A 56784-nucleotide genomic window follows, 5' to 3' on the forward strand; every position below is an offset into this window, starting at 1 on the left:
AGCTTGACTGCTTCCTCTTTGAATTCCTTATCATATTTGCGCATCGTAAACACCTTCCTGTATTTCTTATTCTATCACTTTTGGGTGTTTACTCTCTGCACTTCTATGATATCCCTCCACACATACCACAACTCCCACCGGAAAGCTACTGATTTTGCGGAAGAAATCCAACGCGTATTCTTTGTTTATGTGGTGCAGTTCCTGACTGTTTACCATCCGCCCATGGTCATGCCGCCCCAGCCCTGGTCTTCATAGTCATCCGGTTTGTGGCCCAGAGCAATTTTCTTTTCCCTGAGCTGCGCCAGCCGCTTGCGGTCGATCTGCATTCCGGTGGAACCGGACTTGGGCAGGGAGTGGTCCTGAAAGATATTTCCCATGTGGTGGAGCAGTCTGGTCACGGACAGAATGACAGAGGGCGGTTTGAAGTCATCCAGGCGCTCCAGGAAGAATTGTGCGTAGGCGTCGCCCTGGTCTGCTGCCCGCTTCAACCAGTGGATGGCCGCGTCCATGTCGTGGGGAACGCTCCGCCCCATGAGGTACAGCTTGCCCAGCATGTACTGCCCAAACTGATTTCCCATCTCTGCCGCCTGGGTGAAGTAGGCCACGGCCTGTTCCTCGTCCTGCTCCACGAACTTGCCGCGCAGGTATTCCTTGCCCAGACGGTAGGCGGCGTAGTCACTGCCGTTCTGAGTGGCAGCTTTCAGCCAGCGGATGCCTTCTTCGACGTCGTGTACCTCCGAATCGTCAGAGAGATATAATTTGCCCAGGGCGTACTGCGCCACAGGAAGGTCCTGCATCGCCGCCTGGGCAAACCAGTACCGGGCGTTCACAGAGTCGGGGACCAATAGGCCACCGTCCCGATACAGCTTGCCCATGAAATATTGTGCGTAGGCGTCGCCGTCTTCCGCCAGCTCATTCAGACTGTTTGCGGTGTAGTCCCTGTCGTCCAGCGGGGTGTCCTCACTGTTGATGGCATCCCAGCAATCCCAGCAGTCGTAGGAGAGCCGCCGGTCATCGAACCATTCGTCCTCTCGTTCCAATTCTTTGTCCTCAAAGGAGACTGTGCCCATGCGGATATGCTCCGCCTCCCGGATGACGGCGTTCTTGATGGCCCGGAATTCTTTCTGCTCAGAGAGCTTTGGGCGTTTGCGCTCCTTCTCAGAATAGTGATCGTCCACCTGACATTGGAGCTGCCACCACTGGTCGTAGCACTCGCTGACGACCGGCAGACGCCCCATCTGATCCACGATCTCGTCCACGATTTTCTTCGCCTGCTTCGGAAGATAGCCGTAAGACTTTTTTCCGTGGACCGATTCCAGCTGAGAGGACAGCTCCTGCATGAGCCGCTCCGTGTCCGGCTGGTCGCAGATGCTGCTTCGCATTTGCCGGGTCAACTCCCGCAGTGACTTTCTGGTTTGGCGAACCAACTCATCACGGGAAACAGATTTCTGCTCATAGATGTGCAGCATCTCCTGACGGAAGATCTGATTGGTCAGCTCGGATTTGATCTGCCGGAGTCCCTGGAGAGATAGGCCTGCCCCGGCTTTGCCGACCACGCCATCGTATGTACATGGGGATGGTCCCCCTCATTGTGAAACGCAGCGTACCAGCGGAAGTCCTCCAGCGGAATATTCATGGCGGCAGCGATATCATTTCTGTTTGTCCGCAGGAGAGCACGCCACGCCTGGACATTGTCATACCCCAGGCGGGCGGCGTCCTCACGCTTCAGAGAGAGGATGTGCGTCCATACATTTGATAACCAACTTTTTAGGTTTCATCAATCATCCTCCACAAAATCAGAATTCACCTCCGGGCGGAACATCTGTAAAAATTCATCCACCGAGTTGACGATCCCAGCCTGCTTCAGATATTGATAGCGGACCAGATCGCAGAGCGTCCGGCAGTTGATCTCTGCGCACTCCAACAATTTATCCATTGCGATCATCTGGTGGTAGGTAGTTAGTTTGGTAGGCTTGTCAGGTGCCTTCGCAAAAGCTCTCACCAGTTCCTCCGCTGGCATATCATCATCAAGGTCCTGCTTCATCTCCTGAATGATGTAGTCCATGGTTTCCCTCTCAGCTGTGATCCTCAAAAGCTGTATCAGCACTTGATTGTGTATCTTGAATTGGGTCATGAACATCCGCTCCTTTTGTAGTCAGATGAGACGCACTCGGCTGCGGCCTCCAGCCGGTGAACTTTGTCCCTCACTTATAAGGACACTCAAAGGCGGTTTGTAAACCAGAAAAATAAAAAAATTGAGGGGCCCTGTCATGAGACAGAGTTCCTCAACTTTTCGTGAAGCTTTTTCAGCCGCTTGGATACGGCCATCTTGGAGATCCCATAGACCTTGCCGATCTCCTCCATGGTCAGTTCCCCGCCATAGCGAAGAGAGATCAGGTCTTGGCCCTGGTCATCCAAATTTCCGACGGCCTTTCGCAGATTTTCAAGTCGGAGGTTCCGGAGGACAGTATCCTCCACGGGACGCCTGACACTATCCGAGCAGAACAGCACCGTTTCAAACTCACTTTTACTCAGATGCCTTTGGTCCTGCTTTTCCTGCGCCTGTTCCCGTTTCCGATCCTGCTCCAGGAAGTCTGCGACCTCCTTTGGCACTGATACTTGCTCACCATTGTATTCGATAACGACAATGTCGTTCATTTGTGTCCTTTCCGCTTTCGACGGAAAGATACACACCCACGCTGCCGGCACAGCGCCAAAAACTGTAGACCTTCATGGAAGTTTCCTTCGTACAGGGTGGTGTTGGTGCCCTACGAGGCTCATGAACGTCTGAGGTCACACAGGGGTGTGGACCTCACCGGAAAGCTGCGAGATTGGCTTTCGCCTAATTTAATGATAGAACGAACCAGCATACATGTCAAGGCACATACAGTTTTTTACAGTAAAGGCGCGTCCGGCTGGGCAAATAAAAGCCGTTTTGTTTTATGCATCCTCGACAAAAAGGATTCCGTTTGTAACTCGCAGAGCAGACAACAGCGCATTGCGATCCGAATCCCGCCCCGAACGCTGGACATCAATGATAGCTCCATTGATTGGCGCATTGTTGCCACCGGTATATTCGAGATTAGATAGATGCCACTCGTACTCTCTCAATGTTGCGAGAATGGTTGAGAATGGTGTTTCTGTAGTGTATTCAATATAAAATCGCATAACGGTAGAGTCTTTTAGGTACTTTGCATCCAGATGATTCAATGTTGCAATAACTGCAAACAAAAATGCGCACATAATTACCGCAGCTTCATAGAATCCGCTTCCAACAACAAGCCCCATACATGCGGATGCCCATAATCCAGCAGCCGTTGTAAGTCCTTTAATGTGTTGCCCCCGATGATGGCCCGTGATGATAATGCTGCCAGCTCCGAGAAAGCCAATTCCGCTGATGACCTGAGCGCCCAAACGAGACGGGTCGGTGCTGGAGTCTGAATAGACCGAAAGGAATTGACTCAACATCATAACGGACGCAGCGCCAATGCAAACAACAATATGTGTACGCAGTCCTGCAGCGTGCTTCCGCTTGCCGCGCTCATATCCAATCACAGCACCGCACGCAGTTGCGAGCAGAAAACGAAAGAAAATAGAAACTATTGACAACCCTCTTAACGTGTCCAGAAAATATAATATCTTCCCCGCCTCCTTCCGGATGCAATCAGATTGGCAAACACTATGGTAACAGACGGAGTTCTACTGAAGTGAGATCACACTTTTTCGATGAGCACACAGCAATTGGACGGATTTTCTACGGTCAGAAGTGGCTTGCTCTTGAAAAAATCCAAAATCAAATCCGACATTTCTGCGTTGATCTCTCGGACAACCGGGCAATGCAAATACATGGGGTAGCCTCCGGCACCGCTGGCCCGATAGCTGTTGACACAAATCGTAAAGCTGTCCTGTGCGGTCACTGGCCGCCCATGATACATTAGGCTGGATACTCTTTGACCGATGGGGCGTTTAACATCTATGGTGTAGTCCACGCCAGCATAGTAATCAAAGTTGTAGTGTTCGACTTTTGGCTTGAGGAACTGGTCTGATACGCACAACTGTCCATCGTCGTCCAGCGCAAAATACTCAGCACTTCGTTCAATGGCTTTCCGCAGAACTTCGCCACTGATTTCCAATACCGTCAGCGTATTTGTATAGGGGTAGGCCGTTAACACATCCCTGCGGTGAACGATCTGTGGAAGTCCGGCTACTTCATTTGCCAAGCTGGTTGCTGAGATTTGGGCTCCGGAACTCGCTAACTGAACCTCATTGAAGAAATTGGCAATATCGTTGCCTTCCGCCGCCATGACGAGAGGAGGGGCCGGAAGCAGCGGGCGATCTAAATGGCCTACCACAACATCCAGCCATGTCTGGGCGCCTTTTTCCATATCTGTGAAGCGATCCAGCAGCGCCGGCTCACATTCCCCGCTGGCGGGAATCGTCTGGCTGGTGATTGCTTTATGCCCATTGGCTACCACGGCTCGTACCGAGAGAAACTCACGACCGGAGTCGGATGGCTGAACAACAAAAGTTCCGAACACCATTTGCCCCGCTACGGACATGTGCTGATGCCCAGTCAATAAAATATCGAAATCAAGTTCCTGACAAATCCGATACCCGATATTCTCTGTACTCTCGCTCAGTACCCGGCCACTGGTCAAATCCCGCTCAAATCCGCCGTGATAGACACAGACAGTTAAGTCTACCTGCCCATGCATCTCGTTCAGGGCCGCCTTTGCGGCGGAAAACGGCTCGGAAATTTTCAGACCTACCAGATGCTCCGGGCGTTCCCATACATTCACATGGTCGGTCACGATGCCGACAATACCGATGCGTAAGCCATTTTCAAGGACATGGATATGCCATGGGAAACGTACCGCACCATCACTGTTTAATGCATTCTGGCAGACGCAGCGGGCATCAAGTGCATTGAGGTATGTAGCCAAATAATCCATGCCAAAATTAAAGTCATGGTTGCCCAGGGTCACATAGTCGTAGCCGCAACTGTTCATGATACTCGAGAATTTTTCGGCATCACCGATGGAGTCATGACAAAATGCGCCCAATGGAGAGCCTTGGAGGAGATCACCGCCATCAATCACCAGTGTGTTTCCGTCCTTACAAAAGCGGTTGGCGCATTTGAAAAGGCCGATATCTCGTTCACCGGGTGTCCGATAGTCTGTGGGGTAGATGTAGGAATGGAGATCAGAGGTGAAATAAATTTGCAGATGTTTTTCTCCCATAGCGTTACCCCCGCGTCAATTTCGTGCGGATCTTTGCGGAGATCCACTCAATAATCAGAACCAACAAGATCAATCCCAACAGGATAGATCCGACCTCATTCCACCGGTAGGCGCTCATGGCAAAAATTAGGGGGGCGCCAATACCGCCTGCACCGACCAATCCCAACACGGTGGCGTCTCGGAGATTCATGTCAAACCGATAGATCAGCGTGGACATGAAATCCGGGAACAGCTGGGGTAGGATTCCGTAGCGGATCTTCTGAAATGTTGTGCACCCTGCGGCGTCAAGAGACTCCAAAATGCGTTTATCCAAGTCCTCAATGCTCTCGATGAAGTTTTTCGAGACCATGCCTATCGAGCAAAGGGACATGGTGAGCAGGCCCGCAAAGGGGCCGGGGCCAGTGACCCGAATAAACATCAGTCCATAGATAAACGCAGGGATCGTACGGATGGCAGCAATCGCAAAGCGTCCGATCAGTGCAATGGGACGGGGCATCAGGTTAGGTGCCGACAGGAAAGACAGCGGTACAGAGATGACCGCGCCAACAATCGTGCCCAGGAAGGCTATGCACAGAGTCTCCAGCAGCAGATATGCCACGCCGGACGTGGTGAAGTTGAACAGCAACTTCGTGTCCGGATGAAAAATGCCAGAGAGGATGTTTCCGGCAACCTCCAGCCCGTTTCCCGTCGCGTTGCTGATGACCACCGTAGAACTCGACCATGCCAAAACACAGGCGATGGCAAAGGCAAGGAGTAATTTGTAGATCCATGTTTTCGGGGCGTTTTCATACGCTGCTTTAATGGTGTTTTCCATGTTGCCGCCCCCTTTCAAGTCAAGCGCTTACGGACCGCATGGCTGAACCACTCAATGATCACCACGGTCACAAACAGGACGATTAAAATCATTCCCACGCTGCTATATTCACGCCAGCCAATCTTCCCATTCATAATGAGGCCCAGGCCACCGGCGCCAACATAGCCCAAAATAGAGGCATAGCGGACATTGCCCTCCAGACAGAACAAGGACACAGAAAGGTATGTCGGAAGCACCTGTGGAAATACCGCAGTAATAAACGCACGCACGCGCGTTGCTCCCAGAGCCTCCATTGCCTCAAAGGGGCCCATATCCACAGTCTCAATTATTTCAAAAAGCTGCTTGCCAATGTATGCAAATGTAAATACCGCAATCGCGCAGGTACCTGCCATGGTGCCCAGGCCAAAAATGTAAGTAGCGATTAACGCGCAGACCAGTGTCGGCAGCGTGCGAACCAAGCTCAAAAACAGGCGCACAACAAAAAGAACGACCGGATTGGTGACGATATTACTGGCGGCAAGAACTGCAAACGGTATAGCCAGCACCGCACCAACGAAAGAGCCTAAAATCGACATTTTGATAGTGTCCCACAACGGCTGCCAAATTTTGGGGAGATAATCGGTTTTGGGTGGGAACATATCTCTCAGAATATCGAAGAACTTACTTCCGTTGCTCGCCAAAACAGTGAAGTTAAAGCCTGTGACATTTACCGATATGACCGTGCAAATCAGCAGGATCAGCAGGATCAGCGGCAGTCGAGTAAATTTCTCCTCAACCACTTTTCCATTGGGCAGCGTGTATTGCCGAGGCTTGAAAATGCGGTCGTATAGTTTCATGCCGTCGCCTCCTGCTTGGCAGCCTCCCCATAGATAGAGTCCAGTACCGCCTGGTCAACTTCTTTGGAAGGGCCATCATAGACAATTTTACCCGCACGGATACCGATGATGCGGTCGGCATATTCGATGGCGAGCTCAACATGGTGGATGTTCAGCAAAATGGAGATGCCCATTTCTTTGTTGATACGGACAAAATCCTCCATGACCTGCTTTGCGGTGACAGGGTCCAGTGCGGCCACCGGCTCGTCGGCAAGGATGATCTTCGGTTTCTGAGCCAGCGTCCGGGCCAGAGCGACACGCTGCTGCTGGCCGCCGGATAGTTGGTCGGCTCGAATGTATGCCTTATCCAAAATCCCGACCTTATCAAGAGACTCCAGAGCTGTGATCTTATCCTCCTTGCGGAAAGCGCCCAACAATACCCTCCAGAATGGCATTTCCGGGACTCGGGCGGACAGGACGTTTCGGATCACGGTGGTTCTGGACACCAGATTGAAGGACTGGAACACCATGCCGATCTCACGCCGGAAATGCCGCAGAGCCTTGCCCCGCAGGCCGCTGACGTTGGTATCATTGACGGTCAGCGTTCCTTTGCTGATGTCGTGCATCCGGTTCACGGCGCGCAGCAACGTGGACTTACCTGCGCCAGAACGTCCAATGATGGCGACAAACTCACCGTCCTGGATCGTCAGATTTACATCGTCCAGACCAACTGTGCCATTGGGATAAATTTTCGATACATGGTCAAATACGATCATGAGGTACACCTCGTTTCTTGATAGAACGCGGAGGAGAGGACGCCCCTCCGGCGTATGCCTGGGGAAATCCTCTCCTCCGAATTAGGGGCGATTTTGGGATGATTAGTTTGCAGTCAGTTCCTGAATCAACTGCTGAGCGGCCCGCTCGTTATCATAGTCGGAGGACTGGGCCTTCTGATAGCCGTTGTGGCTGTAAATAGCGATGACTTCCTTGCCCTCGGGGGTATTGCCGATATTGATGAATGCCTCCTGGAGAGCAGCAACCATGTCAGCATCCATATTGGGTGCGGACTTACTGACGGAAACGGTATCATTGTAGATGGGAGCGGTGACGCCGATCACGCCGGTCTCCTCCCAGATGGAGCCTTCACGGTTAAACTCGGTGTTCCAACGCTCGGCATAGTCACGGCGGGCGTCGGCATAGGTCACCAGAACGTCAACCTGACCAGAGGCCAGACGAGCAAAGGCGCTGGCATAGGAATCGGACTGGACCGCGCTGGCGAGGTCGGTAATGCCCTTTTCATAGCGATCCTGGAGCCACAGAGAAGGATAGATGTAACCGGCGGGAGAGGAAGAACCCATAACGCTCCAGTTGGCGCCGTTCAGGTCATCCCAAGTCAGCTCTTCGCCGGCATTGACCTTGGCAGTCAGCGCCTGGCCCTTTTCAGAGGGACCAGCGATCATCAGAGCACGATAGGAAACAGCCTGCTTCGTAGAAGCCTCGGTAGGCTGGCCATCGTTCCAATCCTTCGCGTCATCGAAGTCCTTGCTGAGACCGTCGCGGGTGGCGGTCAGGATAACATCACAGCCATCATCATAGAGAACATAAGTGCCGCCGGGAATCAGGCCCACATCGGCAGTGCCTGCACCCAGAGCCTCACCAACAGCTTCGTAGGTGGTGCCCACGTTGATGACGACTTCGCCAATGTCATAGCCCTGATTCAGCATTTCATCCTTCAGGAGCTGCTTCAGAGGCTCAGTAACCGTGATGATCTCGCCGGGCTCACGAGACGGGACAAAGTACACGCTCAGCTTATCAACCTTCTTGGGGCCGGTTTCCTCCTGAGAATCCGCAGGAGGGGGATTGTCCGTCTGGGGTTTGTCGCCGCAGCCTGCCAGCAGGCCAATGCACATCACCAAGGACAGCGCAAGAGCAAAAAACTTTTTCATAATAAACCTCCCGTTTCATTTTGTTTTTTGTTTAGCCACCGTCCTAAAGCAGACGGTATGCTATCTGCAATTACAGTATAGCATACCGCCACGAGTAAAAATTTTCCGTTTGAGTTATTTTATTTCGACTGTATCCGATTCTCCAATCGTCCGGAAATAATAACCCATCAATTCCTCAAACGCCAGAATAACCCGGCCAAAAAATGGGTTAGGAATTCCGCCGACCAGCATTTGCTTTGCTCCGTCAACGATGAGCACTAAGTCCGACAACTGGGCTAATGTGGAGTTTTCTCTTTTGGTGAAGCAGATAATCTTGAATCCCTTTGATTTGGCTGTTCGCACATCGTTCAGTACGGGCACTGCTTCACCGCTCTGGGAAATAGCGATCATAAGGGATGGCTCAATATTGGTCACGAGCGCCTTGCTTTCTTTATGGAAAATCATAAAGTCGTAAAAATGCACCCGATTAAATACCATGAAGCCACAGACGGCCAACCGCTGAACGATATAGTCTGCTACTAAATCAGCAAAGCCGCTGCCATCCGCGAAAATCTTTTGATTTTGAAACTCAGACAGCAAAGCACAAAATTTCTTGCCTATATTTTCATCGTAGTTGTCCACTAACTCGCGGATAGCGGCATCTCTCGGAGCCTGACTGTACACATTGACCCGTTGAGAAAGATGGTAGTAGAGCTCACTATAGCCATCGAAACCCAAGCGTTTGCACATCTTAATAATAAATGTGGATGAGACAAAGTTTTCGTTTGCAATCTGTTGGATGCCAATACGACCGTCTCCGCGTTCTATATGCCCGATGATATCTGTAATGATGCGAGTTTCCTCGTCTGATAGAAGATTGGTAAAGAGATAGTAGTTACCGTTCAACGGGCTTCCCTCCTGCCATATAGCGTGGATTTCGATTATAGTATGACATTTTTTCAAAAAATTGCAACCGTTCATATTTGAAGACTGCTATACAGAGGCAATATCGGGCTTTTTTTGTTTAAGGCGGGTCAGATTTTGATTTCCTGCATTGGAATAAATCAGGGGAATATCTCGTTCTTCTGCGTTAAACTGTAGGCATATAAGACTGCCTGTTTGTCCTTGCGAGGACGTTGCTCTACTTTTGCATACGTATTGTACCGGATCATGTCGGGCTGCTTTGCTGGTGATAAGCAGGTTTGCAGGCATTCAAAAGGTTCTAGGGCCGTATCTCCCGATGCCGTTTTCGGTCCTAAGCGCGGAGACGCACACTTTGTCTTGTGTGAGCCTCCGCTTTGTTTTTTGACCGGCCATCAGGTTTTGCACAATGATTGAACGGCGCTTGCCAGGGGCCATACGAAGGGTTGAGGCAAACTGCCGCTTGCGGGGCAGGGGCGGCTATGCTATGATAAAGTCATACCAATTTGGAGGAGATCGATGGTGGACAAGGTCAGACGATACACCCCTCGCCCACGGCAGGCGGCCCAGGAGGCCATCGAGGCATATATCATAAGAAATCAGATGAAGGGCAACGACAAGTTTCCGCCCGAGCGGACCATGTGCCAGATGTGGGGACTGAACCGCAGCACGTTGCGCAGCACCCTGGCCCGGATGGTGAGCGACGGGCGCGTGCATGCGGTCCAGGGCAGCGGGACCTGCTTTACCCCGCGGGTAGACCGGGTGCTGCAGGATCTGAAAAGCTTTACCCAATACGCGGCCGATCTGGGCATGAAGCCGGAAACCCGGCTGCTGGGTCTTTCCATGGTGGAGTGTGATAAACAGCTGGCACGGCGCTTTCAGCGTGTGCTGGGAGAAAGGCTGTACCGTGTCATCCGCCTTCGGATGCTGGACGGGACCCCGCTCATGATCGAGACCGCCTATATCCCCGCCGCGCTGACCCCGGGGCTGGAGGAGCGGGATTTGGTAGGCGGGTCCCTCTTTGCCGTCATGGAGGAGAACTATCACCTGATCATGCACCACGGCTATGAGAGAATCAGCATTACCACCACTACGCCCGAGGAGGCCGATTACCTGGGGACGGCGGCTGGGGTGCCTGCCTTCTGGATCGTCAGCGAAGTCTATGGCGACGACGGGTCCCTCATTGAATATTGCCGCACCATCGGGCGCTGTGACCGGATGCAGATGAGCAGCACCCTCTACTGGATCGGGGGCGGGGATGAAGGATAAACTGACCGACCGTTCCCCTCTGCACACCCAGCTACGGGAAGTGATTCGCGCTAAGATCGACGAGGGAGAGTATCCGCCGGGAACGTGCATCCCTTCGGAGAGCCAGCTGTCGGAGGCCTACGGCCTCAACCGCCTGTCGGTGCGGAGCGCCCTGGCGGCGCTGGAATATGAGGGGCTTCTCCACAGTGTGCAGGGCAAGGGCGTTTTTGTCACCGCCCCCAAGCTGGAACGGGACATGGAGACCCTGGGCGGCTTTCGGCAGACCATGCGGGAGCGGAGCCAGCGCCCCGGCACACGGGTGCTCATCAAGGCGCTTCGGCAGGCGGGACCCCTCTACGCTCAGATCCTGGGCTGTGCCCCGGAAGAGGACATCTGGTATGTCCGGCGCATCTGCCAGGCAAATGGGAAGCCCATCGCGCTGGAGGAGATCTTCATTCCCACCGACGTGGTACCCGGCTTTGAAGAGGTGGACATCAATCTCTTCTCCATCTTCGAGGTCTATCGGTGGAATGGGATCTACCCGGTTCGGGGGGAACAGCGTCTTGCCATCACCCATCTGGATCCGGCTGAGGCCAGGCTGATCGGCCTCAGGGAGGAGAACGCCGTCCTGGAGTTTTCCGGCGCCACCTACGACCGGGAGGGGCGGGCCATCGAGTTCTCCCGCAGCTATACCCACAGCGACCGTTGCGAGTTCTTGGTCCATTTTCAAAGGTAAATATTATACCAATTTATGCTTTGGTATTATTTCATGACCGCTATTTTTGGAATAGTGGTCATTTTTTATGTTTGAGCCTTGTATAATATACTAAAAACTGTTTAGAATGTACATTTTACATTGAAATTGGTACAAAAAAGATATATACTTATCTCATCCTGGAGAGCAAAGGAGTGGGAGGAATGGCAGCTTCCATCGTATCTCTGCGGAATGTGGAGAAATGGTACGGCAATAACCATGTCGTCAAAGACATGAACCTGGAGATCGAAGAGGGAGAATTTTTGACGCTGCTGGGGCCGTCCGGCTGCGGAAAGACCACGACCCTGCGCATGATTGCGGGCTTCGAAGACGCCACTGAGGGCAGCATTGAGGTCCAGGGCGTCCGCGTGGAGGAGAAGGAGCCCTTCCAGCGGGACGTGAACACGGTCTTTCAGAACTATTCCCTCTTCCCGCACATGACGGTGTATGACAATGTGGCCTATGGTCCCACCATCCGCAAGGTACCCAAGGACGAGATCCGCCGCCGGGTGACCGAGATGCTGGAGCTGGTACAGATGGCCGACTACGAAAAGCGCAAGCCGGAGGCCCTGTCCGGCGGCCAGAAGCAGCGCATCGCCATCGCCCGGGCGCTCATCAACAACCCCAGGGTCCTGCTGCTGGATGAACCGCTGGGAGCCCTGGACCTGAAGCTGCGTAAGCAGATGCAGATCGAGCTTAAGCGCCTTCAGAAGAAGCTGGGCATCACCTTCGTCTATGTTACCCATGACCAGGAAGAGGCCATGACCATGTCCGACCGCATCGCGGTCATGCGGGACGGGGTCATCCTGCAAATGGGCGTGCCCATGGAGATCTATGAGCGCCCGGCCACCCGGTTTGTGGCCGACTTTATCGGTGAATCCAACGTGCTGGAGGGCAGAGTGACCGGCGTGGAAGAGGGCGTGCTTTTGGTGGAGACCCCTGCGGGGGGCGTCCGGTGCCGGGGCCGGGGCTTCGGGGTGGGGGACGCGCTGTGCGTGGCCATCCGGCCCGAGTACCTCCGCGTTTCCAGAGAACCGGTGGCCGGGTTTTCCCTGCCTGCAACGGTGAAGGACTTCATCTATATGGGCGCCCTGATCAAGACCAGCCTGGACCTGAAGAACGGCCAGGAGGTCAAGCTCTCCCGCCTGGAGGCCGACCCCGCGCTGCGGGAGGGGGACGCGGTGCATATCTGGTGGGAGGCCGAGAAAGCGGTCGCCATCCATGACGACTCCAGGGTGGGCGCGGTCCGGGAGGCGGCGGTATGCTGAAGCGCGAAGGAACGCGCCGCGGGAAAAAGCGGCACAGCCGCCTGCCCCTGCTGGCACAGGCGGGCCCCGTCTCCCTGTGGATGATCCTGTTCGTCACCATCCCCATGCTCTTTATCATTTACATCAGCTTTATGACCCGGGGCACCTTCGGCGGAGTGGAGTATGTATTCAGCACCGACAGCTATCAGACGCTGCTGGATGTGGTTTATTTCAAGGTCATTGCCAAGAGCTTTCAGGTGGCCGTGGTGACCACGGTGCTGTGCCTGCTGGTGGGCTATCCCTTTGCGTACTATATCGCCCGCAAGCCGCCTGAGGTGGCCTCCCGCCTTATTATGCTCATCATGATCCCCTTCTGGACCAATTCGCTGATGCGGCTGAACGCCTGGATGCTGCTGTTTCAGGCCAACGGTCCGGTGAATCATGCGCTGATGGCCCTGGGGCTGACGGCTGAGCCCATAAAGTTCATTTACACCGATTGGCTGGTCATGCTGGGCCTGATTACCAATATGCTGCCCTTTGCGGTCCTCCCCATGTACTCCTCCATCGAAAAGCTGCAGAAGTCGATGCTGGAGGCCTCGGCGGACCTGGGGGCAAAGCCGTCGGTCACCTTCCTGCGGGTGACCCTCCCCCTGACCTTCCCCGGTATTTTCTCCGCCATCATTCTCACCTTTATCCCTGCCCTGGGCATTTACACCGTGACCGACATGCTGGGCGGCGGCAAGGTGCTCTACATCGGCAACATCATCAAAAACCAGTTCGGCGCCATCCGGAACTGGCCCCTGGGCGCGGCGCTGAGCGTGCTGCTGCTGGCGATCACCGCGCTGCTCATCTTCATTTATATGCGCTTTGCCAAACTCGAGGATATGGAGGTGGTGTGACGTGACGAAGAACAAACGGCTGCGCCGCCGGAAAGCGGCGCGGATCTTGAGCAACCTCTACGCCGTGCTGGTCTATTCCGTCTTCTATATCCCGGTGGCGGTAATGATCGTATTCTCCTTTAACGACGCCAAACGAAACTACTACTGGCAGGGGTTCACCACCGAGTGGTACGGTAAGCTGTTCTCTTTTGCAAATACCGACTTGTGGGACGCGCTGCTTTATTCGCTGATCATCGCCGTGCTGGCCACCCTGATCAGCGTGACCATCGGCGTTTTGGGCGGGATCGGGCTGAAAAAGTTCGAGTTTCGGACCAAGCGCTTTATCAACATGATGATCTATGTGCCCATTATCGTGCCCGAGATCGTGCTGGCGGTGGCGATGCTGATCATTTTTATGACGGTGGGCATCCGTCTGGGCATGGGCACCATCCTCATCGGCCACTGCACCTTCTGCATCCCCTACGCCGTGGTCACCATCAAGGGGCGCATCACCGGCGACAGCGAGACGCTGCAGGAGGCGTCCATGGATCTGGGGGCCAACCGGTTCCAGACGTTCTGGAGGGTCACGGTGCCCAGCATTATGCCCGGTATCCTTTCCTCCGCCTTCCTGGCGTTTACCCTGTCCATCGACGACGTGGTCATGTCCAATATGCTGGCCGGGCCGTCTCAGTCCACTCTTCCGGTGCTCATCCTGTCGCTGAACCGTACCGGAATCACTCCCGACGTCAATGCGCTGACCACCGTGATGGTGGCCCTGATGGTGGCGGGGATGCTGGCGCTGAACGGCGTGCAGCGGTACCTGAAAAAACGGGAAAACCGGCTTGCCGCAGAGGCGGAATCCAAACGCTCATCCGCGCACGCCGCTTGACCGGTCCGGCCGGCGGCGGAAGATATGTGATTATTTGTAGGAGGGAACAACAAAATGAAAAAAGCACTGACTCTGATCCTGGCGCTCACGCTTGCGCTATCCCTGTGTGCCTGCGGCGGAGGAGACCCCAAGCCCACCGGCAGCGGAAACGAACCGTCCGCCGCCAGCAGTGAGCTGAACATCTTCATGTGGGGCGACTACATCTCCGAGACCCTGATCTCCGACTTTGAGAAGGCCAACAACTGCACCGTCAACCTAAGCTATATGTCCGACAACGCCGACTCCATCACCAAACTGACCGCCGGCGCCGGCGACAGCTATGACCTGATCATGACCTGCGACGCCTACATGGAGTCCCTCATCAAGGGCGGCTATCTGGAACAGCTGGACCACGAGCAGATTCCCAACGCCGACGCCAATATCAACGAGGCCTATTGGTTTGGCGACAACCGGGACTACTGCGTGCCCTATCTCATGAATTATATCTATATCGTGTACGATACCGAGCGCTGCCCCATCGACATCACCTGCTACAACGACCTGATCCGGCCGGAGATGGCCGGCCAGATCGGCAGCATTGACGGTGCGCGCAACCTGTTCCCCATGGCTCTGATCGCACTGGGCTACGATCCCAACTCCACCAATGAGAGCGAGATCAAAGAGGCCTATGAGTGGCTGACCAAGTTCAACGAAAACGTGGTCGCCTATGGCGCCACCCAGGAAAACATCGTAAACGGCACCATCTCCTGTATGCTGACCTATGACGGAAATGCCTCCTGGGCCATGAACGAGCTGGGCGAGAACAACACCCTGACCATCGCCCCCTTTACCAGCGACCCGGTACAGCTTGGCTTTGACCTGTTTGTAGTACCCAAGGGCGCCAAGCATACCGACCTGGCCCATAAGTTCCTCAATTACATCTGCGAGCCCGAGGTCATGGCCGCCAACCTGGTGGACTTCCCCTATTCCTGCCCCAACGACGCCGCCGTGGCCGCCGCCAGCGACGCGTACCGCAACGACCCCGCCTTTGATTTCGACTATAAGACCAACATCTTCTTCCAAAAGGACGTGGGCGACGCGCTGGCCATCTATGACCAGTACTATCAGATGCTGAAGGTCGGCGAATGATCAATCCGCGCGAAGGCTGATATAACAAAAGCCCTCGGCAAAGAGGAGAGAAGTATTCATGGTAAAATTTGAGGAAGAGACGTATCTGGACAATGTCCGCGGCGCCCTGGCGCTGAGAGGACAGATCGAGGCGATCGTGGACGCGGCGGCCGGTCAGTGCGGCAATCTGTGCTGGCTGGGCATCGGCGGGACGTGGGCCAGCTGCCTTCAGACCACGGTACACATGAAGGAGCGCAGCGCCATGGAGGTGTTTGCCCTCAACGCCGCCGAGTACAACACCACCGGCGACCGGCGGGTGGGGGAGCGGACCTTCGTGGTCATCTCGTCGGTGACGGGCACTACGGAGGAGATGTGCGCGGCGGTGGAAAAGCTCCACGCCGCCGGCGCCCGGGTGCTGGGGTTCATCGACAAGGAGGACTCCCCCCTGGCCCGGGCGGTGGACTGGTGCATCAGCTTCCCCCACAACGAGCAGCTGAAATTCTTCATGACGGCGGACCGGTTCATGTTCCTCCGGGGCGAGTTCAAAGACTACGACCGCTACTACGCCCAGCTGGACGCCTGTCTGCCGGAGGGGCTGGCCGCGGCGGAAAAGGCCGCCGACGAGTTTGGCCGCTCCTTCGCCAAGGCGCACATGAACGACAAGCTCCACTATTTCGTGGGCGCTGGCACCCTTTACGGCGCCACCTACTCCTATGCCATGTGTTACTGGGAGGAAATGCACTGGATCCGCACCAAGTCCATTCACGCCGCGGAGTTCTTCCACGGGATGCTGGAGATCGTGGACCGGGATACCCCGGTGACCGTGTTTGTTGGAGAGGACTCCCAGCGTGAGCTGGCCCTGCGGGTGGCCCACTTCCTGCCCAAGGTCTGCGGCAATTTCTGCGTGATCGACACGGCGGATTACCCCCTGGAGGGCATCGACCCGGAGTACCGCGGCAGCCTCAGCCACCTGCTGATGCACGCGGTGACCAACCGTATCGACGCCCATTTGGAGGCGCTGTCCGGCCACGATATGAAGCTGCGGCGCTATTACCGCCAGATGGAATATTGATGCTGACCGCGCGGGGCGGAGGACTCTCCTCCGCCCCGCGCCCGTTGCGGAGGAGACATGAAATTCGGACTGTTTACCTGTGGATATCAGCGCGCCGCGCTGGAAGATGCGTTTGCAGACGCCGTCCGTTTCGGATATGATTATATTGAGCTCTGGGGCGGGCGGCCCCACGGGTTTGCCCCGGATCTGCTTTCTGGCGATGGAGCGGAGGTCCGGGCGCTGATCCGGCGCTTTGGGGTGCCGGTGAAGGTCTATACCCCGGAGCACAACGCCTACCCCTACAACTATATGCTGGGCAGCCCGCGGCAGTGGGAGGACAGCATGGAGTACCTGGAGGCCGCCATCCGGGCCGGAGCCGCCGTCGGAGCGGAGTACACGCTCGTCTCCATGGGACACAGCGGCGGCCTCCCGCCCCAGGAGAGGACGCGGCGCCTGGAGCGCAGCCTGCTCCGCCTGGCAGACGCGGCACAGCGCCTGGGCCACGCCCTGGTGGTGGAGAACCTGACCCCCTGCGAGTCGGACGTGTGCACCGACCTGGACTCCTATGCCGCCCTGCTGGAGCGCCTGGACCATCCCGCCCTGTTCGGCATGTGCGATGCGGCGGCGCCTTTTGTGCAGGGCGAGGACCCGGCGGACTATCCCCGCCGCCTGGGGAGCCGGATGCGGCATCTCCACCTGGTGGATTCCGATGGGGTCAGCGAGACCCATCTGGTGCCCGGCGAGGGCGTGATGCCGCTGGGCCGGGTGCTGCGGGACATCCGCGCGGCGGGCTATGACGGCGCCGCCACCCTGGAGCTGGTAACCCACTATATTGACGCCCCCTCCCGGTATGCGCGGCTGGCGCTGGAGCGGGCAAAGGAGCTGATGGTATGAAGATTGCCTGCGTAGGCGATAACTGCGTGGATTATTACGACAACACCGGCGAGGCGTTTCCCGGCGGGAACCCGGTCAACGTGGCGGTCTACGTCCGCCGTATGGGCGGACAGTCCGCCTATCTCGGCGCGGTGGGGAGCGACGAATACGGCGGGCTGATCCTCCGGGCGCTGGAGGAAAAGGGCGTGGATGTGCGCCGGGTGAAGCGCCTGCCCGGAGCCACCGCGCTCAGCCACGTCTGTCTCATCGACGGCGAGCGGGTGTTCGGCGACTACGACGAGGGCGTGATGGCGCAGTTCGTCCTCGCGCCCGGCGATGTGGAGTTCCTCTGCTCCCATGACCTGGTGGTGTCCGGGCTGTGGGGGCGTGTGGAAAAGAGCCTGGCCCAGATTGCGGCCCGGGGGGTGCCGGTCGCCTTCGACTGCGCCGAGCGGCCGGAGGACGAGGCCGCCCAAATCGCCCTTCCCCATACCACACTGGCCTTTTTCTCCGACGACGCCAGCGATTTGGAGCGCCTGAAGGAGCGTCTGACGGCGGTGGCGGCGCTGGGCCCCCGGGTGGTCGTGGCGACCCGGGGAGAAAAGGGCAGCGTGGCCTTTGACGGCGCGGCGTTCCATACACAGGGCGTCCTGCCCTGCGTGGTGAAAGACACCATGGGGGCGGGGGACAGCTACATCGCCGGGTTCGTGATGGAATATCTGCGGGGAAAGGACATCCCGGCCTGCATGGCCGCCGGCGCGGCCAGCAGCGCCGTGACACTGGGCTATGTTGGCGCATGGTGATCGCGACCGGTTTCCCCCTTCGTGCCAATGCAGGGGGCGCGTGCGCCCGAATGCCGGCCGCCGGCGCTGCGTGTTGCACATGATTATACCAAGACCTTCCGGGCGCCGGGATCGCCGGGGCCCCGGTCCTGCCGGAGGTGCCGGTGGCCGCTGGAGCCAAAAAGGCGGATACGACTTGAGTCGTATCCGCCTTTTTGGAGGGCGCACGCCGGCCGCGCCCCAAGGGGAACTTACATCCGGGGCCGGCAGCCCCGCCTGGAAAAGCCCGGCTGCATTGACTCAATGCGCGGGCAGCGGACGCACATCCAGAACGGTAAGAAGCTGGCCGCACACAGAAAAACGAACGTTTAAGCCCGCAAAATCCAAGCCGTAGACCCGGTCCGGATCCTTTTGATAGGCCGGGCGGGGGTCGCAGGAGAGCACGCCCGTCAGGGCCGCCCGCTTTTCCGGGGGCACCCGCTCCAGCAGGCCGGGCGGAAAGACGACCTCCAAAACCGTGTCCGCGCCGGGGGCAAAGCCGGCGGTGGCCTCGGGCCGGATATCGGAATAGGGCAGATAAGGCTTGATATCGAAAATAGGCGTGCCGTCCACCAGATCGGCGCCCGCCACCCGCAGCACAGGCCCCAGCCCGGGCTGCTCCTCCACTCCAAGCAGCCGCACGCAGGAGAGCCCGATGGGATTGGGGCGGAAGGGAGAGCGGGTGGCGAAGACCCCCAGCCGCGCATTACCGCCCAGCCGGGGCGGACGGACCGTCGGGGACCAGGTCTTCCGCACCGCCTGGGAAAATTGCCAGATCAGCCAGATGTGGGAAAAGCCGTCCAGTCCCCGCAGCGCATCCGGGTTGCGGAATTCCGGTTCAAAGACCACCAGAGCCTCCAGCGCGTCCACCAGGCCGCTCTGCCGGGGGACTCCGAATTTGGTGGGAAAGTCGCTCCGGATGCGGGCGATGCATTTCATGAGCAGATCCGTCATGCCATTGCCTCCTCTGTGTACTGCTCCGATTGTAGCGCCTTATGGGCCAAAAGGCAAAGATTTTTTGCCTGTGTGCAGCAGCTTGCCTGACGAAAGGGGGTTGCGGGCGGAGAGGAGGCCGGCCAATGGAACAGGGAGGCGCGGCGGAAGCAGGCCGTCGGCGGAACTGTGCGGAGCCTCGCCCTGCCGGCGCCCGCTTTCCCCGTGTAAATGCACACCGCGGCCGCCCTTTCGGGAAAACAGATCATATGGCAGGGGGAAATGGAAAACAAGGAGTGGATTATGGACAAAATCGGATGGTTTTGTATTGCAATTTATGATGCAAATGATATAATAATGCCCGTAACGACTATCTTAGGAGGAATGTGACTATGGCCAACGCGCATAAGTACGTGTACCTGTTCTCTGAAGGCAACGGCTCCATGCGGGAACTGCTGGGCGGCAAGGGCGCCAACCTGGCTGAGATGACCAATCTGGGCATGCCGGTACCCCAGGGCTTCACTGTGACCACCGAGGCATGCACCCAGTATTATACGGATGGCCGCCAGATCAATGAGGACATCCAGACCCAGATCTATGAGTACCTGGGCAAGATGGAGGAGATCTGCGGCAAGAAATTTGCCGATCCCGTCAATCCTCTGCTGGTCTCGGTCCGCTCCGGCGCCCGGGCTTCCATGCCCGGCATGATGGACACGATCCTCAACCTGGGCCTGAACGACACGGTGGTGGAGGGCCTGGCCAAGTTTACCAACAACCCCCGCTTTGCCTACGACTCCTATCGCCGGTTTATCCAGATGTTCTCCGACGTGGTCATGGAGCTGTCCAAGAAACGCTTTGAAGAGATCATCGACGCGCTGAAGGAGAAGAAGGGCGTCAAGCAGGATGTGGAACTGGACACCGACGATATGAAAGAGCTGGTGCGCCTGTTCAAGCAGTTCTATCAGAACGAGAAGGGCGAGGCCTTCCCCCAGGACCCCAAGGTGCAGCTGATGGAGGCGGTCAAGGCCGTGTTCCGCTCCTGGGACAACCCCCGCGCCAACGTGTATCGCCGCATGAACGAGATCCCCTACGACTGGGGCACCGCCGTCAATGTGCAGTCCATGGTCTTCGGCAATTCCGGGGACAACTCCGGCACCGGCGTGGCGTTTACCCGCAACCCGGCGACCGGTGAAAAGGCCCTGTTCGGCGAGTACCTCATCAACGCCCAGGGCGAGGATGTGGTGGCCGGCGTGCGTACCCCCTCCCCCATCTCCAAGCTTCATGAGGAGATGCCCGCGGTATATGAGCAGTTTGCCGAGATCGCCAATAAGCTGGAGCAGCACTATAAGGATATGCAGGACATGGAGTTCACCATCGAGAACGGAAAGCTCTACATGCTCCAGACCCGCAACGGCAAGCGTACCGCCGCCGCCGCCCTGAAGGTGGCCGTGGACCTGGTGGACGAGGGGATGATCAGCGAGAAGGAGGCTGTGCTGCGGGTGGAGCCCAAGCAGCTGGACTCCCTGCTCCATCCTCAGTTTGACGCCGCGGCCCTGAAGAAGGCCGAGATCGTCGGCAAGGGTCTGGCCGCTTCCCCCGGCGCCGCCTGCGGCAAGGTGGTCTTCACCGCCGAGGAGGCCAAGCAGTGGCACGAGCGGGGCGAGAAGGTCATCCTGGTCCGCCTGGAGACCTCCCCCGAGGACATCGAGGGCATGCAGGTGGCCCAGGGCATCCTGACCGTCCGGGGCGGCATGACCTCCCACGCCGCCGTGGTGGCCCGCGGCATGGGCACCTGCTGCGTGTCCGGCTGCGGCGAGATCGTGGTGGACTATGACAACAAGTGCTTTACGCTGGCCGGTAAGACCTATCGGGAGGGCGACTGGATCTCCATCGACGGTTCCACGGGCAACATCTACGGCGAGGCCGTGCCCACCGTGCCCGCCGACCCCTCCACCGGCCCCTTCGGGCGCTTTATGGGCTGGGCCGACCAGTACCGCCAGCTTATGGTGTACACAAACGCCGATAACCCCCGCGACGCCGCCCAGGGCTATGCCTTCGGCGCCCAGGGCATCGGCCTGTGCCGCACCGAGCATATGTTCTTCGAGGGCGAGCGCATCAAGGCGATCCGCGAGATGATCGTGGCCGACAACGTGGACGACCGCAAGAAGGCCCTGGCTAAGATCATGCCCTATCAGCAGGGCGACTTTGAGGGCATCTACGAGGCCATGGAGGGCCAGCCCGTGGTCATCCGCTTCCTGGACCCCCCGCTGCATGAGTTCCTCCCCACCAAGGAGGAGGACATCCAGGAGATCGCCAAGGAGATGGGCATCTCGGTGGAGAAGCTCCGCAACGTCATTGCCTCGCTGCATGAGTTCAACCCCATGATGGGCCACCGTGGCTGCCGTCTGGCCGTCTCCTACCCGGAGATCGCCGAAATGCAGACCACCGCCGTCATCAACGCCGCCATTAACGTGCAGAAGAAGCACCCCGACTGGAAGATGGTCCCCGAGATCATGATCCCCCTGGTGGGCGAGGTCAAGGAGCTCAAGTACGTCAAGGACGTGGTGGTGGCCACCGCCAACGCGCTCCTCAAGGCCGCCGGCAGCGACATGAAGTATGAGGTCGGCACCATGATCGAGATCCCCCGCGCCGCCCTGACCGCCGACGAGATCGCCAAGGAGGCCGAGTTCTTCTCCTTCGGGACCAACGACCTGACCCAGATGACCTTCGGCTTCAGCCGCGACGACGCGGGCAAATTCCTCTCCTACTACTACGATAAGAAGATCTATGAGTCCGACCCCTTTGCCCACCTGGATCAGAAGGGCGTGGGCAAACTGGTGGCCATGGCCGCCAAGCTGGGCCGCGAGACCCGTCCGAACATCCATCTGGGTATCTGCGGCGAGCACGGCGGCGACCCCACCAGCGTGGAGTTCTGCCACAAGGTGGGCCTGGACTATGTGTCCTGCTCCCCCTACCGCGTGCCCATCGCCCGGCTGGCCGCCGCGCAGGCCGCCATCAAGAACCCCAGAAGTTAAAAGAATTCCGCCGCGTCAGGCGCCCCGGTTCACACAAGGGACCGGGGCGCCTTGCTGCGTCTGCGGAACGATACACAGAACAGTGGATATTTGCAGTATCCTGTAGTAGAATTAAACTGTCACAAAAGCGAAAGAGCCGCCTATGTCCGCAACATCAAGAACTATCTGCTGGTGGCCCTGTATGACGCTCTCAGCACCATCAACAGCCACTATTCTTCCCTGACGCAGCACGATATGTATGGGGCCGGGGAAAGGGGGCGCGGCTAAGGGATGTCGCCGCATCGGTCATGGAGCGCTCCCGAACGCTCGGCGCGCTTACGGTGGCCGAGGGGATCGAGACGCCGGAACAGCTTGCATTCCTGCGGGCGGTGGGCTGCGATCTGATCCAGGGCTGCATTTATGCAAAGCCGCTTCCCGTTCCGGCGTTTGAGGCGTGGCGCGCCGCGCGGGGACAGAATGCCGGGGCGGATCTTTCGCGAAACGAACGGATTGACAGCGGGCCGAAACAGGAGTTACAATAAAAACGAACAAAATACGGTGGCAAACCCGCCGAAAGGCGGCGACGCAAAGCTAAAGGGCCTGTATGGATGATGGCAGCCAGCTGCACGATTTCAGTTTAGCCCTGCCATACCCTGGCAGGGCTTTGCATTTGGCGCGGACGGCAGAGAGGTGAGGAAAACGGGACGTTTGAACAGACGGGGCTGGGAGTGCCTGCTGGTGCTGGGCGTTTTGCTGACGGTTGGGCTCTCCCTGAGCGGGATGGTCCGGCAGAAGACGGACAGGGCCCTGGAAGACGTACGGGAGCTTTCGGCAGGCTGGTACCGGCTGGAGGACGGACGGCGCTTTGCGGTGCAGGTGCCGGGGACGGTCGTGCTGGAGGGCGGGGGAGACCTGGTACTGTACAACGACAGCCTGACCGATGCCGACCAGGGCGCGACCCTGACCACCCGGGGGGCGGTCTACCGGCTGCAGATCGCGCTGGGGGACGAGGTGCTCTACGCCTATGACGATACGGCGTTTCCGCGCAACAAGCAGATGCGGGCCAAGCTGGACTGCAACGCCGTGCTGCCGGAGGAGACGAGCGCGCAGCCGCTGGTGCTGAGCTATGAAGATCCCGGGGACGGCCGCTTTGTCCTGGCGGAGGTCTATCTGGGCAGCAGCAGCGCGGTCTTCCGCCGGCACTGCGCGGGAGACGCCTTTACCCTGCTGATCGTATTTACCATGGCCCTTATGAGCGTGGCGGCCACCGTGATCGCCCTCTACCTGGCCAAGGTCCATATGCAGGACCGGCGCTTCGGCGATGTGGCCTGCTTTCTGCTGCTCTGCGGGGCCTGGTGTGCGCTGGACTCCTCGCTGGTCCAGGAGCTGAGCGGCCAATCGCCGCTGGTGTGCTATCTGTCCTTTTATGCGTTCATGACGCTGGGGATCCCCATGCTGCATTTTGTGCGCAACACCGGGGAGATGAAGCGCTTTCGCAGCCTGAACGGATGCATCGGCGCATTTTATCTCAACGCCATCGTGCAGAGCCTGCTGAACTATTTCCTGGGGATTGATTTGATCGACATGCTTTTTGTGACCCACCTGCTGCTGGCGGGCGGGACCGGGCTGATGAGCGTGCTGATGCTGCGGGAGTATCGGGCCTGCCGCAATCGGGAGATCCTGGCGGTGCTGAGGGCCTTCGTTATGCTGGGCGCCAGCGGCCTGCTGGCCCTGCTGCTGTACTGGGCGCTGGAGATCCCCTACTACGGCTCCATTTTCGAATGCGGCATCCTGGTGTTCATCATTTGCCTGCTGGGATCCCTCATCACCACTATGGCGGCCAACCTGCGCCTCAAGGCCGAGGTGCTGGTCTACAAGCGCCTGTCCCGGGAGGACCGGCTGACCGGGCTGGAGAACCGGCGGGCCTTCGACGCGTTTTTGGCCCGGCTGGAGACGGAGGGCGTTCGCTACCGGGACGTGGCGCTGGTCTTCCTGGATCTGGACGGACTCAAGCACACCAACGACCACTTCGGCCACGGGGCGGGCGACGAGCTGATCATCGGCGCAGCCCGCTGTATCGAGCGGGCCTTCGGATCCCAGGGGCGCTGCTACCGCATCGGCGGGGACGAGTTTGCCGTGATCCTGCCCGACCCGGACGGGGAAGAGCGGATCTGGAACGAACGGCTGGACCAGGCGATCCGGGACTATAACCAGGGCAGCCGCTATCCCCTGTCCATCGCCCGGGGCGTCAGTTACCTGCGGGACGGGGACCGGGGCGTCAAGCGGATGAGCGACTGGAAATATGAGGCGGATCAGGCGATGTACCGCCATAAAAAGCAGCAGCGGGCGCGGGCGGCGCAGCCGGCGGAGACCGCGGCGGCAGAGGGGCGGGGATAGTACGGTATGGCATATAATATGGACTTTCTGATCGCGGGCCTGATCTTCCTGCTGATCATCCTTTACCACTTTGTTGAGCAGCGCAGGCTGGATCTGGACAACAACCGGACTTTTTTCTGCTTTCTGCTGTTTGGGATGGCGGACCTCTGCTTTGACCTCATCTGCTCCATCCTCATCATGCAGGCGCGGCCGGCCCTGGCCGGGGTGAGCGAATTCTGCCTGGTGATCCTGTACCTGCTTCAGGTGCTGGTGCCGTACACGCTGCTGCGCTATATCCAGACGCTGCTGGAGCGCCCGGCGGCATCCCGGCGTCCCGGCCTGGAACGGCTGTGGGCGCTCCCGCCGGCGCTGATGGGCCTGATCATTCTGGGAAACCACTGGAGCGGTGTGCTCTTCACCGTGGACGAGGCCGGACGGTATCTCCGGGGCCCGCTGTATATGGGGATGTACGTCTTTGCGGGCGCCTATATCCTGCTGATCGCAGGGAACAGCATGCTCTGCGCCCGCCGGCTGGGAAGACGGGAAATGCGCACCATTTGGGAACTGCTGTTCCTCGGCGGTGGCTGTGTGGCGCTCCAGGCCGTGTTCCATGACCTGCTGCTCTCTGGTTTCGGGATCGCCTTGAGCATCACGGTGCTGTTTTTTACCCTCAACAATCCCTACCGCTATACCGACAGCCTGACCGGCGCCTTTGACGTCAAATATTTTCGGGAATTGGCCCAGAGCCAGATCGGAAAGGGGAAACGGTTTCACCTTGTCACCGTGGAGCTGTGCCAGATCAAACGGGTCAACCGGGTTTTGGGGGCGGGCTTCGGCAACCAGCTGCTGATCCAGACGGCCCATATGCTGCAGGCGCCGGGCGAGCGGAGCCAGGTCTTCCGCATCACAGGCAAGCGGTTTTTGGTGATGACGGAATCCATCGCCGTGTATGAAAGCGTGTGCAGGCGCAGCCAGCGCTGCTTTGCGGGCCCGGTTCAGATCAACGGCGAGCCGGTCTACTCGCCCGCAGTCCTCTGCGGCGTCATCGAGGCGCAGACGCTGCGGGACGGAGACGCACTGCTGGCCTATGTGGAGTACCTGACGGCCCTGGCACAGAGAACGCCCGAGACCATCCTCATCCAGGGGGACGAGGAGACCCGGAAGGGCTTTCGTTATACCCAGGAGATCGAAAGTTTCCTGGAGACCGCCCTGGAGCAGGACCGGTTCGAGGTGTACTATCAGCCGGTCTATTCCCTGCGCAAGGGCGGCTATGTCACCCTGGAGGCCCTCAGCCGGCTGCGCCACCCCACGCTGGGGCCGGTGGCGCCCGAGGTGTTCATCGGCATCGCGGAGAAAAGCGACCAGATCGCCCGCCTGGGACTGCTGCAAATGCGCCGGGTGTGCCGGTTCCTGAAGGAACATCGGGAACTGATGGAGCAGATCCAGAATGTGAAGATCAATCTGTCCCCCACCGAACTGATGAAAAGCGGCCACGCCGGACGGCTGATCGGGATCATCCGGGAATTTGGACTGAAGCCCTCCTATTTTCAATTTGAGATCACCGAGACCGTGGCAACCGAGTACAGCGAAAGCCTGAGCCAGGCCGCGGCGGAGTTCGTGGAGGCGGGGATCGGCCTGTGCCTGGACGACTTCGGGGCAGGCTACGCCAACCTCAATACCGTGCTCAAGCTGCCCTTTTCCGAGATCAAGCTGGACAAGTCCCTGCTGGTGGGCATCTGTGAGGACGACAGGATCGCATCTTTTTACCAGAGCATCGTGGCCGCCCTGCAGAACATGGGCTACGCCGTCATCGCCGAAGGGGTGGAGACCCCGAAGGAGCTGGGGCTGGTCTCCCGCTGGGGCGTCGACCTGATCCAGGGCTACTATTTTTCCCGCCCTCTGCCGGGCGAGGCGCTGCTCTCCGCTGTTCTTGACCGGGAGGGCGCCGCCCCGGCGATGCGGTGACACGGCCTTCTGCCGCAGCCTGCGCGAAGGAGGATCGCTATCGCCCGCTTGGCAGAAGCCATCCGCAAGGGGTATGAAGCGTCTATAGAGCGGCGCAGCCGTCGTCATCTCCGGGCTGAGCGCCGCCCTGCGGTCCCCTTTTTCGCAAGCTGTGAGGCCGCCTCCCTTGGGAGGCGGCCTTCTTTGCGCTTTGGCAGAACGGAATCGGGGCGCGTTTCTCACATAATCTTGTTATGTGACTAAAAACGGCCTGTTTCAAGTGGAGATTGGCTTTACTTATCTGCTCCCGATGTGGTATAATAACACAAATATTTTGTGATATGGTTTTAGAAACCAGAAAGGAGGCGGCGTCTTGGAAGAGATCCGCACCCTGCAGGAACGGCTGGAGCAGGAGCGGCCCGCGGAGTGGGACGCCCTGCCGGATATCGGGCTGTATATGGACCAGCTCATCTCGTACATGCCCCGGCAGCTGATCCATTACGGAGAGGGGGAGGCGCTTACCTCCGCCATGGTGAACAATTATATCAAGGACGGGGCCCTGCCCCGGGCCGACGGGAAGCGGTACTCCCGTACCCATCTGGCTTACCTGACCGCGATCTGCGCCCTTAAGCAGGTGCTCTCCGTGAAGGACGCGGGCGCCCTGCTGGCCGCCGCCCGGGAGGGGCGGGAGCCCGAAGGGCTCTACGAGCTGTTCCGGCAGGAGCTGGACCGGGCCCTGGATGTAACGGCGGGCTGCCTGGACGCGGGGACCGACGAGGAGGATCTGCCCCGGCTGGCCCTGGCCCTGGCCCTGCGCAGCTATGCCGACAAGCTGGCCTGCGAGCGCGTGCTGGAGATCCTGCGCCGGCATGCCAGCGCGCCCGCCGTCAAGCCCGAAAAGACCAGAAGGAAGAAAGACCGGGACGAGCGTCCGGAATGAATACGGGAGGATTTGAAGCGATGAGCGATTACGTGCTGTTGACCGATTCCTCGGCCGACTTGACCGACAAGCTGATGCGGGAGATGGGGGTGGAGGTGCTTCCCCTGTCCTTTACCATCAAGGGGAAGACCCTGTTCAACTACCCCGACAACCGGGAGATGTCCGCCAAGGCGTTCTACCGCCTGCTGCGGGAGGGCGAGATGGCGACCACCTCCGCCGTGAACATCTCCGACTTTACGGAGAAGATGGAACCCCTGCTCCAGGCGGGCAAGGACGTGCTGGTGCTGGCCTTTTCCTCGGCCCTGTCGGCCACCTGCCATTCCGCCCAAATCGCCGCACAGGAGCTGGGAGAGAAGTACCCCGAGCGCAAGGTGTACGTGGTGGATACGCTGTGCGCCTCCCTGGGCCAGGGCCTGCTGCTCTGGCACGCGGCCCAGCACAAGGCGCGGGGGGAGAGCATTGAGGCGGTGCGGGACTGGGTGGAGGCCAACAAGCTGCACCTGTGCCACTGGTTTACGGTGGATGATCTGCATTTTCTCAAGCGGGGCGGCCGGGTATCCGCCGCCACCGCCGTACTGGGCACCATGCTCTCCATCAAGCCGGTCATGCACGTGGACGACGAGGGCCGCCTGGTGAAGGTGGGCACGGCCCGGGGCCGTAGCGCCTCCCTGAAGGCGCTGGTAGACCATATGGCGGAAACTGCGCTCGACCCGGCGGAGCAGATCGTCTTTATCAGTCATGGGGACTGTGAAGCCGATGCCCAGAAGGTGGCCGACGACGTGAAGATCCGCCTGGGGGTAAAGACCGTGCTGCTGGGCAACGTGGGGCCCGTGATCGGCGCCCACTCCGGCCCGGGCACCGTGGCCCTGTTCTTCCTGGGGAGCCGCCGCTGATGGATGCGGTCAAATGGCTGGAGGTCGTCCTGGATACCAACCGGGAGGAGCTGGACGGACTGTGCGCCCGGCTCACCGCCAATGGTGTGACGGGGATGGCCATCGAAGACGAAGCGGACTTCAAGTCGTTTTTGGAGCAGAACCGTCCGTATTGGGATTACGTGGACGACGCGCTGCTGGAGCGCATGAAGGGCGTGTGCCGGGTCAAGCTCTATGTCACCGACGACGCGGATGGCCGCAGGCAGCTGGAGCAGTGGCTGGAGGGCGTCAAGACGCCGTACCGCGCCGCCAGCCTGGGGGAGAACGACTGGGCCCACAGCTGGCAGAAGTACTATAAGCCCATGAGCGTGGGGGAGCGGCTGTATATCGTGCCCGAGTGGGAGCGGGACGAACCGGTGCCGCCGGGCAAGGCGGCGCTGTATCTGAACCCCGGCCTCACCTTCGGGACCGGCAGCCATGCCTCCACCCAGCTGTGCCTGGCGGGACTGGAGCGGTATGCGGCGCCGGGAAAGCCGGTGCTGGACCTGGGCTGCGGCAGCGGCATCCTGTCCATCGCCGCCCTGGTGCTGGGGGCGTCCCGGGCGGCGGCGGTGGATATCGACCCCAAGGCGGTGGACGTGGCCTATGAGAATGCCGCCATGAACGGCATCGGGCGGGACCGCTACACCGTCCGCGCGGGCAACGTGCTCTCCGATCCGGCGCTGGTGGAGGAGCTGTCCACCGGGGATTACGCCCTGGTGCTGGCCAATATCGTCGCCGATGTGATCATCCCCCTCTCCGCCCAGGTCCATCGCTTCCTGGCCCCCGGCGGGGTGTTCCTGTGCTCCGGCATCATCGACACCCGCTCCGGCGAGGTGGCCGCCGCCCTGGAGCGCAGCGGACTGGAGTGCATGGAAAAGCGGGAGCAGAACGGCTGGGTGGCCTTTGCCGCCCGGGTGCGGCAATAAGAAGCGGTATCCATAAGCCTCCCGCAGCGTCTGGCCGGGTCTTTTCCCGCCATACTGCGTTGCTTTTGCTTGCCGTACACAAAGAGTATGGCGGCGTCCAATCGCCTTGTCCGGCAGCAAAATCCCGCCCCCAGCCACTTCGTTCTGCCTAAGAATACAGATTCTAAAAGCGGGACGGGGCCTTCCGGATCGGATCGCCCCGTCCCCTTTTTGCGTGCCCTTTTTGCGGGCAGTTCGTGGTGACATTTTCCCCCGCACGTGATAAAATAGAAATGATACGCCCAATCCCACATCAACTGCGAGGTGCTCCCATGGAACGAAAAGCGACAGTAGTGCATACCGACTTCCCCCAAGACCGCCGGGTGCTGGCCATCAGCGACGTCCACGGCAACCTGCCCTTCCTGCGGGGCGTGCTGGACAAGGCGGGCTACGGGGAAGACGATATTCTGGTGCTGGTGGGGGATCTGGTGGAAAAGGGACCGGACAGCCTGGCCACCCTGCGCTACGTCATGGAGCTGGCCCGGACGCGCACGGTCTACGCCCTGCGGGGCAACTGCGACAATCTGGTGGAGGATTTCACCCGCGCCGACGGAGAGATCGGACCGGCCTTCTACCGGCACTACCTGAAGGTGTGGGGCGAGCGCAGCCTGATCTGCCAGATGGGCCGTGCCGCGGGGTTCCCGCTGCGCGCGCAGGAAGAGCTGCCTGCCCTGCGCGCGGTGCTGCGCCGGCACTTTGCGCCGGAACTGGCCTTCCTTTCGGCCATGCCCGTCATCCTGGAGACCCCGGACTACCTGTTCGTCCACGGCGGCGTGCCGGGAGAAACGGGGCTGGAGGAGCTGGAGGCCTGGTCCTGCATGAAAAACGACGAATTTCTCGCCCAGGGGCACGCCTTCCGCCGCTGGTGCGTGGTGGGGCACTGGCCCGTGACCCTCTACGATCCGCACATCCCCTCGGCCGCCCCCCTGCTGGAGCGGGAGCGGCACATCGCCAGCATCGACGGGGGCTGCGTGCTCAAGCTGGACGGACAGCTCAACGCCCTGGTGCTGCCCCGGACGGCGGGCGGGGCCTTTTCCTGGTACAGCTACGACGGCCTGCCCAAGGCCACGGCCCTGGACCCACAGACGGCCGGCGGCGACTCCGTCAACATCCGCTGGGGCCGCAACCGGGTGGAGGTGCTGGAGCGGGGCGCGGAGCTCTCCCGCTGCCGCCATCTGGAGAGCGGCCGGGTGCTGGAGGTGCTCACCGATTACCTCTATGAGGACCAGGGGGTGCTCCGTTGTCAGGACTCCACCGACTACCGTCCGCAGATCGCTGCGGGAGACCGCCTTTCGGTGGTGCGGCGGCTCTCCGACCGGGCGCTGGTGAAGAAAAACGGCGCCACCGGCTGGTATTTCGGCCGTTTGGCTTGATTTACCGCCCTTTTGTGATATACTATTTGGGCTAAATTTCGATTTTATCAGTTTGCGATAAGGAGTAAGACATGATCACTGTTTCCGACCTGGGCCTCCAATACAGCGGACAGCCCCTCTTTTCCCATGTGGACCTTCAGTTCGTCAAGGGCAACTGCTACGGCATCATCGGCGCCAACGGCGCGGGCAAGTCCACCTTCCTGAAGATCCTCTCCGGCGACCTGGAGCCCACCTCCGGCGAGGTCTCCATCCTGCCCAAAACCCGCATGTCGGTCCTCAAACAGGACCAGAACGCCTACGACGCCTACAACGTGATGGATACGGTCATCATGGGCAACCAGCGTCTGTACGAGATCGGCAAGGAGAAAGACGCGCTCTACGCCAAAGAGGAGATGACGGAGGAGGACGGGATCCAGGCCTGCCTGCTGGAGGAGGAGTTCGCCGAGCTGGGCGGCTGGGAGGCCGAATCCGACGCGTCCCGCATCCTGCAGGGGCTGGGCATCGGCGTGGAGCTGCATTACAATGACATGTCCACCCTGGACGCCCGCCTGAAGGTGAAGGTCCTGCTGGCCCAGGCGCTGTTCGGCAGCCCCGACATCCTGCTGCTGGACGAGCCCACCAACAACCTGGACATCAACGCGGTGAACTGGCTGGAGGATTTCCTGCTGGATTTTCCCGGTACCGTCATCGTGGTCAGCCATGACCGGCACTTCCTCAATACCATCTGCACCCACATCGTGGACATCGACTACAACAAGATCAAGATGTACGTGGGCAACTACGACTTCTGGTACGATGCCTCCCAGCTGATGCAGAACCTGATGAAGAACCAGAACAAGAAGAACGAGGAGAAGGCCCAGGAGCTCAAGGAGTTCATCTCCCGCTTTTCCGCCAACAAGTCCAAGAGCAAGCAGGCCACAGCCCGGCGCAAGCTGCTGGAGAAGATCAGCCTGGAGGAGATCCCCGCCTCCTCCCGCCGCTACCCCTGGGTGGCGTTCGCGCCCGACCGGGAGGTGGGGAAGGATATCCTCTTCGTCACCGACGTGAGCAAGACCATCGACGGGGTGAAGGTGCTGGACAAGGTGAGCTTCATCGTGGGCCACGGGGACAAGATCGCCTTCGTGGGGGACAACGAAAACGCCCATACCGCCCTGTTCAAGATCCTCACCGGCGAGCTGGAGCCCGACGAGGGCACCGTCAAGTGGGGCCAGACCGCCACCTTCTCCTACTTCCCCAAGGACAACACCGAGTTTTTCAAGGACTGCGACGACAATCTGGTGGAATGGCTGCGCCAGTGGTCCTCCGACCCCCACGAGGCGTATCTCCGGGGCTTTTTGGGCCGGATGCTGTTCTCAGGGGATGAGGTGTACAAGCCCGTCAAGGTCCTCTCCGGCGGAGAGAAGGTGCGGTGCATGCTCTCCCGCATGATGCTCTCCGGGGCCAACGTGCTGCTGCTGGATCAGCCCACCAACCACCTGGATCTGGAGTCCATCGCCGCGCTGAACAACGGCCTGGAGGCGGTCAAGTGCAATGTGCTCTTCTCCTCCCACGACCATCAGCTGGTCCAGACCGTGGCCAACCGGGTGTTCGACTTCACCCGTGACGGCAAGCTGATCGACCGGAAGATGACCTACGACGAGTATCTGGAGAGCACCGCCCAGGCGTGAGCGGGTGAGGGGGCGTTCCCGGGGCGCACAGGCGCGGCCGGACTAGATCCCCCTGCGCAGCACCACAAACCGGTACCACAGAAAGCCCGTCAGATCGGCCAGGCCCCAGCCGATGGGGATGGCCCACCAGATCGCCTTCAGGCCGAAGGCGGGGAGGGGGGCCAGGGCATAGGCCAGGACCACCCGGGTACCCAGGGAGATGACGGTGAGCACCAGCGACAGGCCGGGGCGCCCGATGGCCCGGTAGAGCCCGTAGAGCAGAAACAGACATCCGATACCGCAGTAGCAGACGCCCTCGATGCGCAGATACTCCACGCCCACGGCCAGGATCTCCGTCTCCTCCGGCGGGACGAAAAGCCCCATCAAGGCCGGGGCGAACCCCGCCACCACGGCGGAGCTGACAACGCAGAAGGCCAGCGCGGTGACCGTACCGGAACGGATGCCCCGGCGGATGCGGCCGGTCTCCCCCGCGCCGTAGTTCTGGGCGATGAAGGTGGAAAAGGCGTTGCCGAAATCCTGGACCGGCATGTAGGCGAAGGCGTCGATCTTCACCGCCGCGGCGAAGGCCGCCATAACATTGACTCCGAAGGAGTTTACCAGCCCCTGGATCATAAGGATGCCGAAATTCATCACCGACTGCTGCAGGCAGGTCAGGATGGAATAGCCGGCGATCCTCCGTGCGATATCCCGCCGGAAACGGCAGTGCCGCCGCTGCGGGCGCAGCTGCGGGGCCCATTTCAGGCAGCAGACGCTCAGGCCCGCCGCTGACGCCCCCTGGGCAAGGACGGTGGCCAGGGCGGTCCCCGGGACCCCGAGCCCCAGGACCAGCACGAAAAACAGGTCCAGGGCGACGTTCAGCAGCGCCGCGCCGCCCAGCATGAGCAGCGGGAGCACCGCATTGCCCAGGGAACGCAGCAGCGCGGCCATGTAGTTGTACACAAAGGCGAACCCCAGACCCAGAAAAATGATGCGCAGGTAAGCGGCCATCTCGGCGCGGATCTCGCCGGGGATCTTCAGGGCCGTGAGGATCGGCTGGAGCAGGCCCAGCGCCAGCGCGGCCACCGCCAGGGTCGCCGCGCCCACCAGAAGGAAGGAGACGAACAGGCTGGCCTTGAGCTCCTCCTCCTTCCGCGCGCCCCAGAGGATGGAGAACACCGCGCCGCTGCCCATGCACAGGCCCAGCAGCACAGAGGTGAGAAAGGTCATCAGGGTGAAGGAAGAACCTACGGCGGCCAGCGCCCCGGCGCCCAAAAACCGGCCTACGATCAGCGTGTCGGCTACATTGTACAGCTGCTGAAGCAGATTGCCCAGGATCAGCGGCCAGGCGAAGCCGAGCATGGAACGGGTGACGCTTCCTTGCGTCAGATCGGTGTGCATAGCGGCCTCCTGCTGCGTTAGGATGTGTGGGCGGCAGACCTCTGCACGCCGCTTTTGTATTGTACCATTTGTTTTCAGGGAGCGCCAGAATTTCCGTGCGCTTTCCGGAAAACAGTGGTATAATAGCCGCATAGCGGCTGTGATCCGTTCGGTTCCGCCCATTTTTTGTCCCCTGGGGGCGAGCGAAAAGACGGCGCGCGTCCGAATCCATCCCGAAAGGATGCTGACAATTCCATGCGAAAAGAGATCGTTCTGCCCGCGGCCACTGTGGCGGTGGGCGCGGCGGGTTTTCTGCTGCGGCGGTGGGAGCTGGCCACGGCCTTCGAGCCGGACACCGGCCTGCACATCCCCGGCTCGCCCGCAACCTGGGCCCTGATCGCCCTGTCCGCAGCCCTGGCCGCAGCGCTGGTGCTCCTGTGCCGCGGCAAGTACCCCGATTTTGCCGGCGGGTACGATCAGGCCTTCCAGGCCAAGGGGAACACCCTGTACGCCACGGCCATGATCCTCTCCGCCTTCCTGCTGCTGGCGGCGGCGGGCGGGATGGTGCTCTCCTTCCTGCGCCGGGAGAACACGGTGGTCACCCGGCTGATCCTGGCGGCGCTGTGCGTGGCGTCCTTCGCCTGCGTGGTCGCCACCACCCGGAACAATTTCCGGGGCGAGGGAAAGGGCAAGTACAACTTTACCCTGCTCATGCCCGCCTATACCGGCTGCGTGTGGCTCATCGCCGCCTATCAGGTGCGGGCCGGGGACCCGGTGCAGCTGGATTATATCTACGAGCTGTTTGCGATCATTGCCGTTCTGCTGGGGCTGTACTTCAACGCCGGGTTCTCCTTCGAACGGGGCAAGCCCTTCCGGGCCGTCCTGTTCTCCCTGCTGGGGGTCTATTTCTCCCTGGTCACCCTGGCGGACGGCCACGACCCGGCGACCACGCTGCTGTACGGCTTTGCCGTTGTCTATCTGCTCTCATCCACCGCGGTCCTGCTGCACAATGCGGCCCGGCGGCCGGGAGCGCCTATGGACCCGCCGGAGGCGGAAAAAGCCGCAGAAGAGGAAGAAACGGAGGAAACGCCTGATGAACCGTAAGACATTTTATATCACCACCCCGATCTATTACCCTTCGGACAAGCTGCACATCGGCCACGCCTACTGTACCGTGGCCGCCGACGCCATGGCCCGCTACAAGCGCCTGCAGGGCTATGAGGTGATGTTCCTCACGGGCACCGACGAGCACGGCCAGAAGATCGAGCAGAAGGCCAAGGCCGCCGGCGTTACCCCCCAGCAGTATGTGGACAACATCGTCAAGGGTCCCCGGGGCGTGCTGGATCTGTGGAAGCTGATGAACATCTCCAACACCCGCTTCATCCGCACCACCGACGACTACCATGTGGAGTCGGTACAGAAGATCTTCAAGCAGCTCTACGACCAGGGCGATATCTACAAGGGCAAGTATGTGGGCAAGTACTGCACCGACTGCGAGGCATTCTGGACCGAGACTCAGCTGGTGGACGGCAAGTGCCCCGACTGCGGGCGTGCGGTCAGGGACGCGGAGGAGGAGGCCTATTTCTTCCGCCTGTCCAAGTACGCCGACCGGGTGCGTGACCTGCTGGTGAACACCGACTTTCTGGAGCCCCGCAGCCGGGTCAACGAGATGGTCAACAACTTTATCGACCCGGGCCTGGAGGACCTGTGCGTCTCCCGCACCTCCTTCACCTGGGGCATCCCCGTCAGCTTTGACCCCAAGCACGTGGTGTACGTGTGGGTGGACGCCCTGACCAACTATATCAACGCCCTGGGCTATGAGAACGCCAAGTACGACGACTATGACGACTTCTGGCCCGCCGACGTACACTTTGTGGGCAAGGAGATCGTGCGCTTCCACTCCATCATCTGGCCCGCCCTGCTGATGGCGCTGGACCTGCCGTTGCCCCAAAAGGTATACGGCCACGGCTGGCTGCTGCTGGACGGCGGCAAGATGAGCAAGTCCAAGGGCAATGTGGTGGATCCCTACCTGCTCTCCGAGCGCTACGGGGTGGACGCCCTGCGCTACTTCCTGCTGCGGGAGTTCCCCTTCGGCGCCGACGGCAACTTCTCCAACGAGGCCCTCATCGGCCGCATCAACACCGACCTGGCCAACGACCTGGGCAATCTGGTCAGCCGCACCACCGCCATGGTGGGCAAGTACTTCGGGCCCACCCTGCCCGGGGAGCAGGAGGCCGACCCCGCCCTGGACGGCGAACTGGAGGCCATGGCCCGGGGACTGCGGGACGCCTACGAAGGGCAGATGGAACACTACGCCTTCCAGAACGGTCTGGCGGAAGTCTTCAAGCTCATTGGCCGGGCCAACAAGTATATCGACGAGAACAAGCCCTGGGTGCTGGCCCGGGAGGAGGCGCAGCGCCCCCGCCTGGCCCGGGTGCTATACAACCTGCTGGAGTGCGTGCGTATCTCCGCCATCCTCCTGACCCCTTTCATGCCCGAGACCTGCGCAAAGATCTTCGCACAGATCGGCGCGGCCCCGGAGGCGTGTACCTGGGACTCCGCCGCCCGGTGGGGCCTGCTGCCCCCGGACGCGCCCATTGCCAAGGGGGAGAACCTGTTCCCCCGCATCGACCTGGAAAAGGAGCTGAAGGAGTTGGAAGAAGCTACCAAGGCCGCCGCTCCCGCGGAAGAAACGGCCCCGGAGTATATCACCATCGACGATTTTAGCAAGGTGCGGTTTGTCACCGCCAAGGTCCTCGCCTGCGAGGCGGTGAAGAAGAGCAAGAAGCTGCTGCGCTTTACGCTGGACTGCGGCGAAGCGGCGCCCCGGCAGATCCTCTCCGGCATCCACGAATACTATGAGCCTGAGGAACTGGTGGGCAAGACCGTGGTGGCCTGCACCAATCTGGCGCCCCGGAAGATGATGGGGCTGGAGTCCAACGGCATGCTCATCTCCGCGGTAAAGGAAGAGCCGGATGGGAGCGAGAAGCTCCATCTGCTGATGCTGGACGACCAGGTCCCCGCCGGCTACGGCCTGTGCTGAACGGGGAGCGGCCCCGGACCAAAACCAAGAAACAGCCTCAGGCGGAGCGTCCAAAGGGACGCTCCGCCTGAGGCTTTGTGCATGGGCTTCTGTGACGGGGATCAGCCGGCCCGCCGCAGCAGGCGGCGATAGCTTACGTCGATGGCGAAGGCGCCCAGCGGCGCGGTGAGCAGGATCGCGATCACCGCTACCGTCAGCACGACCTGCCCGCAGGAGAGCCCCATGGCCAGCGGAACCCCGCCGATAGCGGCCTGCACGGTGGCTTTGGGCAGGTAGGCCAGCACGGCAAAGAGCCGCTCCTTCGGATTCAGCGGGCCGCCCGCCATACACAGCAGCACCCCGAGCGCCCGGAAGCAGAGGGCGCCCAGCACCAGGAGCACCGCCGCCCGGCCGGAAGCGGCGGCATACTCCAGGTTCAGCTGCGCGCCCACCAGGGCAAACAGCAATATCTCCGCGGCTACCCAGAGCCTGCCGAATTTGGCGGCCAGCCGCTGGGCCGCCGCCGGCTGCCGGCGGTACAGGCCCAACCCGGTCCCCAGCACCGCCAGCAGGCCGGAGAAGGGTACCCGGCTGCCCAGACGGTCCTCCAGGGCCGTCAGCAAAATGGACAGGGCGAGCAGAAGGATGGCTTTCGCGGAATCCCGCAGCGGGAAACGGGCAAAAAAGCGGGCCAGCAGGCCGCCCAGGCCCAGGCCCAGGGCCGCCCCCAGCAGGATGGAGACCGGCACCCCGGCCAGAGCGGCCGGGGAAAAGCGTCCGCCGGAGGCCATACCGGTGAAGGAAGAAAAGAGGACCACCACGAATACGTCGTCCACCGACGCCCCCGCCAATACCATCTGCGGGATGCCCTGCTCCGTCCCGTAGCCCGCCTCCATCAGGTCGAGCATCCGGGGCACGATGACGGCGGGGGATACCGCCCCCACCACCGCGCCCAGGATGGCGGCGTCCAATACGGACACCCCCAGCAGCCGGGGGGCCAGCAGGACCATGCCCAGCACCTCGCAGGCGGCGGGCAGAAAGCACAGGAGCACGGCGCTCCGGCCGGAGCGCCGCAGGCTCCCCAGGTCCAGCGACAGTCCGGCCCGGAGCAGGATGAGGATCAGCGCCAGCCGCCGCAGGTCGGCGGAGACGCTCAGCAGGGCGGGCGAGAGCAGGTCCGCCCCGAAGGGGCCCAGCAGGATCCCCGCCAGGAGCATCCCCACCAGGGCGGGCAGGTGCAGCTTCCGGGCCGCGGCTCCCAGGGCCATGCCCAGCAGCCAGAGCAGTGCGATACTGGTCAGCATTTTGGTTCCATCCCTTCCAGAGGGCAGAAAAAAAGCCAATGCCCCCTGCAAAACGTGCAGAAGTCATCAGCCGGACGGCGGTTCGGGCCTTGCGGCCCCGGGAGAACCTCATTCCCGTGATCTGAGGGCTATGATACCACAGGCCCCCGCCGTTGTCAACCGGGCCGCGTGAGATGGACTTGCAGCTTTGCGCCGGATGGAGTATGATAGAGCGGAAGAAAAAACGGCGGCGGCCGGCCGCCCGAAAGACGCCGTTGGAAACGAGGAAACGCCCATGATCTTTGATACCCACGCCCACTATTACGACGAGGCCTTTGACGCCGACCGGGACGCGCTGCTGTCCGCGCTGCCCGGGCGTGGCGTGGCGCTGGTGGTCTGTCCCGGCTGCGACCTGGGCTCCTCCCGCGCCTGTGTGTCGCTGGCCGAGCGCTATGACTACCTCTATGCCGCGGCGGGCATCCACCCGGAAAATCTGGAGGGGGTCGCCCTGGCGGAGCTGGACGGGGTGAAGGCCCTGTGCGCCCACCCCAGAGTGGTGGCGGTGGGGGAGGTCGGCCTGGATTATTACTGGGTCAAAACGCCCGAGGCGCGCAAGCGCTCCCGGGACTTTTTCGACGCCCAGCTCTCCCTGGCGGAGGAGCTGGATCTGCCCGTCATCGTCCATGACCGGGACGCCCACAGGGACTGTCTGGACCTGGTGCGGGCCCACCCCAACGCCCGGGGGGTGTTCCACTGCTACTCCGGCAGCCTGGAGGACGCCAGGGTGCTGCTGGAGCGGGGCTGGATGCTCTCCTTCACAGGCAGCCTCACCTTCCACAACGCCAGGCGGGCGCCGGAGGTGGCGGCGTGGATGCCGCTGGAGCGGCTGATGCTGGAGACCGACGCCCCCTATATGGCTCCGGAGCCCTACCGGGGACAGCGGTGCGACTCCGCCATGATCGCGCGCTGCGCCGAGAAGGTGGCCCAGCTGAGGGGCATTTCGCCGGAGGAGGTCCTCCGGATCACGCTGGAAAATGGAAAACGATTTTTTGGAATCAGGGAGGGGTAAGGGATGCAGACCATTTCTTATGAGTATGAGGGCGCGCTGTACGTGAACCTGACCAACCGCTGCGACTGCTCCTGCGTGTTCTGCCTGCGGCACAACGGGCACAAGGGGAGCATCTATGCCGACGATCTGTGGCTGGAGCATGAGCCCAGCCGGGAGGAGGCGCTGGAGGACCTGCTGGCGCGGGAGCTCACCAAATACCGTGAGCTGGTCTTCTGCGGCTTTGGGGAACCCATGTACCGCACGGAGGATATCGTCTGGCTGGTGGACGAGCTGAAAAAGCGGGTGAGCGGTCTGCCCCCCGTACGGATCAACACCAACGGCCATGCCAACCTGATCCTGGGACAGGACGTGACGCCGCGGCTCCAGGGGCGCATTGATACGCTCTCCATCTCCCTCAACGGCTCCACGCCGGAGGAGTATTGCGCCGTGACCCGTCCCAGGGACGGGGAGAAAGCCTGGCACGCCATGCTGGATTTTGCCGGGAAGGCCAAGGAGTACGTGCCCAACGTAGTGATGACCATTGTGGACAAGGATCAGACGCCGGAGGCGGTCGAGCGCTGCCGCCGGATCACCCGGGATCTGGGCGTGAAGCTGCGCATCCGGGCGTACATCCCGGACTAGGGCAGAGCGGGCGCGGGGAAAAACGGGCGGCTTCAGAAAACGGGCGGCCACAGGCCGCCCGTTTTTGCGTGTTGCGGCGTGCCGCCATAGGCTGCTACGCCGCGTCGTTTTCCAGTTCCTCCAGCGCCTCCCGCTCGGAGTCGGCGGAGAACCGGAAGCGGCCCGCCTGATCGTAGACCTCCACATGTCCGTACACGAATCGGATCTCGTAATCCATGGGTCAGCGCTCCTTTCTGTCTCGTTGTGAGTACAGTATAACGGAGCATATGTACGATAAAGTGGACTATTCTTCCGCGGGGGACACATCGGCCAAAAACCGCTCCCAGGCGTCCGGGTGGTCCACAAAGTACAGCGGGCAGGCCTTGCCGGTCACATCGTAGTGCCGCAGGATCTGTGAGGGCTCCAGCTGATAGTACTCCATGAGCCAGCGCACCAGCCTCACCAGCGCGTCGTAGGTCTCAGGGGTAAACGCGCCCGTGCCGTCCGGGTGGCAGCATTCGATGGAGATGGTGTCCTCATTGCGGTCGTTGGAGCAGTAGGCGATCTCATCCAGCGGGACGTTCAGGAGGATCTCGCCGTCCAGGCCGATCAAAAAATGACTGCTGGCATAGGTCTCGCCGGTCTGGGCCAGGCCTTCGAAATAACTGTGGTTCTGCGCCGCGGTGGTGCCGGGATTGCCCACATAATGGACCACCACGCCGTTTACCGTCTCCAGCGGCTCCCCCGGCCGGGAATAGGGGTTCACCGGAAGCAGGTCGGCCGTGATCCAGTCGGGGGTCGCCGGGGCAGGGAAGCGTCTGGACGCAAAGGGGTCGATCCACTTGATCACCGCCAATCCCGCCACCAGGACCAGCAGGATGGGGAAAAGCCCGGGGCTGCGCCGCTGCTTTCTGCGGGGCCGCGGGGGTGCGACAGGCATGCGCTTGCCCTCCTTTCGATGCGGTTGCCCTGGCATTATAACAGAGCCGGGGCGGTCTGTGTGTTAAACTTTTCTTACAAAGTACCGTCCAAACGGCGGGGCCCATACAACAGCAAAAGCTTCCTGCCCGGCCTTACGACTGACAGGAAGCCTTTGTGTTCAAACGGATACGGAGCAGCCTGAAAGCCGGCGGCTGCAGGTCAGAGCGACGCCCTGTGCGTGCCGACGTCGGTATTGAAATACAGCAACCCGGCAAACGCCAGGAACACAAGCGCGGCGGCGGCAAAAGACTTCCTTACCATATCAACACGCGCCCAGCGCCCGGTCGTAGGCGTCCTTGACCGGCTGGCTGAAGCAGACGAAGGTGACGTGCTCCACACAGGAGCCTGCCGCCAGACAGTCCCGCACCGTGGCCACGGCGATCGGGGCCGCCTGCTCCAGCGGGAAGCGATACACGCCGGTGGAAATCGAAGGGAAGGCCACGCTTTTACAGCCGTACCGACCGGCCAGCGCCATGCAGCTGCGGTAGCAGGAGGCCAGCAGTTCCGCCTCCCGGCAGACCCCACCGCGCCAGATAGGGCCGGGCGTGTGGATGACGTATCGGGCAGGCAGATCATAGCCCCGCGTCAGCTTGGCCTGCCCGGTCTCGCAGCCGTTCAGGGTGCGGCACTCGGCCAGAAGGCCAGGCCCCGCGGCGGCATGGATGGCGCCGTCCACACCGCCGCCGCCCAGCAGGGAGCAGTTGGCGGCGTTGACGATGGCGTCGGCCGCTACCCGGGTGATGTCGCCCAGAAGGGTATCAATGAGGCAGCTCATCCCGGGGCTCCTTTCCCTCCTGCGCCGCCGGCTGGAAGGCCTTGGGGGGCTGGACGGCGGCACGGTCGGTGAACACCAGCGCGAAGGCGGCGGCATCCATAGTTTCGTACTGCAGCAGGTAGTCGGCCACGAAATCCAGCGCGTCCCGCTGTCCGGTGAGGATCTCCTTGCAGCGGGCGTAGGCCCCGTCGATGAGGGCCTTGACCTCCTCGTCGATGAGGGCGGCCACTTCCTCCGAGTAGTTCTTGGCCTGAGCCATGGAACGGCCGATGAAGATCTCGTCGTGGCCGGAGTCGAAGACCACGTTGCCCACCCGCTCGCTCATGCCGTAGCGGGTGACCATGTTGCGGGCGATGGAGGTGGCTTTTTGCAGGTCGTTGCCCGCGCCGGTGGAGATGTCGCCCAGGGCCAGTTCCTCTGCGGCCCGGCCGCCCAGGCAGACGGCGATGCGCTCTGTGAGCGCCTGACGGGACTGGAAGCTCACATCTTCCCGGGGCAGGGAGATGGTCATGCCCCCCGCCATGCCCCGGGGGATGATGGTGATCTGATGGACCGGGTCCTGGGTCTCCAGAGCGTGGATGACGATGGCGTGACCCGCCTCATGATAGGCGGTGAGCCTGCGCTCCCGCTCGATGACCACCCGGCTCTTCTTCTCCGGCCCGGCAATGACCTTGATCACCGCCTCGTGCAGATCCTGCATGCGGATAAAACGCTCCTGACGCCGGGCGGCCAGCAGGGCGGCCTCGTTCATCAGGTTCTCCAGGTCCGCGCCGGTAAAGCCGCCGGTGGCCTTGGCCAGCTCCGCCAGATCCACGTCCTCCGCCAGGGGCTTGTTGCGGGCGTGGACCTTCAAAATGGCCTCCCGGCCCTTGATGTCCGGATAGCCCACATACACCTGCCGGTCGAACCGGCCGGGGCGCAGCAGGGCAGGGTCCAGGATGTCCTGCCGGTTGGTAGCCGCCATGACCACTACGCCCTCGTTGTTGCCGAAGCCGTCCATCTCCACCAGCAGCTGGTTGAGGGTCTGCTCCCGCTCGTCGTGGCCGCCGCCCAGGCCCGCGCCCCGCTGGCGGCCCACCGCGTCGATCTCGTCGATGAAGACGATGGCGGGGGCGTTCTTCTTGGCCTGGTCGAACAGGTCCCGGACGCGGGAGGCGCCCACGCCCACGTAGAGCTCCACAAAGTCGGAACCGGAGATGGACAGGAAGTGGACCCCCGCCTCCCCGGCCACGGCCTTGGCCAGCAGGGTCTTGCCGGTGCCCGGCGGGCCCACCAAAAGCACGCCCTTGGGGATGCGGGCGCCCAGCTCCAAAAAGCGCTTGGGGTCCTTGAGGAACTCCACGATCTCCTGGAGCTCGCCCTTCTCCTCCTCCGCGCCGGCCACGTCGTCAAAGGTGACCTTCTTCTGTTCATCCGCCCCGGTGCGGGTGCGGGCACGGCCAAAGCGGGCGGTCTTGTCCCCGCCGGCGCCCCCGCCGCCGTTCTGGCGGAGGATGGCAAAGTACCAAAGCAGGCCGAAGACCACCAGGATCACGATCCAGGGGACAAAGGACATCCACGCCGGGGCCACAAAGCCCTGGGGATAGTTATAGTCGGTGATCACGCCCCGGTGCACCTGCTGCACGATCAGGTCGTTGAAGTCGTTGTAGAACCAGTCGGGGTTTGCCACATCATAGGTAATGGTGGACTGGCCGTTGACCGGCTCCTTGAGCCAGAGGGTGACGGTATTGTCCTCCACCTGGACCTGGGTCACCAGCTCCTGCTCCAGCAGGCGGCGGATCTCCCCGTAAGAGGTCTGGACGCTGCCGTCCAGCCCCCCGCGCAGGGCAAAGATGGTCATCAAGAGGATCACGGCGATGAGCAGATAAAAGCCCACGTCGCGCATGCTTCCTTTGCGTTTCAAACAGCGGACACGTCCTTTCCGGGCTGAATCAGCGCGCTAAAAACCGGCCTGGCCCCGGTCATTTTTCGTATACACAGGGCTTGAGCACTCCTATGTAAGGCAGGTTGCGGTACTTTTCGGCATAATCCAGGCCGTAACCCACCACGAAGTAGTCGGGGATGGAGAAGCCCGCGTAGTGCAGCTCCACCGGCTTGGTGCGGCGGGAGGGCTTATCCAGCAGGGTGCACAGCCGTACCGAGGCGGGGCGGCGGGCCTGGAGGATCTGAAGCAGGTAGCTCAGCGTGTTGCCGCTGTCCAGAATATCCTCCACCACGATCACGTCCTTGCCCTCGATGTGCTCGGACAGGTCCTTGACGATCTTCACCTGGCCGGAGCTGGCGGTGCCTGCCCCGTAGGAGGAGACTGCCATAAAGTCCACCGTGCAGGGCAGGTGGATCTGCCGCACCAGATCGGCCATAAAAACGAAGGACCCCCGCAGCACGCTGACCAGCAGCGGCTCTTTTCCGGCGTAGTCCCGGTCGATCTCGGCGGCGATTTCGCTCACCCGGCGTGCCAGCTCCTCCTGGGAAAACAGCACCCGTTCCACATCTTTGTCCAGTATCTGTTCCATCTCGCTCACTCTTTCTTCCAAAATAGCAGTTCATAGGCGCGCCCCCCGGTCTGGGCCAGACGGCGCTGGTCGGCCCCAAAGCCCGCCACCGCCGCCACCCCGGCCCGGTCGGCCAGGACGGGGATATGTTCCCGCTCCCGTCGGGGGACTTTTTCGTCGATAAACAGCTTTTTCAACGTCTTGGTGCCCCCCCGCCGGGGCAGGGCGATCTCGTCTCCGGTCTGCCGGGGCCGCAGCAGCAGCACACCGTCCACCTTGTCCCGGTCCAGGTAGACCGCGCCGGGAAGGCGTTCGCTCTCGTCCGGACAGGGGAGCGAGCGACAGCGCACCCGCCATGGGGTGCCCTCCAGGAGGGTCTCCCCGTCCAGCACCAGGGGCGCGGGAAGGAAGGGGGGCAGGGGATCGGACGAACGGGTCAGCAGCAGTTCCCGGTAGACCCGCTGGGCCAGCTTGCCGCCGGGCAGGAAGACCACGGCGGAGGGATCGCTCCCCCGGGCCAGCTCCACTACGGCGTTCAGGTGGGCGGAGGAACAGTTGGTATTGCCGTCCCCCAGCATCTCCAGCAGCCGCCGCACCGCCCGGGGGGCGATGGCGGGGGGAAGCTCGGCGATCAGGCGGGCTTCGATGACCAGGTCGTCCTCCGCCCAGCGGGCGTTGGCGCAGACCAGCGCGGCCTGGGCGTTGAGATAGTCGTTGTCGGCGCGCAGCAGGGCCATGGTGGCGGCCACGCCCTCGCTCAGGCGGGGATTCAGGTCCCGCAGCACCGGCACCACCTGATGGCGCAGGCGGTTGCGGGCATAGGCCTCATCGGAATTGGAGCTGTCCTCCACATGGGGGATGCCGTGCTCGGCCAGGTAGGAGAGCACCTCCGCCCGGGAGCAGGCGAGCAGGGGGCGCACGATCCCGTCGCGGCGGGGCGGGATGCCGGACAGCCCATGCAGCCCGGCGCCCCGCACCAGATGGAGCAGCAGGGTCTCCAAATTGTCGTCGGCATTATGGGCGGTGGCGATGCGCGTACAGTCCAGAGCCTCGGCGCTTTGGCGGAGAAAATCATAGCGCAGCTGCCGGGCGGTCTCCTCCACACCCAGACCGCGGCTCTGAGCCTGCGCGTTCACATCTCCCTCGCCCATCACGAAAAGGATGTCGCGCGCTGCGCACCACTGGGCCACAAAGGCCGCGTCCCGGTCGGATTCCGCGCCCCGCAGGTGGTGGTGGAAGTGGGCGGCCGCAATGGTAAAGCCGCCGGGCTTTGCTAGCTCTCCCAGCAGGTGGAGCAGGCACATGGAGTCCGCCCCGCCGGACACGGCGCACAAGACCCGTCCGCCCCGGGGGAGCATATCGTATTCCATCGAGAGAGAGAGCACCTTTTGCAGCATAGCGCGCCTCGCAAAGTTTCCGCCGGGGGCGGAAATAAATGGATTGGACGTGCGGAAAAACACAGGGGAAACCGCCCCGCAGGGCAAGCGGGGAAGCGCTGGAGGGCGGGCCTGCGCAGCACCCAGTTCTTCCGTTGTCCCGCCCAGGCGGGACAACGAAGAGGGGGAACGGCGGGCGCGGGACGTCAGTATTCCTCGTGCCTTCGGTCAAGGGAGGAAAAGGTGGTATACTCGGGCAGCCACTGCAGCTCCACCTTACCGGTCTCGCCGTGGCGGTTTTTGGCAATGATGCACTCCGCCAGATTGTGATTTTCGCTGTCCTCGTTGTAATAATCCTCCCGATAGAGGAACATGACGATATCCGCGTCCTGCTCGATGGCGCCGGATTCCCGCAGGTCGGAAAGCATGGGGCGCTTGTCGGAGCGGGCCTCGTTGGCGCGGGAGAGCTGGGACAGGCAGAGCACCGGCACGTTGAGCTCCTTGGCCATGATTTTCAGGGCGCGGGAGATATCGGAGACAATCTGCTGGCGGTTATCGCCGCTGCGGCCCGGCCCGCCGGCGGAGGTCATAAGCTGGAGGTAGTCTATGACCACCAGCCCCAGATTATCCACCCGGCGGCACTTGGCATTCATGTCCGCCACCGAGAGGGCGGGGTTGTCGTCGATGAGGATCTGGGTCTGGTTCAGGGCGGCGGAGGCGGCGGCGATCTTGGTCCAGTCGTCCTCGCTGAGCTTGCCCGTCACCAGGCGCTTGTTGTCCACAAAGCTCTCGCCGGAGATCAGGCGCATGGCCAGCTGCTCCCGGCTCATTTCCAGCGAAAAAAAGACCACGGTTTTGCCGGAGAACTTGCCCGCGTGCAGCAGGATGTTCAGGGCGAAGGAGGTCTTGCCCATGCCGGGGCGGGCGGCCAGCAGGATCAGGTCGGATTTGTTCAGACCGGAGATGGCCGCGTCCACGTCGGGCAGGCCGGTGGACAGGCCGGGGACCGCCTGTTCGCTGGCGGCCAGCTCGTTGAGGCGCTCGTACACGTTGAGGATGACGCTGGAAATGTGCTCCAGGCCCTGGGCGGAGCGGCCCTGCCGGATGGCGTAGATGCGCTGCTCGGCGGCCTCCAGCACCTCGCGGGCGGTGCCGGTGCCCTCCTGGATCATGGCGGTCAGGTCTCCCGCGGTCTCGGCGATGCGCCGCAGCAGGGACTTGTCCTTGACGATGGCGGCATACTCCTTTACGTTGGCCGCCGTAGGCGTGATCTCCATCAGCTGGAGAATATAGTTGCGGGAGGTGTTTTCGTCATATACCCCGTTCAGGCGCATGTGCTCCAGCACCGTCACCGGGTCGATGGTCTGGGAGAAATTGAACATGGAATAGATGGTCTCATAGATCTCCCGGTTCTGCCGCAGATAGAAGTCCTCGCTTTTCAGGGCTTCGATGACCTCCGGCACGCAGCGGGCGTCAATGAGCATGGCGCCCAGCACGCTTTGCTCGGCCTCCACGCTGTGGGGCATCTGCCGCGACAAAAGCTCCTCTTCGGTTGCCATGTGTTCCACCCGCTTCCCGTTGCTGTTTGCGCGCGGGCGAACCGGCTTCGCCGCAGCGCGCGGCGGCGCGCCTGAATGCAGGCGGCCGCCTTCCCGTCCGGGGGAAACGCCCCCCGAACGCGCGTTAGTTCTCGGCCACGACCACCTTCAGGGTGCCGGTGACCTCGTAGCCCAGCTTCACCTTGAGCGTATAGCCGCCGAAGGCCTTGATGGGCTCATCCTGGACGATCTTGGTTTTCGGAATGCTGATGCCGTGCTGGGCGCTCAGGGCGTCGGCGATCTCCTTGGAGGTCACCGCGCCGAACAGCCGCCCGCCGTTGCCGCCCTTGGCGACCACCTTCACGCTCAGCTGCTCAAGCCTGGCGGCCACGGCCTCGGCCTCCGCCTTTTCGGCGGCCTGCTGGGCCATTCTCGCCTTCTCCTGCATCTTCATGGTGTTCACATTCTCCGCGGTGGCCGGCACGGCCAGCTTTCGGGGCAGGAGGAAATTGCGGGCATAGCCGTCGCTGGCCTCGATCATCTGGCCCTTTTTGCCCTGGCCCTTCACGTCCTGCTGTAAAATTACTTTCATGTTATCGTCCTTCCTTTCTGGAACTGTCATCATTTAATAGGGGAGATGAATTTCCGCGACGCGCCAGCCGTCTTCGGTACGCTCCATGCGGATGGGGTATGCTTCGGCGGTTTCACCGGTAACGATCAAAGGTTCCTCCGCGCCCTCCGGCGCCTCCGCCAGGACGGCGTAGTGGACGATCAGGTCGAACACGATTTCGTCCTCGGTCCGACGCACCAACTGGTAGGAGTCGGGTGTCCCGGACCAGCCGTACTCCAGGCTGCTGCCCCGGGAGGCGTCGAGATAGCACAGCCTGCCATCCTCAGTGGAGGTAAAAAGAGGCTGTGGCGTGCCGTGGGCGCGGGTGAAGTAGAGCAGCTCCTCCTGGTATTCGGACGTGAACAGAGCGTCCATCATGGCCTTAAAGTCCGCCCAGCGGGCATAGCGGCCTACGGAGATCACATAGAGATCGCCGCCCAGCTCCACGGTCTGGCAATGGTCCAGGTCCGGCATGCTGCCGTCGTCAAAAGGGAAACGGTCCACGTAGGAGGTCTCGCAGCCCATCAGGAAATTGGCCGCCTCAAATGCGTGGAGAAACAGCGCCTGCTGGTCCGTATCCAGAAAGTCGGGGACCGGCTGCGCCTTCGTACTGTCTGAAAGAGGCGGCTCCAGCGCAGGGATGGGCGTGGGCGTGGGCGTAGGCGTAGGCGTGGGCGTGGGCGCGGCGCAGGCGGCCAGGGTCAGGCACAGCAGCAGGGCCGGCACGGCGGGAAACAGCCGTTTCATAACCATTCTCCTCTGACGGACAGGGAACAGGCGGGGCCTATTCCTCCTCCAAGTATTGGTCGATGGCGCGCAGCAGGTCCTTGGTGACCTCATCCACGCTCTTGCCGGGCACCTGGGCGCCGGCGGTGGCGGCGTTGCCGCCGCCCCCCAGTTTTTCCAGGATCACCTGCACGTTTACATCCCCCATGCTCCGGGCGGAGAGGATCACACGCCCCTCGCCGTCGGGGAAGAGGACAAAAGAGGTGTCGATCCCGGAAATATTCAGCAGCTCGTCGGCGGCCTGGGCGGCGGTGATGCGGCCCACCGGGTGGTCGACCCGGGCCACGGCGATGTCGTTGCGGTACATACGGGCGTTTTGGATGATGTCGTACCGGGCGATGGTGCCCTCCAGATCGTTCTGGAAGAGCTTTTTCACGTCCCCGGTATCCGCGCCGGAGCGGCGGAGGAAGGCGGCCGCCTCGAAGGTGCGGCTGCCGGTACGCATGGTGAACTGTTTGGTATCCAGGGTGATCCCGGCCAGCAGCGCCTCGGCCTCGGCCTTGCGCAGGTCCGCGCTTTCCAGCAGGTACTGCAGCAGCTCGGTGACCAGTTCGCTGGCGGAGGAGGCGTAGGGCTCGTGGAAGTTCAGGGCGGCGTTGGCGATATAGGTGGCGGCCCGGCGGTGATGGTCAATGACCGCCACCTTGTTGCAGGCCTCCAGCAGGTCCTGACTGACCACCTGCTCGGGGCGGTTGGTGTCCACCACCACCAACAGGGCGTTGACGTCGGCCGCCAGGATGGCGTCCTGCACGGAGAGAAACACGCCCTGGTATTCCGGCAGCTGGGAGAGCTTCTCCATCATCTCGCTGGCGGGGTTTTGGCCCGCCTCCTTGACAATGTTCACCGGGGCGCCCTTTTTCCGGGCGATGGCGCACACGCCGGCGGCCGCGCCGATGCAGTCCAGATCCGGAAATTTGTGGCCCATGACGAATACCCGGGAGGCGTCGGCCACCAGCTCGCCCAGGGCGTTGGCCATGACCCGGCTCTTGACCTTGGTGCGCTTCTCCAGCTCCTTGGTGCGCCCGCCGTAAAACTCAAAATTAAACTTGTTCTTGATGACCGCCTGGTCGCCGCCGCGGGAGAGGGCCATCTCCACCGACAAAGAGGCGTACTGGAACAGCTCCTCCAGGGTATCCGCGTCCCGGCCGATGCCGATGGACACCGTGGCGGGCAGGCCGTTGGGGCTGACCACCTCATGGACTGCGTCCAGCACCGAGAACTTGCCCTCCTGAAACTGGGCCAGGAAATGCTCCTCGAAAAGGAAGAGGTAGCGGTCCCGGTCGTACCGGCAGAACAGGCCCTGGGCGGGGGCCGCCCACTGGTCCAGACGCTGGTCGATCTCGCTGCGCAGGGCCGAGCGGGCGTTGTCCGGGATGCCCTTCATCAGCTCCTCATAGTTGTCCAGCATCAGGATGGCCGCCACAGGACGGGCGGCATAATACAGGTCCCGCACGTCGGCCAGATCGGTCACGTCCACCCAGTAGGTGGTGGCCAGATATCCCCGGGCGCCGGAATCCTCCGTGCGCACCAGATGGCCGAAGACCTGGAAGCGCCGCTCCCCCAGCAACACCTCGGTGGGACACTCGGTCTTGCCCTCCATGAGCCAGCGGGAGGAAAAGTCGGGTACGGCGGCGGTGAGCTTGGTGTCAAACAGGTGCTCGCGCTCGCCGGTGATCTGCAGAAAGCGGTCGTTGGACCAGATGACCTCGTCGTTCTCCGGCCGGAAGATGACCATGGGCAGGGGGGCGTTGACCATGGTGTCCTTGGTGGCCGTGTCCATATTGCAGGTGACGCTTTCAATATACTGGATGATCTCTTTCTGCCGGTGGGCGTTGCTGCGGCGGAAGTAAAGGTAGAGCACCAGCACCACCGCCAGTTCCGCCAGGGCGGCGGGGCGGCTGAACAGGGCGGTGACGCCCGCAAAGACCAGAAGGCATAGGAAATACAGCCGGAGGCTGGGCTCCAGCAGATGGGACAGCTTGTTTTTTCGCATGAGACACCTCCCATGACGCGGGACTCAACAATAAAGGTATTTTATTATACCAAACTCAAAAGTTAAAAACAAGTCCGCTTGCGCCCCAACTCCGCGTGTGGTACAATAACTTTTATCCAATTTGTATCACGCTTTACATTCTTTTGCTCCGGTGACTGCCATACTGAAGGGCACAAAGAGCATTTGATAAGGAGGCCGCTTTTTATGAAGGAATACCCCGTCCAGCGCGCCGCGGCGCTCAAACCGCTGCCCGACCCGGACATGCTGGTGTTCGGCAAGACCTTTACCGACCACATGTTTTTGATGGATTACACCGCCGGGCAGGGCTGGCACGACGGGCGCATCGTCCCCTACGCGCCGCTGGCCCTGGAGCCCTCCGCCATGGTGTTTCATTACGCGCAGGAGGTCTTTGAGGGACTGAAGGCCTACCGCAGCCCGGACGGTGGCGTGCAGCTGTTCCGCCCCATGGAGAACGTCCGGCGCATCAACTCCTCCTGCGAGCGGATGTGCATCCCGCAGCTGCCGGAGGAAGATACCCTTGCCGCCATCGAGCAGCTGGTGCGCGTGGAGGAGCGCTGGGTGCCTGCCAAGCCGGGCACGTCCCTGTACATCCGCCCCTTTGTCATCGCCACTACTCCCAGCCTGGGCGTACATGCGGCGCATGACTATATTTTCTGCATCATCACCTGCCCGGTGGGCGCTTACTACAAAGAGGGCATCAACCCCGTGCGCATCTATGTGGAGAACCAGGATGTCCGCGCCGTCCGGGGCGGGACCGGGTACACCAAATGCGGCGGCAACTATGCCGCCTCCATCCGGGCCGGAGAGCGGGCCGAGGAGCAGGGGTATGCCCAGGTGCTTTGGCTGGACGGCGTGCACCGCAGGTATATCGAGGAAGTGGGCTCCATGAACGTGCTGTTCAAGATCGGCGGCACGGTGATCACCCCAGCGCTCACCGGCTCCGTCCTGCCGGGCATCACCCGCAAATCCTGCATCGAGCTGCTCAAGAGCTGGGGCGTTCCGGTGGAGGAGCGCCTCATCACCGCCGAGGAGCTCTTCGACGCCGCCGAGGCGGGGCGGCTGGAGGAGGCCTTCGGCTCCGGCACCGCCGCCGTCGTCTCCCCCATCGGCGAGATGGGCTGGGGCGAGCGTCACGTAACGGTCAACGGCGGACAGATCGGCGCGCTGACCCGGAAGCTGTACGACACCCTGACCGGTATCCAGTGGGGCACGGTCTCCGATCCCTTCGGCTGGACGCTCAAGCTGTGACGGAAGATACAGGCGGCCCGCCGCCTCGTTATCGTCCGCCTCGCAGAAGTCCGCGGCCGGAGCGGCAAACGAAGGTTTGCTGCCGTTTCACGGCGGTGTGCCCGTCGTGAAACACAAATCTCAGCCGGCCCATATGCAGGTGCTCCGCTTTTGGCGGACCGCTTATCCGTGAAAAGCCGGGGGCGTGCCCCGCGTCTCGAAAAGACGCGGGGCACGCCCTTTTCTTTCCGCCGCAGCCGTGGTAAAATACCACCAGAAAAGAGGTGGTCGGGTGAAAAAAGCGGCGGTATGCATCCTGTTTTTGCTGTTGTGCTGCTCGGCCTGCTGCGCTCCCGCACCCGCCGCAGCGCCTGAGGCGGGCGCCGGCGCGGCGCATACCGAGGCCCTGCATCTGGCCCGGGCCCAGCTTGGCCGGCTGGCAGAACGGGTCTCGGAGCGGGAGGAGGAGCGGGTGGTTGCTTTGCTGGAGCGCATCATCCCGCTGCGTCAGGCCCGCCAAGCCTCCGGCGGCTGGCAGCCGGAGGGGGAGGAGGCGCGGCTGGTGGCGCAGCTCAACCGGCTTTACGAGCGCTATACCGCCCGATATCTGGGCGACGGCGGCGGCTGGGACTCCGACAGCCCCGCCGAGCGGGTGTTGGCGGAGTATTGGATCCAGGAGGATGAGACCCTCCGGCCCGACCCGGAAAGCCCGTTCCGGCCGGACGGCGATCGGGAGGTGGAATACGAGGCGCTCTGGGCGCAAATGCGCGGCCTTCTGCCGGAGGGAAGCTGGGCGGCGTTTTCCCGCTTCACCGTCTTTACCGACGGGGCGGACGAGACCCTGGCCTATGTGGCGGCGCTGGACGGCGCGGGGGAGCGCTGGGAGATCGCGGTGGACCCTGCGGACGCGGGAGACGGGGACTGGTTTACCGAGACGGTGCTCCACGAGTATACCCACTACCTGACCCTCAACGCCGGTCAGGTGACCTATACCGCGGCTCAGACCGCCGACACCTACAATGAGGAGGGAATGGCGGCGGTCCCCGGCTCCTATCTGGACGACTTCTATCAGGCCTTCTGGAGCGATTACCTGGACGACCGCCGGGCCAACCCGGAGAGCGATCGCTTTTTCCTGCGGCACGAGGACGACTTCGTGACCGACTACGCCGCTACCGATCCCTCGGAGGATATTGCCGAGAGCTTTACCTATTTCGTGCTCTGGCCCCGGCAGGGCGGCGGCAGCGTGTGGGAGCAAAAGCTGGACTTTTTTTATGGCTATCCGGAGCTGGTAGAGCTGCGGGCGGGCATCCGGACCTGCCTGGGGCTGGCGGAACGGCAGCCCTAGCGAACCAGCCGGGAAAAGCCCCTGGGGGTCTCGGAGCGCAGCAGCAGCTCCGCCCCGGTGACCGGGTGTGCAAAGGACAGCTCGTGGGCGTGCAGGCACAGGCGGCCCAGCGGATCGGTGGCCGCGCCGTACACCTTGTCCCCGGCCACGGGGCAGCCCAGTTCGCTGAAGTGGACCCGGATCTGGTTTTTGCGCCCGGTATCGATCGCTACGGCCAGCAGGGCGTAGTCCGCTCCCAGGCGCTCCACCTGGTAATGCGTGACGGCGGTCTTGCCGCCGGAGCGGACCGAATAGACCTTGTGGATCCGATTTTCCCGCAGCTGGGTGCGGATGGTGCCGGCCGGCTCGGGCGGCGCGCCCTCGACCACCGCGCGGTACCCCCGGCGGCGGATGAGCGTGTTCCATTCGTTTTGAAAGCGCTGCTGCACCGCCTCCGACTTGGCGAAGAGGAGCACGCCGGAGGTGTCCCGGTCCAGCCGGTGGACCAGAAAGGCGCGGCCCTCCCCGCGGTCCCGCAGCCAGTCGGACACCGCACGGAAGGCGGTGCGCTCCTGCTCCCGCTCGTTGGCGGTGGAGAGCAGCCCCGCGGGCTTGTCGATGGCCAGCAGATCCGCATCCTCGTAGAGCAGGGGGAAGGGCAGATCGCCGCCCTGCAGACGGGGACGCAGAGACACGGTCTGGCCGGGGACGAGGGGATGGTCGTGACGGGTGACTGCCTGCCCATCCACCAGCACCTGCCCCCGGGTGAGCAGCGCTTTGATGTTGTTGCGGCTCTTCCCCTTTTGGTGGGAGAGCAGAAAGGGAAGCAGGGTGTCCGCCCGGTCCACCGTGAGGATGGGGGCCTGTTTTGGCTGCATTGGATCAGATCCTTTCATTGAGGTGAGGTAATATGAATGAAATCCTGGCGGGGCTCCATGCCCGCAAATCGGTGCGGGCCTTTTCCGGAGAGCCGGTCACGCCGCAGGAGAAGCGCGCCATCCTGGAGGCGGCCTGTGCGGCCCCCACGGCAGGAAACCAGCAGCTGTACACTATTCTGGATATCACCGACCCGGCCCTGAAGGACCGCCTGGCGGAGACCTGTGATCATCAGCCCTTCATCGCCGGGGCGCCGGTGGTGCTTATCTTCTGCGCCGACTGCCAGAAGTGGTACGACGCCTACCGTGCCGCGGGCTGCGCGCCCCGCAGGCCCGGCGCGGGGGATCTGATGCTGGCGGTCACCGACTGCGCCGTGGCCGCCCAAAACGCGGTCACCGCCGCCGAGAGCCTGGGGATCGGTTCCTGCTACATCGGAGACATCATGGAGCAGTGCCGGATCCATCGCACCCTGCTGGCCCTGCCGGACTATGTGTTCCCGGCGGTCATGCTGGTGCTGGGGCGTCCCACGCAGCAGCAGAAGGCGCGGCCCAAGCCCGGACGGTGCGGGCTGAAGCACATCGTCCATGAAAACGGCTACCGCCGGATGGACACCGGGGAGCTTCGGCAGATGCTGGCCTGGAAAGCGGAGGAGCGGCCCTATGCCGACTGGCTGCGGGCCTTCTGTGACCGGAAGTATGACTCCGGCTTTTCCCGGGAGATGACCCGGTCGGTGGAGGAATACCTCTCCAGCTTCCGGGGCGGCGGATCGTCCTACCCCTGAGCGGCGCCGCACGCTTGCTCCGCCCGTCCCCCGGCGCGGAGGGGGGCACGCCGATACCGCCCCTGGGGCGGCCTGCCCCGGCGGATCAGGACGGCGGGGAATCGGCGGCAGGGCTGTGGTTCCCGGGGAAAAAGCGGGGGAAGAGCTCCTCGGCGGCGGCATGGACGGCGGCCTCGTAGGCGCGGTACTGGGCCAGCGCCCGCCGGGCCTCCGGGGTGAGGATGCTCCCGCCGCCCCTGGCGCCGCCGATCCGGGTTTCCATCAGGGAAAAGCCAAGGCCCTCTTCCGCCGCACGGATCAGTTTGAAGGCCTTGGAGTAGGAGAGGTACATCTGTTTGGCGGCCTGATGGAGAGAGCCGGACCGCTCCACCCGCTCCAAAAGCTCCGCCGGCCCCGGCCCAAAGCACTTCTTTCCCGCGCTGCTGAACAGGACGACCTGACAGCGCTGCTCCATATCTATGCCCTCCTCACGGTGATGGTATTTTATTGTAATACGGATTTCGGCGGGGAGGGTTTGCGCCCGCCGGAAATACGCGTTGCAGCAATTGCACGGCAGCTGCCTGCTGGACGGACCGCAAAGCGGTCGGTCCAGCAGGCATTATTATAGCACAAAAAGCCGGATTCGGCCGGGCGGCCGGAGAAGGAAAGGCGTTATCCTTCAATTCATACAACGAAAATTGACTTTGTGAATAATTTAACCATATAATTTTTGTGCAAATTAACCAGACTGTGTGGTTTAATATTTATCAATAAAAGCGCGGACAAAGAGACGCCAAACGGCTTTTTTTCAAAAAAATTGAATAATTCTATCAAAAATAAAACGGGAAAGGGAAAAACGTCCCCTGAGAAATGAGACAATTTGCCTGGATTGACGGCGGGATGGGATTGTGCTTAGATAAGGGAAACAATACCGAACGGTTTAGAAAGGGGAGACGCGGTAATGCAATATGTCAGCGCATCGTCATCCGGGGAGGCCGTAGAGCTGCTGACCCGGGCCGGGGGCAAGGGCGTGATCATGGCGGGAGGCACGGATCTGATGGTGGAATTCAAAGAGGGAAAGATCTGCCCGGAGTGCTTTATCGACGTAACCAAGGCAGCCGATATGGCCGGGATCTCCGCAGACGGAGAGCGCCTGGTGATCGGCGGGGCGGCCACCCTGACGCAGATCGCCCGCTCGCCCCTGGTCAAGCGATATTTCCCGTCCCTGGCGCAGGGCTGCGGCTGCGTGGGATCGCTGCAGATCCGGAACTCCGCCACGCTGGCGGGCAATGTGGTGAGCGCCCAGCCCGCCGGTGACGGCGCCATGGCGTTGGCGCCCCTGGATCCGGTCTTCACCGTCTGCTCCGCCGGCGGCGAGGCGGAGCTCACTATGGGCGAGATGTACGCGGGCTTTGCCAAGAGCAGGGTGGACCACAGCCGCCAGCTCGTAAAGCGCATCTCCATCCCGCTGCCCCAAAAGGGCGAGGCGGCGGCCTTCTACCGGCTGGAGCTGCGCAAGTCCCTCTCCCTGCCCATGCTCAACTGCGCGGCCATGGTGCACTGTGAGGGCAAAACGGTGACCTGGGCCCGCATTGCCATGGCGCCCGTGGGGGTGGGCCCCGTCCGGGCCGCGGCAGCCGAGGCGTATCTGAAGGGCCGCGAACTGACGGAAGCGGTCATGGCCCGCACGGGTGAGCTGGCTCTGGAGAACGCAAACCCCAGAAGCAATCCGCTGCGCGGCAGCCGGGAGTACCGGCTGGAGGCCCTGCCCGTAATCATCCGCCGTACGCTGGAAGCTTGCCGTGCGCAGCTTTCGTGACAGAGAAGGAGAGGTGACGACAGTATGGCTCAGTTGCATACGACGATCAACGGCGAACCGATCACAGCGGAGGTGGACCCCGCCCTCTCGCTGGCGGAATTCCTGCGGGAAAAGATGTATCTCACCGGCACCAAGATCGGCTGCGGAAAGGGCGAGTGCGGCGCCTG

General features: G+C 61.6%; 53 protein-coding genes, 1 pseudogene and 2 riboswitches (1 of these 56 only partly in view). Of the genes and pseudogenes, 28 read left to right on the forward strand and 26 right to left on the reverse strand.

What is annotated here, in order from left to right; genetic code table 11:
- Nucleotides 1-209: 209 nt before the first annotated feature.
- From H8S57_RS18365 to H8S57_RS03080, 11 genes and pseudogenes are all read right to left on the reverse strand, one after another.
- Entirely contained in the window at nucleotides 210-875 is a 666-nt protein-coding gene (locus H8S57_RS18365; RefSeq protein WP_243204672.1) for a tetratricopeptide repeat protein, read from the reverse strand.
- Between the two features lie 123 nt (nucleotides 876-998).
- Nucleotides 999-1738, reverse strand: a pseudogene (mobP3, locus tag H8S57_RS18370) (MobP3 family relaxase); the annotation flags it as partial.
- A gap of 39 nt (nucleotides 1739-1777) precedes the next feature.
- A complete protein-coding gene (locus H8S57_RS03040; protein ID WP_186906610.1) occupies nucleotides 1778-2134 on the reverse strand; it encodes a hypothetical protein in 357 nt (118 codons plus the stop codon).
- Nucleotides 2135-2268: 134 nt separating this feature from the next.
- Nucleotides 2269-2658, reverse strand: a complete 390-nt coding sequence (locus H8S57_RS03045) for a sigma-70 family RNA polymerase sigma factor (protein WP_186906611.1) — start codon at nucleotides 2656-2658, stop codon at nucleotides 2269-2271.
- 282 nt (nucleotides 2659-2940) lie between these two features.
- Nucleotides 2941-3609, reverse strand: coding sequence for an MgtC/SapB family protein (locus H8S57_RS03050; protein WP_243204669.1), 669 nt, complete (start codon nucleotides 3607-3609; stop codon nucleotides 2941-2943).
- A 104-nt stretch (nucleotides 3610-3713) separates the two neighbouring features.
- On the reverse strand, nucleotides 3714-5240 hold the full coding sequence (locus H8S57_RS03055; RefSeq protein WP_186906612.1) for a bifunctional metallophosphatase/5'-nucleotidase: 1527 nt from the start codon (nucleotides 5238-5240) through the stop codon (nucleotides 3714-3716).
- Between the two features lie 4 nt (nucleotides 5241-5244).
- A complete protein-coding gene (gene phnE / locus H8S57_RS03060; RefSeq protein ID WP_186906613.1) occupies nucleotides 5245-6054 on the reverse strand; it encodes a phosphonate ABC transporter, permease protein PhnE in 810 nt (269 codons plus the stop codon).
- A gap of 14 nt (nucleotides 6055-6068) precedes the next feature.
- A complete protein-coding gene (phnE, locus tag H8S57_RS03065; protein WP_186906614.1) occupies nucleotides 6069-6890 on the reverse strand; it encodes a phosphonate ABC transporter, permease protein PhnE in 822 nt (273 codons plus the stop codon).
- On the reverse strand, nucleotides 6887-7645 hold the full coding sequence (phnC, locus tag H8S57_RS03070) for a phosphonate ABC transporter ATP-binding protein (protein ID WP_186906615.1): 759 nt from the start codon (nucleotides 7643-7645) through the stop codon (nucleotides 6887-6889). Before phnC ends, phnE (H8S57_RS03065) begins: the two co-directional genes overlap by 4 nt.
- Before the next feature lie 102 nt (nucleotides 7646-7747).
- On the reverse strand, nucleotides 7748-8815 hold the full coding sequence (locus H8S57_RS03075) for a PhnD/SsuA/transferrin family substrate-binding protein (RefSeq protein ID WP_186906616.1): 1068 nt from the start codon (nucleotides 8813-8815) through the stop codon (nucleotides 7748-7750).
- A 114-nt stretch (nucleotides 8816-8929) separates the two neighbouring features.
- Nucleotides 8930-9700, reverse strand: a complete 771-nt coding sequence (locus H8S57_RS03080) for a MurR/RpiR family transcriptional regulator (protein WP_186906617.1) — start codon at nucleotides 9698-9700, stop codon at nucleotides 8930-8932.
- 534 nt (nucleotides 9701-10234) lie between these two features.
- Between H8S57_RS03080 and H8S57_RS03085 the strand changes: the two genes are divergently transcribed.
- The 9 genes from H8S57_RS03085 to frlD all read left to right on the forward strand — a co-directional run bounded on the left by H8S57_RS03085 (nucleotide 10235) and on the right by frlD (nucleotide 18565).
- Nucleotides 10235-10984: a GntR family transcriptional regulator gene (locus tag H8S57_RS03085; RefSeq protein WP_186906618.1), complete on the forward strand. Its 750-nt coding sequence runs from the start codon at nucleotides 10235-10237 to the stop codon at nucleotides 10982-10984.
- Nucleotides 10974-11699, forward strand: a complete 726-nt coding sequence (locus H8S57_RS03090; protein WP_186906619.1) for a GntR family transcriptional regulator — start codon at nucleotides 10974-10976, stop codon at nucleotides 11697-11699. Before H8S57_RS03085 ends, H8S57_RS03090 begins: the two co-directional genes overlap by 11 nt.
- 182 nt (nucleotides 11700-11881) lie before the next feature.
- Complete coding sequence (locus H8S57_RS03095; protein WP_186906620.1) at nucleotides 11882-12985, forward strand: ABC transporter ATP-binding protein; 1104 nt, start codon at nucleotides 11882-11884, stop codon at nucleotides 12983-12985.
- Nucleotides 12979-13863: an ABC transporter permease gene (locus H8S57_RS03100; protein WP_186906621.1), complete on the forward strand. Its 885-nt coding sequence runs from the start codon at nucleotides 12979-12981 to the stop codon at nucleotides 13861-13863. The genes H8S57_RS03095 and H8S57_RS03100 overlap by 7 nt, the downstream gene beginning before the upstream one ends.
- Nucleotide 13864: 1 nt before the next feature.
- A complete protein-coding gene (locus H8S57_RS03105) occupies nucleotides 13865-14731 on the forward strand; it encodes an ABC transporter permease (protein WP_186906622.1) in 867 nt (288 codons plus the stop codon).
- Between the two features lie 54 nt (nucleotides 14732-14785).
- On the forward strand, nucleotides 14786-15859 hold the full coding sequence (locus H8S57_RS03110) for a polyamine ABC transporter substrate-binding protein (protein ID WP_186906623.1): 1074 nt from the start codon (nucleotides 14786-14788) through the stop codon (nucleotides 15857-15859).
- Nucleotides 15860-15917: 58 nt separating this feature from the next.
- Nucleotides 15918-16910, forward strand: coding sequence for an SIS domain-containing protein (locus tag H8S57_RS03115; RefSeq protein ID WP_186906624.1), 993 nt, complete (start codon nucleotides 15918-15920; stop codon nucleotides 16908-16910).
- 57 nt (nucleotides 16911-16967) lie between these two features.
- Nucleotides 16968-17783, forward strand: coding sequence for a fructoselysine 3-epimerase (gene frlC, locus H8S57_RS03120; protein WP_186906625.1), 816 nt, complete (start codon nucleotides 16968-16970; stop codon nucleotides 17781-17783).
- A complete protein-coding gene (frlD, locus tag H8S57_RS03125; protein ID WP_186906626.1) occupies nucleotides 17780-18565 on the forward strand; it encodes a fructoselysine 6-kinase in 786 nt (261 codons plus the stop codon). Before frlC ends, frlD begins: the two co-directional genes overlap by 4 nt.
- 279 nt (nucleotides 18566-18844) lie before the next feature.
- Here the strand turns inward: frlD and tsaA are convergent, their stop codons facing one another.
- The gene (gene tsaA, locus H8S57_RS03130; RefSeq protein ID WP_186906627.1) at nucleotides 18845-19537 is read right to left on the reverse strand and encodes a tRNA (N6-threonylcarbamoyladenosine(37)-N6)-methyltransferase TrmO; all 693 of its coding nucleotides are present in this window, start codon (nucleotides 19535-19537) and stop codon (nucleotides 18845-18847) included.
- A 371-nt stretch (nucleotides 19538-19908) separates the two neighbouring features.
- Between tsaA and ppdK the strand changes: the two genes are divergently transcribed.
- The 10 genes from ppdK (at nucleotide 19909) to H8S57_RS03180 (ending at nucleotide 32709) form a co-directional block, all read left to right on the forward strand.
- Nucleotides 19909-22551, forward strand: coding sequence for a pyruvate, phosphate dikinase (gene ppdK / locus H8S57_RS03135; RefSeq protein ID WP_186906628.1), 2643 nt, complete (start codon nucleotides 19909-19911; stop codon nucleotides 22549-22551).
- A 90-nt stretch (nucleotides 22552-22641) separates the two neighbouring features.
- A complete protein-coding gene (locus tag H8S57_RS03140; protein WP_186906629.1) occupies nucleotides 22642-22818 on the forward strand; it encodes a DUF6017 domain-containing protein in 177 nt (58 codons plus the stop codon).
- 20 nt (nucleotides 22819-22838) lie between these two features.
- Complete coding sequence (locus H8S57_RS03145) at nucleotides 22839-23072, forward strand: EAL domain-containing protein (RefSeq protein ID WP_186906630.1); 234 nt, start codon at nucleotides 22839-22841, stop codon at nucleotides 23070-23072.
- Between the two features lie 8 nt (nucleotides 23073-23080).
- Nucleotides 23081-23160, forward strand: a riboswitch (cyclic di-GMP riboswitch).
- A gap of 78 nt (nucleotides 23161-23238) precedes the next feature.
- Nucleotides 23239-24927: a GGDEF domain-containing protein gene (locus H8S57_RS03150; RefSeq protein ID WP_186906631.1), complete on the forward strand. Its 1689-nt coding sequence runs from the start codon at nucleotides 23239-23241 to the stop codon at nucleotides 24925-24927.
- A gap of 6 nt (nucleotides 24928-24933) precedes the next feature.
- Nucleotides 24934-26871: a GGDEF domain-containing phosphodiesterase gene (locus tag H8S57_RS03155; RefSeq protein WP_207723689.1), complete on the forward strand. Its 1938-nt coding sequence runs from the start codon at nucleotides 24934-24936 to the stop codon at nucleotides 26869-26871.
- A 352-nt stretch (nucleotides 26872-27223) separates the two neighbouring features.
- Nucleotides 27224-27790: a DUF1836 domain-containing protein gene (locus H8S57_RS03160; RefSeq protein ID WP_186906633.1), complete on the forward strand. Its 567-nt coding sequence runs from the start codon at nucleotides 27224-27226 to the stop codon at nucleotides 27788-27790.
- Between the two features lie 20 nt (nucleotides 27791-27810).
- The gene (locus H8S57_RS03165; protein WP_186906634.1) at nucleotides 27811-28683 is read left to right on the forward strand and encodes a DegV family protein; all 873 of its coding nucleotides are present in this window, start codon (nucleotides 27811-27813) and stop codon (nucleotides 28681-28683) included.
- Nucleotides 28683-29630: a 50S ribosomal protein L11 methyltransferase gene (gene prmA / locus H8S57_RS03170; RefSeq protein ID WP_186906635.1), complete on the forward strand. Its 948-nt coding sequence runs from the start codon at nucleotides 28683-28685 to the stop codon at nucleotides 29628-29630. Before H8S57_RS03165 ends, prmA begins: the two co-directional genes overlap by 1 nt.
- 311 nt (nucleotides 29631-29941) lie before the next feature.
- The gene (locus H8S57_RS03175; protein WP_186906636.1) at nucleotides 29942-31042 is read left to right on the forward strand and encodes a metallophosphoesterase; all 1101 of its coding nucleotides are present in this window, start codon (nucleotides 29942-29944) and stop codon (nucleotides 31040-31042) included.
- Nucleotides 31043-31113: 71 nt separating this feature from the next.
- Nucleotides 31114-32709 carry an ABC-F family ATP-binding cassette domain-containing protein gene (locus H8S57_RS03180; RefSeq protein ID WP_186906637.1) on the forward strand — a complete coding sequence of 532 codons (1596 nt, stop codon included), beginning with the start codon at nucleotides 31114-31116 and terminating at the stop codon, nucleotides 32707-32709.
- A 42-nt stretch (nucleotides 32710-32751) separates the two neighbouring features.
- On the opposite strand, the gene H8S57_RS03185 is transcribed toward H8S57_RS03180, so the two are convergent.
- Nucleotides 32752-34086 (reverse strand): MATE family efflux transporter, encoded by a 1335-nt coding sequence (locus H8S57_RS03185; protein WP_186906638.1) that lies wholly within the window; start codon nucleotides 34084-34086, stop codon nucleotides 32752-32754.
- A 234-nt stretch (nucleotides 34087-34320) separates the two neighbouring features.
- Here H8S57_RS03185 and H8S57_RS03190 point away from each other — a divergent pair, with 234 nt between their 5' ends.
- Complete coding sequence (locus tag H8S57_RS03190; RefSeq protein ID WP_186906639.1) at nucleotides 34321-35169, forward strand: hypothetical protein; 849 nt, start codon at nucleotides 34321-34323, stop codon at nucleotides 35167-35169.
- Nucleotides 35159-37108, forward strand: a complete 1950-nt coding sequence (gene metG, locus H8S57_RS03195; protein ID WP_186906640.1) for a methionine--tRNA ligase — start codon at nucleotides 35159-35161, stop codon at nucleotides 37106-37108. The genes H8S57_RS03190 and metG overlap by 11 nt, the downstream gene beginning before the upstream one ends.
- Before the next feature lie 101 nt (nucleotides 37109-37209).
- On the opposite strand, the gene H8S57_RS03200 is transcribed toward metG, so the two are convergent.
- Entirely contained in the window at nucleotides 37210-38391 is a 1182-nt protein-coding gene (locus tag H8S57_RS03200; RefSeq protein ID WP_186906641.1) for a cation:proton antiporter domain-containing protein, read from the reverse strand.
- Nucleotides 38392-38441: 50 nt separating this feature from the next.
- Nucleotides 38442-38516: riboswitch (Fluoride riboswitch) on the reverse strand.
- Between the two features lie 71 nt (nucleotides 38517-38587).
- Here H8S57_RS03200 and H8S57_RS03205 point away from each other — a divergent pair.
- The gene (locus H8S57_RS03205) at nucleotides 38588-39439 is read left to right on the forward strand and encodes a TatD family hydrolase (protein WP_369807591.1); all 852 of its coding nucleotides are present in this window, start codon (nucleotides 38588-38590) and stop codon (nucleotides 39437-39439) included.
- A 3-nt stretch (nucleotides 39440-39442) separates the two neighbouring features.
- A complete protein-coding gene (locus H8S57_RS03210; RefSeq protein WP_186906642.1) occupies nucleotides 39443-40060 on the forward strand; it encodes a TatD family nuclease-associated radical SAM protein in 618 nt (205 codons plus the stop codon).
- Between the two features lie 94 nt (nucleotides 40061-40154).
- Here the strand turns inward: H8S57_RS03210 and H8S57_RS17650 are convergent, their stop codons facing one another.
- From H8S57_RS17650 to H8S57_RS03255, 10 genes are all read right to left on the reverse strand, one after another.
- Nucleotides 40155-40277 (reverse strand): hypothetical protein, encoded by a 123-nt coding sequence (locus H8S57_RS17650; protein ID WP_256176476.1) that lies wholly within the window; start codon nucleotides 40275-40277, stop codon nucleotides 40155-40157.
- 66 nt (nucleotides 40278-40343) lie between these two features.
- The gene (locus tag H8S57_RS03215) at nucleotides 40344-40979 is read right to left on the reverse strand and encodes a peptidoglycan recognition protein family protein (protein ID WP_186906643.1); all 636 of its coding nucleotides are present in this window, start codon (nucleotides 40977-40979) and stop codon (nucleotides 40344-40346) included.
- Between the two features lie 303 nt (nucleotides 40980-41282).
- Nucleotides 41283-41795 carry an O-acetyl-ADP-ribose deacetylase gene (locus H8S57_RS03220; protein WP_186906644.1) on the reverse strand — a complete coding sequence of 171 codons (513 nt, stop codon included), beginning with the start codon at nucleotides 41793-41795 and terminating at the stop codon, nucleotides 41283-41285.
- Entirely contained in the window at nucleotides 41779-43680 is a 1902-nt protein-coding gene (gene ftsH, locus H8S57_RS03225) for an ATP-dependent zinc metalloprotease FtsH (protein WP_186906817.1), read from the reverse strand. Before ftsH ends, H8S57_RS03220 begins: the two co-directional genes overlap by 17 nt.
- 76 nt (nucleotides 43681-43756) lie before the next feature.
- Nucleotides 43757-44308, reverse strand: a complete 552-nt coding sequence (hpt, locus tag H8S57_RS03230) for a hypoxanthine phosphoribosyltransferase (protein ID WP_186906645.1) — start codon at nucleotides 44306-44308, stop codon at nucleotides 43757-43759.
- Between the two features lie 5 nt (nucleotides 44309-44313).
- On the reverse strand, nucleotides 44314-45684 hold the full coding sequence (tilS, locus tag H8S57_RS03235) for a tRNA lysidine(34) synthetase TilS (RefSeq protein ID WP_186906646.1): 1371 nt from the start codon (nucleotides 45682-45684) through the stop codon (nucleotides 44314-44316).
- Nucleotides 45685-45869: 185 nt separating this feature from the next.
- The gene (gene dnaB, locus H8S57_RS03240) at nucleotides 45870-47222 is read right to left on the reverse strand and encodes a replicative DNA helicase (RefSeq protein ID WP_186906647.1); all 1353 of its coding nucleotides are present in this window, start codon (nucleotides 47220-47222) and stop codon (nucleotides 45870-45872) included.
- Between the two features lie 124 nt (nucleotides 47223-47346).
- Nucleotides 47347-47793 (reverse strand): 50S ribosomal protein L9, encoded by a 447-nt coding sequence (rplI, locus tag H8S57_RS03245; protein WP_186906648.1) that lies wholly within the window; start codon nucleotides 47791-47793, stop codon nucleotides 47347-47349.
- A gap of 33 nt (nucleotides 47794-47826) precedes the next feature.
- Nucleotides 47827-48558 (reverse strand): hypothetical protein, encoded by a 732-nt coding sequence (locus H8S57_RS03250; RefSeq protein WP_186906649.1) that lies wholly within the window; start codon nucleotides 48556-48558, stop codon nucleotides 47827-47829.
- A gap of 37 nt (nucleotides 48559-48595) precedes the next feature.
- Nucleotides 48596-50590 (reverse strand): DHH family phosphoesterase, encoded by a 1995-nt coding sequence (locus H8S57_RS03255; RefSeq protein ID WP_186906650.1) that lies wholly within the window; start codon nucleotides 50588-50590, stop codon nucleotides 48596-48598.
- A gap of 204 nt (nucleotides 50591-50794) precedes the next feature.
- Between H8S57_RS03255 and H8S57_RS03260 the strand changes: the two genes are divergently transcribed.
- Nucleotides 50795-51859, forward strand: a complete 1065-nt coding sequence (locus H8S57_RS03260; protein WP_186906651.1) for a branched-chain amino acid aminotransferase — start codon at nucleotides 50795-50797, stop codon at nucleotides 51857-51859.
- Between the two features lie 271 nt (nucleotides 51860-52130).
- On the forward strand, nucleotides 52131-53183 hold the full coding sequence (locus H8S57_RS03265) for a zinc-binding metallopeptidase (protein ID WP_186906652.1): 1053 nt from the start codon (nucleotides 52131-52133) through the stop codon (nucleotides 53181-53183).
- On the opposite strand, the gene H8S57_RS03270 is transcribed toward H8S57_RS03265, so the two are convergent.
- The gene (locus H8S57_RS03270) at nucleotides 53180-54040 is read right to left on the reverse strand and encodes an RluA family pseudouridine synthase (RefSeq protein ID WP_186906653.1); all 861 of its coding nucleotides are present in this window, start codon (nucleotides 54038-54040) and stop codon (nucleotides 53180-53182) included. The two genes, H8S57_RS03265 and H8S57_RS03270, sit on opposite strands and share 4 nt — an antisense overlap.
- 32 nt (nucleotides 54041-54072) lie before the next feature.
- Between H8S57_RS03270 and H8S57_RS03275 the strand changes: the two genes are divergently transcribed.
- Nucleotides 54073-54819, forward strand: a complete 747-nt coding sequence (locus H8S57_RS03275; RefSeq protein WP_186906654.1) for a nitroreductase family protein — start codon at nucleotides 54073-54075, stop codon at nucleotides 54817-54819.
- 85 nt (nucleotides 54820-54904) lie between these two features.
- On the opposite strand, the gene H8S57_RS03280 is transcribed toward H8S57_RS03275, so the two are convergent.
- The gene (locus H8S57_RS03280) at nucleotides 54905-55273 is read right to left on the reverse strand and encodes a winged helix-turn-helix domain-containing protein (RefSeq protein ID WP_186906655.1); all 369 of its coding nucleotides are present in this window, start codon (nucleotides 55271-55273) and stop codon (nucleotides 54905-54907) included.
- A gap of 486 nt (nucleotides 55274-55759) precedes the next feature.
- Here H8S57_RS03280 and H8S57_RS03285 point away from each other — a divergent pair, with 486 nt between their 5' ends.
- Together H8S57_RS03285 and H8S57_RS03290 are read left to right on the forward strand one after the other, a co-directional pair.
- Nucleotides 55760-56617: an FAD binding domain-containing protein gene (locus H8S57_RS03285; RefSeq protein WP_186906656.1), complete on the forward strand. Its 858-nt coding sequence runs from the start codon at nucleotides 55760-55762 to the stop codon at nucleotides 56615-56617.
- Between the two features lie 24 nt (nucleotides 56618-56641).
- A protein-coding gene (locus H8S57_RS03290) for a (2Fe-2S)-binding protein (protein ID WP_186906657.1) crosses the window boundary here: on the forward strand, nucleotides 56642-56784 show its 5' end (the start). The gene runs 334 nt beyond the window's last position; the window shows 143 of its 477 coding nt (coding positions 1-143); it begins with the start codon at nucleotides 56642-56644; its stop codon lies off the right edge, out of view.

This window comes from Lawsonibacter hominis (assembly GCF_014287895.1).
In the GTDB taxonomy this organism is placed as follows: domain Bacteria; phylum Bacillota; class Clostridia; order Oscillospirales; family Oscillospiraceae; genus Lawsonibacter_A; species Lawsonibacter_A hominis.

What these genes read in the sequence shown, in the direction of transcription:
- H8S57_RS03095 (WP_186906620.1), top strand. Translation starts at nt 11,882, where the DNA reads ATGGCAGCTTCCATCGTATCTCTGCGGAATGTGGAGAAATGGTACGGC.
- H8S57_RS03285 (WP_186906656.1), top strand. Translation starts at nt 55,760, where the DNA reads ATGCAATATGTCAGCGCATCGTCATCCGGGGAGGCCGTAGAGCTGCTG.
- H8S57_RS03155 (WP_207723689.1), top strand. Translation starts at nt 24,934, where the DNA reads ATGGCATATAATATGGACTTTCTGATCGCGGGCCTGATCTTCCTGCTG.
- phnE (WP_186906614.1), bottom strand. Translation starts at nt 6,890, where the DNA reads ATGAAACTATACGACCGCATTTTCAAGCCTCGGCAATACACGCTGCCC.
- H8S57_RS03075 (WP_186906616.1), bottom strand. Translation starts at nt 8,815, where the DNA reads ATGAAAAAGTTTTTTGCTCTTGCGCTGTCCTTGGTGATGTGCATTGGC.
- metG (WP_186906640.1), top strand. Translation starts at nt 35,159, where the DNA reads ATGAACCGTAAGACATTTTATATCACCACCCCGATCTATTACCCTTCG.
- ppdK (WP_186906628.1), top strand. Translation starts at nt 19,909, where the DNA reads ATGGCCAACGCGCATAAGTACGTGTACCTGTTCTCTGAAGGCAACGGC.
- H8S57_RS03280 (WP_186906655.1), bottom strand. Translation starts at nt 55,273, where the DNA reads ATGGAGCAGCGCTGTCAGGTCGTCCTGTTCAGCAGCGCGGGAAAGAAG.
- phnE (WP_186906613.1), bottom strand. Translation starts at nt 6,054, where the DNA reads ATGGAAAACACCATTAAAGCAGCGTATGAAAACGCCCCGAAAACATGG.
- H8S57_RS03090 (WP_186906619.1), top strand. Translation starts at nt 10,974, where the DNA reads ATGAAGGATAAACTGACCGACCGTTCCCCTCTGCACACCCAGCTACGG.
- hpt (WP_186906645.1), bottom strand. Translation starts at nt 44,308, where the DNA reads ATGGAACAGATACTGGACAAAGATGTGGAACGGGTGCTGTTTTCCCAG.
- H8S57_RS03250 (WP_186906649.1), bottom strand. Translation starts at nt 48,558, where the DNA reads ATGAAACGGCTGTTTCCCGCCGTGCCGGCCCTGCTGCTGTGCCTGACC.
- H8S57_RS03040 (WP_186906610.1), bottom strand. Translation starts at nt 2,134, where the DNA reads ATGACCCAATTCAAGATACACAATCAAGTGCTGATACAGCTTTTGAGG.
- H8S57_RS03180 (WP_186906637.1), top strand. Translation starts at nt 31,114, where the DNA reads ATGATCACTGTTTCCGACCTGGGCCTCCAATACAGCGGACAGCCCCTC.
- H8S57_RS17650 (WP_256176476.1), bottom strand. Translation starts at nt 40,277, where the DNA reads ATGGATTACGAGATCCGATTCGTGTACGGACATGTGGAGGTCTACGAT.
- H8S57_RS03110 (WP_186906623.1), top strand. Translation starts at nt 14,786, where the DNA reads ATGAAAAAAGCACTGACTCTGATCCTGGCGCTCACGCTTGCGCTATCC.
- tilS (WP_186906646.1), bottom strand. Translation starts at nt 45,684, where the DNA reads ATGCTGCAAAAGGTGCTCTCTCTCTCGATGGAATACGATATGCTCCCC.
- H8S57_RS03115 (WP_186906624.1), top strand. Translation starts at nt 15,918, where the DNA reads ATGGTAAAATTTGAGGAAGAGACGTATCTGGACAATGTCCGCGGCGCC.
- H8S57_RS18365 (WP_243204672.1), bottom strand. Translation starts at nt 875, where the DNA reads ATGGGCAAGCTGTATCGGGACGGTGGCCTATTGGTCCCCGACTCTGTG.
- H8S57_RS03175 (WP_186906636.1), top strand. Translation starts at nt 29,942, where the DNA reads ATGGAACGAAAAGCGACAGTAGTGCATACCGACTTCCCCCAAGACCGC.
- H8S57_RS03200 (WP_186906641.1), bottom strand. Translation starts at nt 38,391, where the DNA reads ATGCTGACCAGTATCGCACTGCTCTGGCTGCTGGGCATGGCCCTGGGA.
- H8S57_RS03190 (WP_186906639.1), top strand. Translation starts at nt 34,321, where the DNA reads ATGCGAAAAGAGATCGTTCTGCCCGCGGCCACTGTGGCGGTGGGCGCG.
- H8S57_RS03085 (WP_186906618.1), top strand. Translation starts at nt 10,235, where the DNA reads ATGGTGGACAAGGTCAGACGATACACCCCTCGCCCACGGCAGGCGGCC.
- H8S57_RS03255 (WP_186906650.1), bottom strand. Translation starts at nt 50,590, where the DNA reads ATGCGAAAAAACAAGCTGTCCCATCTGCTGGAGCCCAGCCTCCGGCTG.
- H8S57_RS03205 (WP_369807591.1), top strand. Translation starts at nt 38,588, where the DNA reads ATGGAGTATGATAGAGCGGAAGAAAAAACGGCGGCGGCCGGCCGCCCG.
- ftsH (WP_186906817.1), bottom strand. Translation starts at nt 43,680, where the DNA reads ATGCGCGACGTGGGCTTTTATCTGCTCATCGCCGTGATCCTCTTGATG.
- frlC (WP_186906625.1), top strand. Translation starts at nt 16,968, where the DNA reads ATGAAATTCGGACTGTTTACCTGTGGATATCAGCGCGCCGCGCTGGAA.
- H8S57_RS03275 (WP_186906654.1), top strand. Translation starts at nt 54,073, where the DNA reads ATGAATGAAATCCTGGCGGGGCTCCATGCCCGCAAATCGGTGCGGGCC.
- tsaA (WP_186906627.1), bottom strand. Translation starts at nt 19,537, where the DNA reads ATGACGGATCTGCTCATGAAATGCATCGCCCGCATCCGGAGCGACTTT.
- H8S57_RS03145 (WP_186906630.1), top strand. Translation starts at nt 22,839, where the DNA reads ATGGAGCGCTCCCGAACGCTCGGCGCGCTTACGGTGGCCGAGGGGATC.
- H8S57_RS03055 (WP_186906612.1), bottom strand. Translation starts at nt 5,240, where the DNA reads ATGGGAGAAAAACATCTGCAAATTTATTTCACCTCTGATCTCCATTCC.
- H8S57_RS03270 (WP_186906653.1), bottom strand. Translation starts at nt 54,040, where the DNA reads ATGCAGCCAAAACAGGCCCCCATCCTCACGGTGGACCGGGCGGACACC.
- H8S57_RS03100 (WP_186906621.1), top strand. Translation starts at nt 12,979, where the DNA reads ATGCTGAAGCGCGAAGGAACGCGCCGCGGGAAAAAGCGGCACAGCCGC.
- frlD (WP_186906626.1), top strand. Translation starts at nt 17,780, where the DNA reads ATGAAGATTGCCTGCGTAGGCGATAACTGCGTGGATTATTACGACAAC.
- rplI (WP_186906648.1), bottom strand. Translation starts at nt 47,793, where the DNA reads ATGAAAGTAATTTTACAGCAGGACGTGAAGGGCCAGGGCAAAAAGGGC.
- H8S57_RS03185 (WP_186906638.1), bottom strand. Translation starts at nt 34,086, where the DNA reads ATGCACACCGATCTGACGCAAGGAAGCGTCACCCGTTCCATGCTCGGC.
- H8S57_RS03220 (WP_186906644.1), bottom strand. Translation starts at nt 41,795, where the DNA reads ATGAGCTGCCTCATTGATACCCTTCTGGGCGACATCACCCGGGTAGCG.
- H8S57_RS03210 (WP_186906642.1), top strand. Translation starts at nt 39,443, where the DNA reads ATGCAGACCATTTCTTATGAGTATGAGGGCGCGCTGTACGTGAACCTG.
- phnC (WP_186906615.1), bottom strand. Translation starts at nt 7,645, where the DNA reads ATGATCGTATTTGACCATGTATCGAAAATTTATCCCAATGGCACAGTT.
- H8S57_RS03215 (WP_186906643.1), bottom strand. Translation starts at nt 40,979, where the DNA reads ATGCCTGTCGCACCCCCGCGGCCCCGCAGAAAGCAGCGGCGCAGCCCC.
- H8S57_RS03260 (WP_186906651.1), top strand. Translation starts at nt 50,795, where the DNA reads ATGAAGGAATACCCCGTCCAGCGCGCCGCGGCGCTCAAACCGCTGCCC.
- H8S57_RS03165 (WP_186906634.1), top strand. Translation starts at nt 27,811, where the DNA reads ATGAGCGATTACGTGCTGTTGACCGATTCCTCGGCCGACTTGACCGAC.
- dnaB (WP_186906647.1), bottom strand. Translation starts at nt 47,222, where the DNA reads ATGGCAACCGAAGAGGAGCTTTTGTCGCGGCAGATGCCCCACAGCGTG.
- prmA (WP_186906635.1), top strand. Translation starts at nt 28,683, where the DNA reads ATGGATGCGGTCAAATGGCTGGAGGTCGTCCTGGATACCAACCGGGAG.
- H8S57_RS03045 (WP_186906611.1), bottom strand. Translation starts at nt 2,658, where the DNA reads ATGAACGACATTGTCGTTATCGAATACAATGGTGAGCAAGTATCAGTG.